The following is a 57,671-nucleotide window of genomic DNA, read 5'->3' as shown; positions in this document are numbered from 1 at the left end:
GTTATACCCCAGCTGCGGATTGGATTGATAATGATTATGTTATTACATATACGGTATCTGACACCAACGGAAATACTTCGACTTCGTCACCATCATTAAGTTTCGAAATAGATACTGCTGCGCCAACAGGCGGTGCTGTTTCAATTGATACACCTATAGCTGTGGATGGTGTAGTTGACACAACCGAGGCGAGTGGCAATATCACGGTCACAGGAACGCTTACGATTTCAACTGATGCAGCCACTACAACAGTCATAGTTACTGTGAATGGAGCGGAGTATCCAGCAATAGTAACGGGCAATACGTGGACAGCCAGTATTCCGGGTAGTCAGTTTGCAGATGGTGCAGGAAATGTATCTGTAGAGGCTGTATTTACAGATCCTGCAGGAAATGCTTCACCTGCAACGGCTGATGCGGCTTATACCCTAGATATTCCAGCAGTACTGAATGATTCTGTACTTGCAGGAGTTGGTGTAAATCCACCTGTTACAGGCAGCACTGTTAAAACAGGTATAAGCCTAGCTATGGACAGTACCTCAGCGCCAGTAACGGCAGTTGATGGAGTCGGTAACCCAGTTGTACTCACTGTGGGTGGCGTTGCTGTGGTTTGGAGTGGGGCAGGAACAGCAGCAAGTCCTTTTGTTGCAACGGTAGCAGGTCTTGCTGAGCCAGTGTTGAGTATCACGATCAATAACAATGGCGACTATACGATTGTTCAAAACCATAGTTTGGATCATGCATTGGCTGGTGCAGACAAAATCACAATTACTGTACCTGTTCTCGATGGTGGTGTTGCGCATGATGTATTGATACTAGACGTTGTAGATGGTGTGCCTACTGCAGCGACAGATAGCACTGCTAACTTAACACAGCAAATCATACAAGGCGCAGATACGCTCGATATCAGCGTACCGCAAACTTACCGTGGCTCTGCTGTTGAAACTTTTGGTGGCGATTCAGAAGGCGCACATGTCAGTAAAGTAACTATTGAAGGTATCGAGTTTACTTATGATGGTACGACAGTGACAACACCTAATGACTTTGGTAACTCAGGTGTTGTTGCCTCACATACTGTAGTGGATGGTTCAGATACGTCTTTAGTGGTTACCACTGCTCGTGGTGAAACCATTACGGTGAATTTAGACACCGGAAATTATACTGTTGAAGTTACAGGTCAAGGTCTTGCAGTCAATGAAGCGCCTGAGGCGAACATTGCTGGCGCTGGTGGCTTACTTGGTGGCGGTATTATCAATGCGGATGCACTGGGCGTAATTGATCTTTCACAAACACAGACGTTCTCCGTTTCGGATACCAATGAGAACTTGACCAAGGTGAATGTTGGATATGAAACCTCTAATTTGAGCTCAGCATTAGATGTATTGGTTACACAGCAGTTGAATAGCGTTGTTGATGGATTAAGAAATATTCCAGGAGATATTTTAGGGTTAGGAGATGTAGTTGCTAATCTCTTGGAGGGTTTGGGTGTTACAGATCTTATAGATCAGTTAATTACAAATCCAAATGGTTTAATTGCAGGGATAGTAGCACCAGTTGTTAAGCCATTAACTGACTTGTTGAATGAGGTATTAAATGGCAAACTCGTTCTTGATTATGATGTTCAGATGGCAACTGAGTTAGGTTTAAAAGTTACAGCTGTTGCGGGTGATTATAATAATAACTTCAAAGCGAGCTTAGTCATTGAGTCGCTAACTGCTAATGGTGTCATTGACTCATTAGCTGTCAATCAGTTATTAGGGACAGTTGAAGCAACAGATAGTGGCGGTGGTTTGTTAGATCTACTTGGTTCAAATTTGAATCTACTCACTACTTTAAATCTACAAGCAACAGATCAGGCTGGGGCACTAAGCGCTCCAGAATCTCAAGATTTAACGATTCAGTTAGGGCTACTTAGTGATGGAATCCAGTCGAATACTACTGTGATTAAAGATAACGGTTCCAATCTTAACCAAAGTGGTGCGACATCGTCTGTTCAAATCTTTGGTTTAGATGGCGATGACACTATCACTGGCAGTAACTTTGCTGACATTATCCGCGGTGGTACTGGAAATGACACAATTAATGCTGGTGCAGGTAATGACATTATTATTGGTGGCAAAGGTGATGACACGCTTACAGGCGGCCTAGGTCGTGATGTCTTTAAGTGGGAGTCTGGCGACCAAGGCACGACTGTTACTCCTGCACGAGATACAGTCATCGATTTTGATATTCGTTCAGTTGCCCAAGGTGGAGACATTATTGATTTATCTGGGTTGTTGCCAAATGCAGACCGAGTAGGGACAAGTTCAGTCAACATTGGGGACTATGTATCGTTTGTTGAAGCAGCAGGCAATACAGAAATTCACATCAGCACTGCAGGGAATGGTGGAGTAGATCAAGTTATTGTTCTGGAAGGTGTAACTGGCTTTGTAGGGCAATTTGCGTCTCAAGATGAACTAATTTCTTACTTGCTTAAATCTGGAAAATTGGTGATTGGGGAGCAAACGGTTGACCAAGCTACTTATGATGCCATTAAAACGGATAATGAGCTAAATATTGGTATTGAAGTTAAAGATGGCGATGGAGATACCGATACCCATACTGTGGATTTAGGCGTGGGTAGTCTAGAGGATGCCAATCAATATCAACCTAACTTTGATCCAAATAATGTGGCTCCGGAGATTAGCCTAGAAGTATCTACGCTCTTAGGTTTAATCGGTGTAGATGCACTAGGTCTACTTGATCTAAGTCGCCAAGCTTATTCAGTTGTCGATGTAAACAACAACCTGCAACGTGTTGAATTGGTTTATCAACCTGTAGTTAATGTTGGCTTAACACGTGCTTACTTTACCGTAAGTACAGAGTTGGCTACTGAGCTGGGTTTGAAAGTGACCTCAGTGACAGATGGTGGTTTACTCAATCTACTCGGCTATAGCAATACACTCATTATTACGGCACTAGATGGTGGAACCATTAGTAACTTGGCTATTAATGAGTTATTGGCTGCCGTTGAAATGCATGCGGAAGATGGCACATTACTTACAGGTACTTTGTTAACTACAAATGTACTGAACTCAGTTTCAATGACAGCCATTGATAGTCAAGGTGCATCCTCAACGGAGAGTGGCGGTAGTCTAATTAATATCAACCTACTGGATAACTTCAGTAATGGTAGTGAGTTTATTTTTGAGGGTACGACAGGTGTAGATGCTTTAGACCAATCTACCGCAACCGATGGGGTGCGTTTATATGGTTATGCTGGTAATGACACATTAACAGGTGGTTCAGGCAATGACTTGTTACGTGGTGGCGATGGCGATGACACACTGATTGGTGGTGCAGGGAATGACTTACTGATTGGAGGATCAGGAAATGACACCTTCATAGGTGGTTTAGATAGCGACACCGTGTTGTATGAACTACTCGATAATCTAGGTAACGCGCCAACAGGTGGCAATGGGGTCGATACTTGGACTGACTTTACTGTTGGTGCAGGGGCGGACAAAATTGATGTTTCTGCATTGCTTGATGGACATCAGACTGCGACTAATATAAGTAATTATATCTCTGTGACAACTGATGTGAATGGACATGCAGTGATTGCAATTGACCGTGATGGCAGTGCAGGAGGTTTTGGTAAAGCAGATCTCTTGGTTCTCAATAATATCAATGCTATTGATTTGGGTGCTACTGCTGAGGATCAACTCAAAACACTGTTAGACAATAATCAAATCATTTTCTAAACAGAAGGAAATGAATAAAAAGGATGCTTTGTGGGTTTAAACACAAAGCATCTCTTCTCTATGTATTTGATGAATTGGATATAAGTAATAAATGAAAAAGCATATTCGCCTAAATATGATTGTTAAAAATGAGGCGCATGTCATCTTAAGATGTTTGGCGTCAGTTAAACCTTGGATAGATTCATGGTGCATTGTAGATACCGGTTCTAGTGACGGAACACAGGACATTATTCAAGACTATTTAAAAGACATTCCTGGGCAGTTATATGAACGGCCTTGGAAAAATTTTGGGTACAACCGTACAGAGGCACTACAGCTTGCAGTCTCAGAAGATCTGCCTGCTGCGGATTATCTCTTATTCATTGATGCGGATGAACAGTTACAAGCCGCTGAAGATTTTGTTTTACCTGCACTTACGGCGAAAGCCTATTATTTTCCAGTGATTTATGGCGCTTTGCGTTATCGACGCAATGCCATGATTTCTACAGCTCTAGAATGGACTTGGAAAGGGGTCATACATGAATACCTTCACTCACAGCAATTACACCGTTGGCAAACACTTGAAGGCTTGAACATATTTGTTCAGCATGATGGTGCTCGAGCAAAAAATAAAAATACATATCTCAATGATATTGCTTTGCTAGAACAAGGACTCATAGATGAGCCAGATAATTTACGCTATGTTTTTTATTTGGCACAAAGTTACCGTGATGCTGGGATGTTTGAAAAGAGTCGAGAGTTCTATTTAAAGCGGGCAGCTGCAGAGGGTTGGGAAGAAGAACGTTGGATGGCACAGCTACGTGCAGCTCAAATGGCTGATCGTTTGGGGTTGGATGAAGGAGTTGTACATCATGAATATTTAAAGAGTTGGATAGCTAAGCAACATCGTGCAGAACCACTTTACGAGTTAGCTCGTTACTACCGATTGAAAAAAGATTTTGATCTAGCTTGTTATTTTGCAGTTCAGGCAATTGATATTCCTGTACCAACAGATGGTTTATTTGTTGATGCTAGTGTCTATGAATGGCGGGCATTAGATGAGTTGGCTGTTTCAGCAACCTACTGTAAAACATATAAAAAGCAAGGCGGAGAAGCCATGCAAAAATTGCTAACAGAAAAAAAGTACCCAAAGACACAGCAAGTGCGCATGTTGGCAAATGAGAAATTTTATAAATGAAAAAAAAGGAAATGATTCGCTCTGAATCAAACTCTGGATCAATTTTTTTAAAGCACAAATGGTCTATTACTGGAAAAAAAACGCATCATGTTTGTATACTTAAGAGTTCTGGTCTTTGGCACTCATCCTTATATTTAAGTCTAGCTTTATTGCTTCCTGCAACATTCGCAAGTGCCAATACAGAGCAACCATCTTCAGTTAAAAGTAAAATCAGCCAAATATGGCAGCCTAAACCTGATGATCAAGCCAATACGATTAAGATTGATGATTTTAATCGTTTATTCATCAATACATCGTCAGTCCAAGAGTTACCCAAAATAAGAGCCGCAGTGACGACTGACATGCCAAGTCGTAGTGTAAGATCTGACGCTGTAGCAAAAAGAAGCCAACTGGATTTTCTAGATGCAATTCGGCAGGCACTGCAACGTCGCCCTGAAATTACTCAAGGCATTGCGGAAGTTGCTCAGCAGCAAGCAAATATTGATACCGTCAAATCACAATATTTTCCTCAAATTTCCGGAGGATTCAATACTGGCGATTTTACGACAGGAGAGCGTGGCCGACAAGTTTTTAGCATTTCAGCGACACAAATGCTGTATGACTTCGGCAAAATTAAAAGTGCCGTGACGGTAGAGCAAGCGAAACTGATGCAAGATCAGGCGCAGTTATTGCTTGAAATAGATGATATTTCATACCAAGTGGCGAATGCGATTGTGAACATCAAACGCTATGAAGAGCTTGTAAAAATTGCCGATCAACAAATCAGTGGTATTGGTCGTATCGCCGAAATTGCGAGGTTACGCGCACAAGCAGGTATTAGTAGCCAAGCAGACCCAATTCAAGCGCAATCAAATTTAGAAGCGGCACAATCGACTAAAGTGGTTCAGGAGGCGCAATTACATCAATACCAACAAAAACTAAGAACTTTATTGGGTTACGACGTTTCAAGTACCAATGTAAATATGCCAAGCTTTTTAGTTGAAAAAGCAGGGTTATACGATGAAATTGATTTTAATAACGTTTCAAAAATGATGGCCGCACAAACGGCAGTTCAGATTGCGAAATTTCAGAAGCAACAAACTAAATTAAATGTCTATCCAACGTTAAATATTAAAGGCAGCCTGAGTCAGGCGGTAAATGGGCGCAATCCAAATAATAACGAAGATGATGGTTTTTATAATTCAATCATGCTTGAAGCTTCAAGCACCTTTTTTCAAGGTGGCGCAGTTAGTGCGAGAAACCGTGCTGCTAGCTATGCAGAAGAAGCGGCTAAAGCACAAGTGAGTACCGTTTATTTAGATGTATTGGATCAAACTCGTTTGATTCAGACAGAAGTGGAAAGTAAGCAAAAGCAAATGGTGGTGCTTGCTCAACGACGTGAAACCACAAAACGAACCAAAGAGCTCTATCAAGAACAATATAAATTAGGAACACGAACTGTTGTTGACTTGCTCAATGCAGAACAAGCAATACATGGTGCAGCTCAGGAAATTGAGGCTGCGCGCTATGATATTTATGCGGCACTGATTCGATACATTGAAATTACTGGACGTAGTAGAGCGGTTTATCAGTTAAATAATACGCCTATTCAGGGGTTTGAGGTGGTGTCATGAGCAGTTCATTGAATTACCAACCATGGCTAAAAGCAGTGCTTCGTATTGCAAAGCATTATCGTATCGAAACATCAGAAGAACAACTTCGTTTGCAACTCAACTGGAATCAAAGTGATTCTATCGCGGAGACTTTGACACTCATAACCCGCCAACTAGGAATGAGTCTGCGTCAAGTGCCATTCAGTCAAGATTTACTCAACCCATGGTTGTTACCTGTCGTTGTCGAGTTATCAGATGGACAAGTCGCTGTAATTGAAAAAGCAGATTCAGATGGCAATATCAGCATCCAGTTCAGTGCTGACGAAGGGCTTACACAAACCTATACCATTACGAAACTACAAGAACATATTCGCTTTGTTTATATCATTCGACCTGAAAAATCGGTGAGTGATGTCCGGGTTGATGAATACATCAAGCCTTATGAAGCCAGTTGGTTTTGGGGCATCGTATTACAAGACTGGAAACGTTATATCGACATTATGTTTGCCTCTTTAATGGCGAATATTCTTGCATTAGCAACCGTCGTATTTTCTATGAATGTCTATGACCGTGTCATTCCAGCACAGTCAATCCCAACGTTGTGGGTGCTGGCAGGTGGAGTATTAATTGCTGCAATTTTTGAGTTTTCGATACGCGTTGCACGGGTTTTTTTATCGGACATTATTGGTAAAAGAGCAGATTTAAAAATATCGGATCGGGTATTTGGTCATGCTTTACGTATTAAAAATAAAGAGCGTTCAAAATCAACAGGTACATTTATTTCTCAAATTAGAGAATTAGACGGGGTTCGTGAACTGGTCACTTCAACCACCATTTCAGCAATTGCCGACTTACCTTTTTTCTTAATGTTCTTAGTTATTTTTTGGCTCATTGGCGGCAATCTGTTTTGGGTCATGCTCGTGGTTGTCCCCCTGATGATTTTGCCGGGTCTGCTGATTCAAAAGCCTTTAGCAAAACTGGCTAAAGAGGGTATGCGTGAGAGTGCGATTCGTAATGCCATGCTCGTTGAAGTGGTACAGGGTATTGAAGATATTAAACTGCTTAGAGCTGAGTCTCGGTTTCAAAATCAATGGAACCGAATGAATGAAATTTCTGCGGATATTTCTATGCGTCAGAGAAAGTTGGTAGGTGTTTTGAATGCATGGACACAGAAGATTCAAGGGTTAACCTTTGCTGTTGTCGTGTTAGTGGGTTGTTTTGCGGTCATGAAAGGTGAAATGACAACGGGGGCATTGGTGGCCTGTTCAATGCTGTCTTCTCGCATGCTTGGACCTATAGCTCAAATCACAGGTGTACTTGGCCGTTTCCAACAGGCAAAAGTTGCAAAAACGGGTCTAGATGAATTGATGAAACGAACGGTTGATCAACCCGATCGGGCGCATTTAATTCATCGTCCTGTGATCAATGGTGATTATGATTTAACAGATGTTAGCTTTAAATACAGCGATGGAGATGAAAAACCCAATTTACACATTGCTAAATTAGTCATAAGACCTGGTGAGAAGATAGCAATTCTTGGACGAAATGGTGCAGGTAAATCGACCCTATTACAGTTGTTATCGGGGATGCAAGAACCCACACAAGGCAAAATTAAACTTGATGGGCTTGAATTAAGACTGATTGATCCTGCAGATGTAAGGCGAGATATGGGTTTACTCAATCAAAATGCACATCTCTTTTTTGGCACAGTTCGAGAGAATTTGACGCTTGGAGCACCTCTGGCCAGTGATCAAGAAATTTTAAATGTCTTAAAAATTACAGGTGCACTCGATTTTATTCAAGCTAAAAAGGAAGGGCTCGATTTTCAAATTTTAGAAGGCGGTACTGGGTTTTCAGGTGGACAACGTCAGGCTTTGTTAATGGCGCGCTTATTGATTTGTCAGCCGAATATTTTACTGCTCGATGAACCAACGTCATTTTTAGATGAAGTCACAGAAAAACAATTAATTGATCATTTAAAGCACTGGTTAAGACCAAAAACTATGATTATTGCGACGCATCGTCGTGCGGTCTTAGAGCTTGTCGATCGGATTATTGTGGTGAATGATGGAAAGATCGTCATGGATGGACCACGAGATCAGATTCTAAATCAATCAAAACAACAAAAAACTGCTGAGGTGTTGAAGTCATGAGTCAAACGGAGTCTAGTAAAAAAAGCGTTTCTGCTCTCAACTTTCAACCGCCTTTACCCAGTGTTAGCAAGTTCATTTGGGTGATTTGTATTGGATTACTTGTGCTGTTGGCTTGGGCATGGTTTTTTGAATTAGAAGAAGTCTCTACAGGCTCAGGTAAAGTCATTCCATCATCTAAAGAACAATCGATTCAATCCTTAGAAGGCGGGATTTTAACTAAACTGTATGTCAGTGAAGGGGAAATTGTAAAGCAAGGGCAAGTTCTAGCACAGCTAGATCCAACGCGTTTTGCTTCAAATGTAGGTGAGTCAGAATCACTCTTAATTGCGTCAAAAGCGACTGCTGCACGACTTCGTTCGGAGGTCAACGCTACTCCCTTGGTATTTCCAGAAGATGTGCTAAAAATACCAAAGTTAGTTAGTGAAGAAACTGCCTTATATCAATCTCGTCGTTCAAATTTAAATGATTCGGTATCTGGCTTAAGTCAGGCTTTGGTTTTGGTGGAACAGGAGCTTGCGATGACAGAACCTCTTGTCGCAAAAGGGGCAGCCAGTGAAGTAGAGGTACTTCGTTTGAAACGAGAGGCCAATGACCTTCGAAATCAGATGAATGATATCCGCAATCAATATTATGTTAAAGCACGGGAAGAATTGGCCAAAGCCAATATTGATATTGAAACTCAAGCACAGGTGATCAAAGGCAAAACGGATACCTTACAGCGCACTGTTTTTAAGTCACCTGTACGGGGCATTGTCAAAGAAATTGATGTCATGACCATTGGTGGTGTCATTCCACAAAATGGAAAGTTGATGACAATCGTTCCTTTAGATGAACAGCTTTTAATTGAGGCCCGCATATCGCCACGCGATATTGCTTTTATTCGACCAGATCAAGATGCTTTGGTGAAAGTGACGGCCTATGATTATTCAATTTATGGCGGTTTGCATGGAAAAGTGACGATCATTTCACCAGATACATTACGAGACGAAGTCAAACAAGATCAGTTCTATTATCGTGCTTATATCCGTACAGATTCAGATAAACTCATCAATAAGCAGGGTAAACAATTTAATATTACACCGGGTATGGTGGCAGTCGTGGATATTAAAACAGGACATAAGACAGTGTTGGACTATTTAATAAAACCGTTTAACAAAGCCAAAGAGGCACTGCGTGAACGCTAATATCCATCCACTGTTTTGAAACAATAAAAAAGCCAACGCATGTAATGTCATCGTTGGCTTTTTTATTAAGTTACGGGTTTTAAGGATAAGCGTTAGAGCTGAAAATTTGCCTGAGATAGACGCTGTTTTAAATCATTTATGCTATGGTTTTGGTCGAAACCCAACACAATAAAGCGCCGAGACAGACCATCAACGCGCCTTGCCAAAAACTGAAAGTTAAATGCGTACTTAAAATGACAGCGGAAACCACAGCAGAAAGCACAGGAATAAAATACGATGCTGCAGCCAATAGTGTGACATTGCCATGCAATATACCAATATTCCATGCACCATAGCCCATACCCATTGCAAAGGCTGCGAGGACTAAATAAATGGTGGGTTGCAGTTCAAAACTAAAAGTGCTTTCACCTAATAGCAACCATTTAACCCACAGCACAATTGAAACTAAAATGAAAAATAGCGTTACTCCATTTTTACCATTCGCCATTTTTGCGGTGAGGGTGCAATAAGACGCCCAAAGTACAGTGCCGAGCAATGCCAAACCATAGCTTAAAGGGTTATTTTGCACATTACTGAGCATGCCTTTAAAGCTTAATCCTTGATCACCGCCCAGCACCCAACATATACCGATCAAAGAGATTAAAAAGCCGGGTACGATGAGAAAATTGGCTTTTTGTTTATTAAATACAATCGCAAAAATGATGGTAAAGGTCGGCCACAGGTAGTTCACCATGCCAACTTCGATGGCTTGTCGACTACTGGTTGAGTAACCAATGGACAGGGCAAGGCAAATTTCATAAGAGACAAATAGCAAGCTCCCCCAAATCAGATAGCGAAGAGGAAATTCTTTTAATCGAGGCCAACCAAATAAGAGCAACAAAAAAACAGAGGCCAATGAGTAGATGAGGGCGGCTCCACCAATTGCTCCAAAGCTGTTGCTCACTTCTTTAATCAGAGCAATAATTAAACTCCATAATACAATGGCCGCCAGACCAATCCATGTTGCTTTCGTCGAGTTCATTTTGTTTGTAGTCTTTAACATATTCATTTAATTTGTAAATTCTGTTTAGCATTTCCATCGTCTGGTTTAAAACAAATTTACAGTGCAATTTTTAAGGTTACTGAGCGCTGCCGACATTATACGGAAAAATGGGGGTCAGCCGCTTATAAACCTGATGATGAATCACGTGAATTTACTCCACCTCAAGGGGTTGCTCATGCTGCTTGAGAATTCTTGCCAAGCTTTTTATAGCACGTTGTATTTGTATCAACTCAAAATCTCCTAAACCAAGTACTAAACCAGAGCGTTTACGTTCTAAGGAAAAGGTTGGCGAAACCGCTTTAATCGCGATACCCGCATCGAGTACAGCTTGAGCGATTTTCCGATCATCCATGTAATCTGCAAGCCAGAGCACCATATGCATGCCTTGATCTCCAGCTTGTAAATAGCCTAAGTGTTTTGGAATATAATGCTCAATCATGTCAATCAAATATCGACGGTTCTCTGCATAGACATTACGAATACGTCGAATATGACGTTCTAAATAACCTTCTTGAATAAAAGCAGCCAAAACATGCTGATCAGCAGAGGGAGGATGACGATCGATCAAAACACGCAATCCACAAAAAGGGGCGACCAACGCTTCGGGCAGTACAGCATAGCCGAGGCGCAGTGATGGGAACAGCACTTTGCTAAATGTCCCCAAATAGATGACTTGTTCAGGTGCTAACCCTTGCAAGGCTGGAAAAGGCTGGCCACTGTAGCGCAGTTCACTGTCATAATCGTCTTCAATAATCCAAGCGCTTTGCTGTTTGGCCCACGTGAGCAATGCTGTGCGTCTAGCTAAACTCATCGGCATGCCAATTGGGTATTGATGAGATGGGGTGACAAAAGCAGCTCGGGCATTGGGCGCGAGGTTTATACCTGTATCGACTTGAATTCCTTCTTCATCCACGGGAACACGAACAATGTGTAAGGGTTGTATTGAGTTTTCTAGTAGCGCCGTTGTACCGCGGTAGGCAGGGTCCTCGACCCAAACTTGGTCTTGTGCTTTAAATAGAATCTGACTACAGATATAGAGTGCCTGTTGGATGCCACTGATAATCACTATTTGCTCAGGTTCACAGTGTACAGAACGAGAGCGTCGTACATAGTCAGCAATCGCAACTCGTAAGGAAAATACACCTTGTGGGTCATCATAACCTGAGGGTGCACCTACTCCTCGAGCACGATAGCGGTTGCCAAATTTTCTCCAAATATCATTTGGTTGGGTGCGCCCAACAGGTACAGAGACTGCAAAAGGAAGATGGGGAAGCGGTTTAAATTCTTTCAATACTTCAGCATAGGCTTGAGCTGCAGGTGTTAGCTGAACGTGAGTAGGCTGAGTATTTCTCCGCTCCTGAGTTTGCTGAGACTTTGAATGCGATAAGGCATCTGAAACGAAAGTGCCTTGGCGCGCACGTGCCTCTAAAACCCCTTCAGCTAAGAGTTGATCATACGCTTCAATAATGGTGCCACGCGAAACACTTAATGTCATCGCCAATTCTCGCGATGAAGGTAAGGGATCGCCTGCTTGTAAATCACCATTTTGTACCGCTTGTCGCAAGGCTTGAATCAGTTGGGCGGCTATTTGTCCCTGCACTTTATTGAGTTTTGCGATAGAGGGAAGTTCTACGACTTTTGCCATTCTTGCCATAATTCTGGTCTACTCAAAGTAATACAAACTGGTACTTTTGAATAATCCAATTAAACCTGAGAATTTACAACAACAAATATAGCAACAATGAGCTCAAGGAGGCTGTGCCGTGTATATTCCAGCAGATTTTGAAGTGACTCAAATAGATGAGCTACATCAGCTCATACAGAATTATCCATTGGGTATTTTATTTACACATGGGATCAGTGGTTTAGACGCGAATCACTTACCCTTTGAATTACAAGCTGATAATACTGAATTTGGCATATTGCATGCCCATGTCTCTCGAAATAATCCTGTTTGGCAAGACCTGAAGAATGGCGATGAAGTGTTGGTGGTCTTTCGAGCTGGAGATGCGTATATCTCACCGCAGTGGTATCCCAGCAAACAAGAGCATCATCAGCAAGTACCGACATGGAACTATCGAGTGGTACATGCTTATGGTCGTGTGACTATTCGGGATGATGAGCGCTATGTACGCGGTGTGGTGGCACGTTTGACACGAACTCATGAAGCAACACAACCCGAGCCGTGGAAAATGTCGGATGCTCCGAAGGACTATCTTGAACCTATGCTAAAAGCAATTGTGGGGATCGAAATTGAAATTACTCAGTTGCAAGGCAAATCGAAACTCGGCCAAAACAAAGAACATCGAGATGTTCTGGGTGTAGCGAATGCACTGACAAAAACGGGACAGCTTGAGATAGCCGATGCAATGCATTTGATTGCAACATCAAAAATCAACTCGAACTAGCCACAGATGATCCAATTTAACGAATTGAAATATAAGGAGTGAGCCATGCAGTGCTTAAAACCTGTGGTTTTACAAGGTGAGAGAATTATATTAAAACCGCTTGAATTTGAACATGCACCAGCACTGTGTGAGTCAGTGCGTGATGGTGAGCTATGGAAACTGTGGTATACCCGCATTCCTTCACCTGAGCAGATGACGGCTGAAATCCAACGCCGCCTAGATTTACAGCGGCTGGGCACTATGTTGCCATTTACGGTTGAAGCACGAGACAGTGGTCGGCTGTTAGGGATGACGACTTTTATGAATATTGAAGCCGAGCACCGCCGTGTTGAAATTGGTTCAACATGGTATAGCCAGTCCGCGCAGCGTAGTTATGTCAATACGGAGTGTAAAAATCTTCTGCTTTCGCATGCATTTGATACTTTGAATTGTATTGCGGTTGAGTTCCGTACGTCTTCTTTTAATTTTAAAAGTCGGGCTGCGATTGAACGTTTAGGGGCAAAACTAGACGGGGTACTTAGAAGCCATCAAATTGTACAAAACGATATTTTAAGAGATACATATGTGTACAGTATTTTAAAAAGTGAATGGCCTGCGGTGCAGCAGCATTTGAGAGCGCTCTTGAGCAAGAAATAACGTTTTGTCTAGCCGACTCGTTTCATTAGAGAAAAATAATACATAAAAAAGCGGCATTACTTTCATATGAAAATAATGCCACTGTCTTAGAGCTAGATGATGTTCCTCATTAAGCAAGTTATTGACGTTACAAATTTTAATAACTTGCCTTTAGAGTTAAAAGGAAACTACGGGGTTCACCATAAAAATTACCATAACCCGGATAGCCAATAGTGCTGTAATAAGTTTTATCAAAAATATTATTTAGATTAAGTGCAATATTCCATTGAGGATTAATATCATAAGCCACACGTGCAGACCAAACAGCATAATTAGGTTGAACTAGTTCAATACTCGTCCATGCACCATCAAATTTTTGTGTCGCGGGATTGAATGCCCTGACTGAGCCACTAGCATAGGTTTTACTTTGTGCGATCACACCACCACCTACTTCCAAACCATCAAGGAATTGATCAAGTTGATATGTAGTCCAAATCTTGAGTAGGTTTTTAGGGGTGTAAGTGTTGTATGGATTGTCCGTATTGTCTTTTTTCTCATTTTTATTGTAGGTATATCCAACAGATAAATTCCAGTCTGGAGTAATATTGCCATTTAACTCAACATCGACACCCTTACTTTCCATGGTTCCTGTCCCGATATAACAACATGACGAGTTGCTATTTGGAATACTTGTCCATGTGTTATAAACTTTCTCCTTTTCTTTTTTAATATTGAAGTAGGCAATCGATGCAAGCAGATTTGAATTAATCTGATGTTTGATACCAAATTCAATATTTCGACCTGTTAAAGGGTCAAGTCCAGGGCCATCGGCTGCAACTAAATAATTACGTTGGTTTTTATAAATTTCAGCATAACTTGCATAAGTCGTTGTTGATGGGAAAATATCATACGTAATACCATAATAAGGAACAAAGGTTTTGTCTTCCGTATAAGTATTTCGAATATTGGTCTTATGATTGTCGATGGTTAATTCATCTTTAAAGGTATATCGGCCACCAATAATTAATGCTAAATCATCAATAGGTCGTACCTTTAAAGACCCATAAAATGCAGATTTATTACTTTCATTGGTATTGTTTACTTCCCAAGTAGCAGGTGGATAGTCCCATTCTGGAGGTGCAACACGGTCAAATGCATCGCCATCGGCATAATAAGTCCAGTTTTGTTTATAGTCTTTATGATTATTGGTATGGTCAATTCCTAAAATGATGTCGTGCTTTTGTTCAAATAGATTAAAACGTCCCTGTAAATTTAAATCTAAAGTTGTTTCCTTAAAGCTTGTATCATCTTGATAACGCCACCATTGGCTTTGGTGAGTATCGTAACTGACAGCACCTTCCATTTCTGCGCCATTAATAGCATCATCACCAATATTGTGGCGAACATTGAACTGTGCTTTCCAGTCGTCGTTGATTTGGTGTTGTAGATTGGCAAAAAGAGCAATGTTTTCACGCTCTACCCAGCTCCATGGTGCACCCATTGTCGTACTGCGTGGTAAATTTAAATCTGCACCATCTTCCCAACGCGGCAAGCTTGCATTAAAGGCATCAGTTTTATCTTTTTGATAGCTTAGACCTGTAAAGAGGGTAGTTTCTGGTAATAAGTCAAAGCTTAATGCACCATAGATCATTTCACGACGGTTATGAGTTGGTTTGTAGAAAAAGTCCTGATCTTGAAAAACTGTGACCAAACGACCTTTAATACTTTGATCTTGTGTTAATGAACCAGTAGCATCTAACTCTGTATGATAGTTATTCCAGCTACCTGCAGAAATGGTTCCATTAATAGCTGTTTCGGCTTTTGGCCTTTTTGATGTCAAGTTAATGACACCTCCAGCTTCACCTGCTCCAAATAATCCATCCGCGCCACGTAGTACCTCTACGGACTCATATTGCGCTAAATCTGCACTATTACTTCGGTCTTGTAGGCTAGATGCACTACCCCCATCATAACGAATATTTTCGATCTTTAGACCACGTGCACTATAGTTATTATTCAACCAGAGTTGTTCACGTGTCACACCGGTTGTTTGTACCATCACATCATCAAGCGTTTTTAAGCCTTGCTCATCAATACGCTGCCGAGACATGACTGTCACGGATTGGGGAATATCTTTAATATTCTGAGCTTGCTTTCCAACATTTGTTACATTTTGATCAGTTGCTTTTAAAGAAATAGTTGCGAGCTGAGCAGTTCCATCTGCACTGGTCACTTGACTACTGTTTGCACGCGAAGCGTTATTGGCTTGACTATGAATGGCTTCAAGTTGAACTTCTCTTGTTTGAGCTTGAACTCGTTGTTTTGCTTGAATACTATAACCGCCATTGTTGACTTTTACTGCAACCAAAGCATGAGGTTGTAATAATGCAGCCAATGCTTGATCGACTGCATAATTACCTTTTAGCGACTTAGCTTGCAAATTTGAGAGGGTCTTTGAGTCATAGCTGATGGTAGTCCCTGTTTGGATTGCGAGTTGTTTTAGCGCCTCATCTAAAGGGAGATTAGTAATGTTCACAGGATACGTTGTGGCAGCATAAACAGCAGTAGTAGCGAAGCTTCCTGCCATCAGTGGCATGCCCCATAAAACTGCGCGAATAGCCATCGCTAATCTACTTTTTGCCTGATAATCCTTCATGCGGTGTTCTCGACTGGGAGTGTATTTCTGTATAAGTCGAGTCAGCTCAAAAAAAGGGTCAAATTTTTATCTTTTTTTTATTTTTAATAAATAAGCGCTGTAATAATCTAATTCAAGCTGATGGGTATAGGCCAAGTTCTCTAGACTTTGCTTTGGGTTTTTTAATGAAAACACCCCTGAAACATGAACTTTTTCTAACTCAGGATCGATAAAATAGGTTCCATTTTGATAACGGTACAATTCATCTAGCACTTTTTTAAGTGGCCATTGCTCCACAACCAGTAGATGTTGCGTCCAATACGGTTGCTCATTCTTCAGTGGATTGATGGCTGAAATTGTATCGGCATCAAAACTGGTACGTTGGCCTTGTTGTAAAAGTTTTCGTGTAGTTGTTTCAGCAGGATATAAAGCTACCGCATGTTCATAAACTTTGACTTTAGTGCGATATTCGTCTTCTTGGCGAACTGTAAACTGTGTACCTAAGGCTTCAATCTTTCCATCTTTGGTTGTGACTATAAATGGGCGATGCTTCGGATCTTTTGCCGTCTGAATATAAATCTCACCTTCAACCAATTCAACTTGTCTGGTTTGTTTTGAAAAGTCGATATTGACATAACTATTACTGGCTAAAATCAGCTTCGTGCCGTCAGTCAAAGGCACTATTTTAATTTCACCCACTTGGGTGTGGTAGTCGGCTTGCCACTTTGCCCAAGGCATACTATATGCACTTAAACCAAGGACTAAAAAGCCTGATAGCCCAAACAGCATATTGTGTTTTAAAGAAGTATTAAATTTTTGCTTAGACTCTACTAATGCATCAGGTTGGAAAGATGAAGGTAAACCTGATAAACCTTGTGTAAAACGTTCGATTTGTGAAATAGCTAAAGCATGTTCCTTACTTTCAGACTTCCATTGCTCAAATTGTTGTAGCTGTATTTCGGTGATTTCCCCAGAGTGAATCAGCACCAGCCAATCAGCGGCTGCATCTAAGATACTTTCAGGTAGGGGTGAAGGCTGTGACATAGCAGTTGTAAGGAAATCGATTAGTCGGTTGGATTATAAAGACTTATACAGGCTAAAAAAGCCTGCTTCATATCTCTTTTTACCGTTGCTTCAGAAATATTCAGCTTTTCGCTAATCGCTCGATAGGTCAGACCATCTAACTGAGACAACAAAAAGACCTGAGATGTACGTGTTGGTAGCTTCTCAAGCATACGATGAACCTGATATAAGGTTTCTCGAATGCACACCTCATGTTCTGCCGAAGGGTAGTAGTTTTCTGGTAATTGTGCCAACGCATCTAAATATAACCTTTCAACATGCTGATGCCGCCAGTGGTCAATGATCACATGTTTAGCAATACCCATGAGCCATGCTTGAGGCTCTTTAATTTTTTCAAAACAATATTCACTTTTCAGAGCACGATAAAACACTTCCTGACTCAGGTCTTCAGACTGATGGTGGTGTTGCAGTTTGTGTTTGAACCATGACAACAAGGTTGTTTGATGGGTGTTGTAGAGATGACTAAACCACAATTTTTTTTGGACATTTAAGTTCATATTTTTAACTCATGACCCTAGAACAATATCCTGAATCTCAGCAGTAAAAGTGGGATAAAGAAATGAAAGGTTGAATATTAATGATAATCATTATTAAATGCAATTACAAATAGCAACATTTAGCGTGAGCTGTTTTTTGTTTTCATCCGTCTTATTAATAGATATGCGTGATTTGGGATAGGAAGTTTCAATTTTTTAAATACTTAATTTGATCAAATTTTAAAAAATTGTATGGATCTTTCGATTTTGAACAGTATGTGTTGGGCGAGAATTTTTTGTAATGAATAGGAAATGTAATGAGTGAGCCATTGAACAATAACAACCCAACAAAACATTTTCTTAATCGTCGAACACTTTGGATTGGATTCATCATTGTCATTTTATTGTTAGGCATGGGAGGGCTGTATTGGAAAAAAGCTATGTCTCAACCTAGCGAAGAATATAGTCAATGGGATAAACCTGTCCCTGTGCGTGTTGTGCCTGTGCAGCGACAAGATCTGCAGGTGGAAATTAAAGCCATCGGTACAGTTGTTCCGACCCATACAGTGAATGTTCAAACTCAGGTTTCGGGTGTTCTCAAGCAGATTTATTTTAAAGAAGGTCAGACTGTCCAGAAAGGACAACTTCTTGCTCAAGTTGACCCTGCGCCATTTCAGTTAGCTCTGGCACAAGCAGAGGGGACACAACAGCAAAACTTAGCTCAACTACTAAATGCAGAAACTGAGTTAGCACGTTATCAACTGCTGTTTAAGCAAGACTCAATTGCTAAACAACAAGTTGAGCAACAGCTCGCTTTAGTCAATCAGTTGAAAGGGCAAATACAGGCCAATCGTGCACAGGTAGATGCAGCCAAATTACAATTGTCTTATACCAAAATTTATTCACCGATTAATGGTCGAGTTGGTTTTCAGCAGAAAGATGCGGGTAATTTAATTCAGGCCAATGACACGACAGGTTTGGTTAGCATCACCCAAGTTCATCCCATTTATGTACAATTTTCAGTTGCTGAACATGATTTGGCTCATTTGCGTAACAACATGAAACAGGGACATCAAATACCAGTCAAGGCATGGGATAAAGCAGAACAAAAGCAACTTGCGGTTGGGCATGTACAGGCTTTGGATAACCAGATTGATGCCAATACAGGCACATTAAAGATCAAGGCAATTTTTGATAATCGTGATGATGTTTTATTTCCTAATCAGTTTGTCAATGTTCGTTTAAATGCACATACCGTTCAAGATGCCATCAGTATTCCAAGTGACGCCGTGCAACATGGGGCCAAAGGCACCTATGTGTATATTGTTAATTCGCAGAAAAAAGCAGAAATTCGTATGCTCACCCTTGGCTTAAGTTCTAATGGGCAGATTCAAGTTTTAACTGGCTTAAATGGTACGGAGCAGGTGGTTTTAGAAGGGATTGACCGTCTTGCAGAAGGCAAAGAAGTTCAAATTGTCTCGGATCAACCTGAAGCGATGGCCACATCAAAACCTGCTGTTGGATAAGACATGAATATTTCAAAGTTCTTTATTGTCCGTCCAGTTGCAACCACGTTGTTGATGCTGGCATTGCTGTTTAGTGGGTTATTGGTTTGGCGGCTTTTGCCAGTGTCGGCTTTACCACAGGTCGACTACCCCATTATTCAGGTTTATACCTTTCAGCCTGGGGCAAACCCTGACACGGTACAACGGACTATCACCGCACCGCTTGAACGGGAAATGGGCAAAATTGCGGGCTTAAAGCAAATGTCTTCGCAGAGTTCTGTCGGAGCATCTGTCATTACCTTACAGTTTGAGTTAAGTGCTGAACTGGGTGTAGTGGAGCAAGAAGTACAATCTGCACTAAGTACTGCCAGCAGTAAATTGCCAAGTGATTTGCCAACGCCACCTGTATATCGAAAGGTCAATCCAGCCGATGTACCTGTCATTACATTAGCGATTAGTTCAGAGACTTTACCCCTCACCACGGTCTATGACATGGTGGATACTAGGGTGGCACAAAAGCTGTCTCAACTCACGGGTGTGGGTATGGTGAGCCTTGCTGGTGGGCAACGGCCAGCAATACGGGTGCAAATAAATCCTGCTGTGCTTGCTGCTTATAAAATGAGTGCCGAAGATGTCCGCACCGCAATCAATGCGGCCAATGCCAGTCAACCCAAAGGCAGTTTTGATGGGCCATATCGCAGTACTATGCTAGATGCCAATGATCAAATCCGTTCAATTGGCGACTATGAAAGCCTCATTTTACGCTGGAATAACGGTGCTCCGATTCGATTAAAAGATGTGGCACAGGTGATTGAAGGTAGTGAAGACCGCTATATGGCGGCATGGGCAGACAGTCAAGCCGCCATTTTGGTGAATGTACAGCGTCAACCGAATGCCAACGTGATTCAAGTGGCCGATCAGATTAAACAGTTGTTGCCTGAGCTGCAAAAGAACCTACCCGACAATGTCAAAATTCGAGTACTGACCGATTGTACTGAGAGTATTCGTAGTTCGATCCACGATGTTCAAAAGGAATTGGTTTTTGCAGTTTGTTTAGTGGTGATGGTGACTTTTCTCTTTCTAAGAAATTTATCAGCCACCATTATTCCGAGTATTGCTGTTCCGCTGTCAATCATTGGTACGTTTGTACTGATGTATTTTTTAGGTTTTTCAGTCAATAACCTGACCTTAATGGCACTGACCATTGCCACAGGCTTTGTGGTGGATGATGCGATTGTGATGTTGGAAAATATTGCACGACATCGTGAAGCGGGTGAAAGCCTAATGCAAGCGGCATTCAAAGGGTCGAAGGAAATAGGTTTTACGCTCATTTCTTTAACCATTTCATTGATTGCTGTTCTCATTCCACTGTTATTTATGGGCGATGTGGTGGGCCGATTGTTCCATGAGTTTGCAGTGACTTTGGCGGCTGCAATAGCAATTTCTCTAGTGGTCTCTTTAACCTTAACGCCGATGATGTGTGCTTATTTGCTCAAAGGCAAAGCGTCATTAAAAGAAGCAGAGCATCAAACTTCAGCCAATAGATGGAGTCTGGATGGCATCATTCAGCAGTATGGAAAAGCTTTGCAATGGGTATTTCAGCATCAAACCCTGACACTGGCCGTTATGCTGAGTACAGTGTTACTCGCAGGTTTTTTGTATTGGATGATTCCGAAAGGCTTTTTCCCTGTGCAGGACAGTGGCGTTATCCAAGTGGTGACCGAAGCACCAGATGATATTTCATTTCAAGCCATGAGTGAGCGCCAGCAAGCACTAGCGGCTGAAATTGTAAAAGATCCCGCTGTTGAAAGCCTGTCTTCGTTTCTTGGCATTGATGCCAATAACCCGAAACTTAGTAATGGCCGAATTCTTATTAACTTAAAGTCACATGCTGAACGAGAGGGTGCAGATCAAGTCATGGCACGTCTGCGTGGAGAGTTGGGTCATGTTCAGGGTATTCGTGCTTGGATGCAACCTGTGCAAGAGTTGAGTATTGAAGATAAAATTAGTCGAACTCAATATCAGCTCAGTTTGACGTCAGCAAAAAACACAGACTTGGCGTTATGGACACCTGTTTTGGTAGATGCTTTACGCCAACAACCTGAGTTTGCAGAGGTGAGTAGCGAAGACGGTGGGCAAGGCTTACAGGCGTATATTGATGTCAATCGAGATGCAGCAGCGAGATTCGGCTTAACGGTAGAAGACATTAGCTTGGCTTTGCAAAATCTATTTGCACAGCGGCAAATTGCGACTCTATATACCCAGTCAAATCAGTACCGCATTGTCTTAGAACTTGCGCCAGAATTAACTCAAGGGATACAAGCTTTAGAGCAAACCTATATCCATAATGCCAGCGGAGAACCGATTTTACTCAGTTCTGTGGCAAGCATTGTGCAAAAACGAGTCCCGATTATTTTACAGCAGCAATCTCAATTTCCTGCCAACGGTATTTCTTTTAACCTTGTAACAGGCGTGGCTTTGGGAGATGCCATCCAAGCCATTCAACGTGTAGAACAGCAGCTCAATTTACCTGCTGAAGTTAAACTTCAGCTACAAGGGGCTGCTGCTGCATTTGAAAACTCGCAACAGCATACCTTTTGGCTGGTGATCGCCGCGATTGTGACCATGTATATCGTGCTTGGGATGTTGTATGAGAGCTTTATTCATCCCATCACTATTCTTTCAACCTTACCATCTGCGGCAATTGGTGCTTTATTGGCGCTGTTTATGGTCGGTCGACCACTCGATATGATTGCTTTAATCGGCATTATTTTACTGATCGGCTTGGTGAAGAAAAACGGCATCATGATGGTGGACTTTGCTTTGGCAGCACAGCGACAAGAGGGTCTTTCACCTCAGCAAGCGATTTATCAGGCGGCGTTGATGCGATTCCGCCCCATTTTAATGACGACATTGGCGGCATTGGTCGGTGCTATTCCACTCATGTTGGCATCAGGCTCTGGAGCTGAATTACGTCAGCCTCTAGGGATTGTCATGGTCGGTGGTTTGATTTTAAGTCAGGTACTGACGCTATTTACCACGCCTGTGGTTTATTTATTTTTTGATCGTTTACAGCATGCTTTTCAAAAGCCGCAGCTACCTTTAGCTGAACTTGATGAATCAAGGAGCAAGCTTTGAAATTGCTCTCTGCTTTGGTTCATCGTCCTGTTGCCAGTATGTTACTGGGCATCGCAATTGTGTTGCTTGGCGTATTGGCGTATTTCCGCTTACCCGTGGCGTCCTTACCTCAGGCAGATATTCCGACCATTGTGGTGCGGGCCAGTTTACCTGGGGCAAGTCCTGAAAGTATGTCGGCGACGGTTGCAACACCTTTAGAACGGGCCATGATGGGCGTTTCTGGGGTAAAAGCGATTAATTCCTCTAGTAGTCAAAATGCAACGCAAGTGACTTTGCACTTTGACTTAGATACCGATATCAATGAAGCGGCACGAGAAGTACAAGCTGCCATTAATGTTGCAATGTCGCAACTTCCATCAGGAATGCCTAGCCCTCCTGAATATTTCAAGGTTAATCCAAGCCAAAGTCCAATTTTTTATTTGGCATTGAGTTCAGCGCATTTATCTGCGGGTAAATTATATGAAATTGCCAGCAATCAACTCCAGCCCAATCTTGCGCAGATGAGTGGCGTCGGTGAGGTTGAAATTGATGGCGCGTCTATGCCTGCGGTGCGGATTACTTTAAATCCGAATGCACTCATTGCACAGGGCGTTTCATTGGAACAAGTCCGTACTGCAATTGAAAAAAGTAATACAGTACAAGCGTCGGGCGTAGTTGAAACCGATCAACTTCGTTGGCAAGTTGCACTGTCGAATGATTTAAAACAAGCGCAAGATTTTGCCAACTTGGTGATTCATCGTAATGCTCAAGCAATCGTACGTTTAAAAGATGTGGCCGAGGTGCAAGATTCTGTTGAAAACCGCTATGTCAGTGGTTTTCATAATGGTCATCCTGCGGTGATTATCAAAATCAGCCGTCAACCCAATGCCAATACCGTGGCGACCATTGATCAAATCAAAGAAAAACTGCCTGAATTAAAATCACTGATTCCTGCAGATGCACAGTTGACTACGGTGATGGATGGTTCTGAAATCATTCGCACAGGCTTAGCAGAAGCCCGCGATACACTGTTGTTTTCCATGCTGTTGGTCATTATTGTCGTTGCCTTAATGTTAGGGCGTATGCAAAGTGCTCTTGTGCCAAGTATTGCCATGCTGGTGACTTTGGTCGGGGCGTGTAGTTTGGTGTATTTGGCAGGTTTCTCGCTCAATAACCTCTCCATTATGGCGGTCATTGTCGCTATAGGATTGGTGGTGGATGATGCGATTGTGGTGCTAGAAAATATTGAGCGTCATATTGAGCAGGGGGAGTCTCCTGTACAGGCTGCCATTAAAGGGATTCAGGAGGTGGGGTTGACTTTAGTGGCCATGAATTTGGCTTTGGTGGTGATTTTCATTTCAGTGCTGTTTATGGGCGGTGTGATTGAGCGGCTTTTCCGCGAATTTTCACTGACCTTAGTTTTTATTGTGGTGTTATCCATTTTTGTTTCTTTGGTGCTAACACCAAGCTTATCTGCACGCTGTTTAAAACCGTTAAAGAGCGACCAACATCAGCCTTTCTATCAATTTAGCCATAGTTGCATGCAGCAGTTCAATCATGCTTATTTAACATCTTTAAAATGGATGCTAGCACATGGCTATATCGTGATTTTATTTTGGCTAGGTGCGATTGGGGCTTCATTCTATGTTTATCAGCACCTGCCTAAACGGGTATTACCTGAGCAGGATACAGGACGGGTTGAGGCTTTCATTCGTGGTGATGACGGGTTTTCTTTTCAAATTATGCAACCCAAAATTGCAGCCTTTAGTGAAAGCTTGTTGAGTGACCCTGCTGTAAAAGATGTGGTTGGAACCTCAGGCGGAGCAGGTGGAACCACCAATTCTTTTTTCATGGTGAGTTTAAAACCCAAAGCAGAGCGTGAGGGGAAAAGCTCGCATGCCATTGTCGAGCGTATGAAACAAAATGCGCCGTGGCAGGCTGGGGCAATTTTCTCAGCACGTGTGGCACAAGAATTAGAACTAGATGATCCTTTTTCAAGTGGCAGTGGTCAAGACTATATGCTGTTGCTACAGTCAGATGATGTTGCACAGCTGCGCCAATGGGTGCCGAAAGTTGCGCAGGCCATGCAAAAACTACCTGAACTTGAAGAAGTGGAAACCATGGGGGATGAAGGCGCGCAGCATGTCACCCTAGATGTAGACCGTGAAGCGGCACGCCGTTTGGGCGTTGATATTGAAAGCATTTCGAGCGTACTGAACAACTCATTTTCACAGCGCCAGATTTCAACCATTTATGATCAAACCCAACAGTTTCATGTGGTCATGGAGGTAGATAGGCACTTCACGGAACATCCTGAATCCTTAGCCAATGTACAAGTCCCTAATAAAGTTGGACAGGCTGTGCCGCTACGTAACTTTGCGACATGGTCTTATGGAATTACCAATGATCGAGTGTATAGACGTAATCAATATGCCGCGATGGGTATTGGTTATGTGGTGAAACAGGGCTATAGCTATGAACAGGCCGATGCCGCGATCCGATCTGTCTTAACTGAAGTGATGTTGCCAAACAACGTTTTTATGACCACGGATAAAGACGTAGAAGCAGAAAGTTTACAAGCGGGCTTAAGTACTCCCTTACTGATTCTTGCAGTGATTTTGTTGATTTATATCGTGCTTGGGGTGACCTATGAAAGTGTGGTTCATCCGTTAACGATTTTATCGACCATACCCGCTGTGGCTTTGGGCGCACTGTTGACCTTATGGGTATTTAACTTTGAGTTTACCCTGATTGCATTGTTGGGCATGTTTTTACTGATTGGTATCGTGGTGAAAAATGCCATTTTATTGATTGATTTTACTTTATATGAACGGCGTGCAGGAAAGTCAGCATATCAAGCTGTAATGTCTGCGGCGGCTCTGCGTTTTCGCCCGATCTTGATGACCAATACCGCAGCATTATTGGGTGCAATTCCGCTGGCTTGTAGTTGGGGTGAGGGGGCTGAGTTACGTCAGCCTTTGGGTGTGGTCATTGTGGGCGGCTTAGCGCTTGGGCAGCTCTTAACTTTGTACACAACGCCTGTTTTGTATTTGCTCTTTGAAAAATGGGCTGAATCTTGTTCGAGATTTAAACGTAAATTTGTGCTGCAAAGCTTAGGCAAATAGATAAAGAAATAGGAAAATAGAATGTCAGATTTGGTTTATAAAAATGTCTTAAGCCTAAGTTGTGTGTTGTTGTTGACTGCATGTAGTTCTACGGCGGTTGTACATCCTCCCGAATATAAAACACCACTGATTCAAGCAGATGAGCAATATAAATATGCTGCGCTCAATTGGACAGAAACAGCAGGCTTAAAAGGCAAGACAGTTGCATGGTGGAACATTTATCATGACCCCGTTTTAAGCCAACTGCTGCAACAGTTAAATGCAGAAAACTTAAATTTGAAACAGGCCGAGGCACGTTATAGACAAACCAATGCTTTACTTGAGCAGCAAAAAGCCAGTCGTTCTGTCAGTCTAAGCTTAGAAAGTGCTGCCAACCGTAATGGCGCAAAGCATACCTCTCCAAACAGTCAGTTTAGCACAGGGGTTCAGGCCAGCTGGATTCCCGATGTCTGGGGGCGTGTAGCGAAAGCGATAGAGGGACAACAGGCAAATTTAGAAGCAGTGCAGGCGGACTTAGCCGCAGTGAAATTGAATCAACAGTTATCGGCGATAGAGGCCTATTGGAACATTCGTGTTTTGGATGCGCAACTTGATGTATTGCAGCAAACCCAAAAAAGTTACCTACGTTCAGTGCAAATTTTAAAAAACCAATATACAGCAGGGATGATTGCGCGGGCAGATGTGATACAGGCAGAAACACAGTTGAAACAAGTGCAAATACAGCAGATCGAAATGCAGCGTGAACGCAATTTACAGGAAAATGTGCTGGCAGTCTTGCAGGGTAAAAGTGTGGTTCAGTTTCAACTGGTGAAACGTCAGCAAGGTTTGAGTATTCCTACTGTACCTGCACAGCTACCCAGTCGCTTACTCATGCAACGTCCTGATGTGATTCGTGCAGAGCGGGAGCTTGCGAGTACACATGCACAGTTGGGTTTAGCACAAACGGCATGGTTGCCAGATATTAATATTGGTCTTAATGCGAGTTTAAATAGTCAAGTGTTGGGTCAGTTGTTCCAAGCCCCTGCATATTTATGGTCTACGGGACTAGAAGCGGCTTCGGTTATTTTTGATGGTGGAAAACGGCAAGTTGAAATTGCTCAAGCGCAGGCAAGTTATGATGAAAAATTAGCAGCCTATAAGCAAGCTGTACTTACGGGCTGGAAGGAAGTTGATGGTGCTTTAATGCAAACTTCAAGTTTGAAACAACAACAACTGGAGCAAGCTCAGTTACTGCAACTAACTAAAGAAAATGAACAAGTGGTGTTGCGACGTTATAACGCAGGTTTAGTCAGTTATTTGGAAGTGGTCACGGCGCAGAATTTAAGGCTGCAAGCTGAACAGAGCACATTAGAGTTACAACAAATGCAATTAAAAAATACAGCGCAATTAATGACTGCTTTGGGTGGAAATATTTCCTAACCCCTTGCTTTTTTCACATGTCTATTGACTCAAACGGCAAAGCCTTACATCTTGGTTTTCAGATGCAAGGCTTATACTATGTATTTGAAAGTAACAATAAAATAGAAAGTATGTGTTATTGAACACTGACTTTCATGACACACCGTTTATAAAAACAGTGCGCCTGACATTGCTCCAAAGAGCATGACCCACAGTGGATGAATTTTTTTAACTAAACTTAAACCAGTAGCGACGATAACGATTGCAATGAGTAACCAGTTCTGAGCAGATGCAGCGGCAATAATATAGGCACTGACCAAAACCAAGCCGACAGTAATTGGTTTCAGTGCTTTTTCAAACATGCTACGTAGCGGGTGATCCTTAAACTGATTCCAAAACTTGAGTGCAAATATAGTCAGTACAGAAGAGGGCCCAAACTTCGCCAATGAAGTCACGAACAGTCCAGCAGGTCCAGCCACATGCCAGCCGACCAAAGGTACAATCATCATATTGGGGCCCGGTGCCGCTTGAGCCATGGCAAACATGGTACTGAACTCTGTGGCAGTAAGCCAACGATGTACTTCGACTACTTGATGTTGCATTTCAGGCAAAATTGCATTGCCGCCACCAAAGGCCAATATAGAAAGCTGGGTAAAAACGATGGCTAAGGTGAGTAAAATCATGCGTTTTGTCCTCTTTTTTTCAAGCTTAAGACCGCGACATTGATGCTGACTAAGATCAGTAACGTTAATGCCAAGGGAATCTTAACAATCAGCATAAAGACAATGGTCAGCGCGATAGTAAAGATCGTGAGGTAACTTTTCAGAATGGGTTTCAACATTTTTAACCCCATCGCAAATAGTAAACCTGCTGCCGCTGCTGCTAGTCCCTGTATCATGTGCTGAATCACGGGGATATTTTGAAATTGGCTATAGAGCTGATACAACAAAATTACAATCACCGTCGGTGCAAAAATCAACCCGAGAACAGCACTAATAGCACCTTTAACCCCCTGAAACTCATAACCAATCGCAACAGCCATATTAATGATGTTTCCACCGGGGAGGATTTGACAGACACCCAATAAGTGCGTGAACTCTTCCGTGTTGAGCCATTTTTGGTCTTCTACAACCATTTGGTGTGCAAGTGGCAATACGCCACCAAAGCCCATGAGTCCCAGCTTCATAAAGCCTGCAAATAATTCCCGTGAAGTTGGATGGGTTATTTGTTCAGCAGGGAGCACTTCAGTGTTCATGTCTTTCGCCTTTTGTTGAATGAGCTCAGTATGAACCTGTAGAGATATGTTGAAAAATGCTATTTTTGACGTTATATATACTGAAAAAGTATGTTTAATGGGGCAGACATGATTGATATCCATAAACTCAGAGCATTTGTTGCAGTGGTAGAAGAAAGTAATATTTCGCATGCTGCGGTACGTTTGAATATGCAACAACCACCGTTGACACGGATTATCAAAAGCTTGGAAGAAGAGTTGAATACACAACTGCTAAAGCGTTTGCCGCGTGGTGTTGAGGTAACAGAAGCAGGTAAGGTTTTGTACAAAGAAGCCCTTGCGATATTGGCGCATGCGCAGTTGATTCCTAAACGTGTGCAGGATATTTCTTTGGGGGTCGAAGGTCAGATTAATATTGGCTTTACCAACTCGGTTGGCTTACATCCATTTTTACCGGCCTTGCTGCGTAACTTTCGGGAAACTTTTCCACGTGTTTCAATTCATCTGGAAGAAGATGGCAGTAGCTCGCTGATAGACTCCATTAGTAATGAAAAAAATGACATTGTGTTCTTACGCAAACCTGCACCCATTGGCCTCGGTTTAACCAGCCTACATGTGCTAGATGAACCGCTCATTGTGGCTTTACCCAACAATCATCCTTTGGCTGAACAAGCCGAACCGATTCACTTGCTGGATCTTGAACCGCATGATTTTGTGTTGTACCGACGTTTAGCAGGGCAAGATTTATTCGATAATATTTTGGCCAGTTGTTACCAAGCTGGATTTAGTCCCAAAATTGTACAAGAAGCGCCACGTTTAACCTCAAGCTTAAACTTGATTGCTGCAGGGATTGGTTTATCCATCGTGCCTGAGGCCATTCGTGACTTTTGGAATAAGCAGATTGTTTATAAAACGCTTAAGGCCAATAACCCATGTATTGCGCCGATTTATGCAGTGTATAAAGAAAATATAGACAATGTCCGTTTGCAACACATCTTAAAGTTACTGCAATAATCTGTTGAATATTGAGCACCTTATTCTGCCTGACAAGAGCTGGCTTAAAGTGCTAAGGTAGAGTGATAATGTGTTGTATTTAAAGTTTTATACTTATAACGAATGCTCGTACGGAGCAAAATATAATATTTAGCAATATTAGGTGTTTAACCCATGTTTTTTAAGAAAGTTTCTTTTGCACTCACGGCTCTGATTTCTTCCTCTGTGGTACTGATGGGTGGTTGTACATCCAGTCCATCTAGTACAGTTTCAAATATACAACAACAGACGCAAAATGCCTTATTGGTCTATGGTGGCCCCATTTTAACCATGCAAGGCATGCAACCCAGCTATGTCGATGCTATGTTAATTCAAGACGGAAAGATTCGTTATACAGGCACATTGTCTGAGGCTGAAAAGCTTGCGCCACAGGCTAAACGTTTGAACTTGAATAACAAGACCGTCATCCCTGGCATCATCGATGCCCATAGCCATTTAAACTCTGTCGGTATGCAGCAAACTGTGGCTAATTTATATCCACCACCAGATGGTAAGGTGGTGAGTATTGCCACACTTATCCAAGAAATGAAGGCTTGGGCGAAGCAAAATCCAACTTTTGTCCAAGCGACTTCTGGCTGGATTATTGGCAATGGTTATGATGATGCCCAGCTACAAGAGAAAGCTCATCCGACAGCCACAGATTTAGATCAGATTTCAACGACTCAACCGGTGCTGATTTTGCATCAGTCAGGGCATTTGGCCTCTGTAAATCATAAAGCGCTAGAGTTGTTAGGCATTAATGAAAAAAGTAGTAACCCTAGTGGTGGTGTGATTCGACGCGTAGTAGGGACAAATATTCCAAATGGTGTATTAGAAGAAAGTGTCGTGATTGAGGCTATGTTACAGGCTTTTAAAACGGTCCCACCTGAAATGATGCAGCAGATGGCGTTGACTGCGGTACAAACCTATATGAAAAATGGTTACACCACGGTACAAGAAGGACGGGCTGATCGTGGTACTTCAGAACTTTGGCGTAGTTTGGCCAATCAAAACAAATTAGCCATCGATGTCGTTTCTTATCCTGATATCAGTTCAGAACAGGCGTATATGCTCGAAAAAGGTGTAAGCAAAAACTATGTCAATCACTTTAGAATTGGTGGCGTGAAAATTAGCTTAGATGGTTCACCCCAAGGTAAAACAGCATGGTTAACTGAACCCTATGTGGTTCCGCCTGAAGGGAAAGATAAGAACTATCGTGGCTATCCTGCATTTCCAGAGCAAAAAACAGTCCAGCACATGATTGATTTGGCTTTCAGGCAGCATTGGCCAATTTTGGCACATGCCAATGGTGATGCCGCGATTGATCAATACCTTAATGTGATTGCCAATGCGCAAAAGAAATATGATGACTCACAGCGACGAGATGTGATTATTCATGCACAAACCATGCGAGAGGATCAACTGGATCGGGCGAAACAGCTTCACTTGATTCCCTCATTTTTTTCTTTGCATACCTACTACTGGGGCGACTGGCATGTGGCACAAACCTTAGGTGAAAAGCGTGCTGAACACATCTCACCAACAGGTTCGGCCTTAAGAAAAGGCATGATTTTCACTGAGCATCATGATGCTCCTGTTATCCCACCGAAAAGCATGATGGTGTTGGATGCAACGGTTAATCGCACCACACGAACAGGCAAAGTTTTGGGTGAGACACAAAAAGTCAGCCCGTATATCGCACTTAAAACGATGACGGACTGGGCTGCATATCAGTATTTTGAAGAAGATATTAAAGGCACTTTAAGTACAGGGAAATACGGTGACTTTGTTATTTTAAGTGCCAATCCAATCACCACTGAACCATCTAAAATCAAAGACATCAAAGTTCTTGCAACCTATAAGCAAGGACAGTTGGTTTATCAAAGATAAAGTTGTTTAGCGGCTTGTAAACCTGCGACTGAAAAGGTCATGAGATGTTTAACCAAAAGTGCAGGTTCAAGCTTGGAGACATTTTTAAGTGGGCTTGGACCATTTGCATCTGCCAAAATCAGCATCATACAGGGTGCGACGGTGCTGAGTACACAAGGCAAAAGTGCAGGGTGATTTTCATCAATGCCTGAAACTTGGCTAATAATTTTTTTAACCAAAAGAAACTTTCGCGCACCATCATTTTGCATAAACGTGTATAGGTGGGTAGTCGGTGAAAAAAGTTCGCGAACAAACACTTTGCTATGCCAGACATCGGTTTCAACCAGCTTACCGATCAGGCTTTCAAAAAAAGCTTCCAGTTTTTCAGTAGGCGTTTTAGAGCTGTTAAGCAAGGTCAAGAGTTCTTGTTCATCAATATAATGTGTATGTGCTTCGGCAAGTACGGCACGATATAAGCCATCACGACCATCGAAGTGATAGTTAATGGCAGCCAAATCGACTTCGGCCAGCTTGGCAATGGCTTTACTCGTGGTTTTTGCAAAACCATCCTGAGCAATCAGGCGGCCAGCAGCATCCAAGATTTTCGATTTGGTTAAATCACCATCGCTACGTCCAGCTCTAGACATTATTTACTCTGCATCAAAATTTAGACTTGAAGTATATCTTTCTTAACTGAATTGTTATAGTTTAAATTAGATTTAAACTTGTATTAAAACTAAGCGAAGGTTTGGTGTACATGAACAAAAGTAAGTTCATACTGCTGGTTGGGGTATTGCTCATTGCTGTAGCGGCTGCATTTTTGTGGTTCAGTCGAGACAAAGCCGATCCCGATCATCTGGTGTTATATGGCAATGTCGATATTCGACAAGTCTCACTGGCATTTGAAACGGCTGGACGTATTCAAAGCTTGGCTGTTCAAGAAGGAGATCGCGTTCAAAAAGGTCAGGTTCTTGCCGAACTAAATACCGAATCGCTGACTATACAAGCACAGCAAGCCCAAGCACAGTTACAAGTTCAACAGCAAATCTTAAATGAACAAGCTGCGGGCAATCGACCTGAAGAGATTACCCAAGCGAAAGCGAAAGTACAGTCTGCCCAAGCCCAGTTTGAAAATGCCGATAAACAATACCAACGTTTAAATGTCTTAAATCGGAGTACTGCGGGTCAAGCGGTGAGTAAGCAAGAGGTTGATGCTGCAAAAAGCAATATGAAAATGGCGGAAGCGGCTGTAGGTGAAACCAAAGCCAACCTAGAGCTACTTTTGAAAGGTGCGCGCACAGAAGATCGTGAAGCGGCTAAAGCACAATATGAATCGACCAAGGCCAATCTTGATTTGATTGATTACCAAATTACTCAAAGTAAGCTGCTGGCACCTGTTAATGGCGTAATTCGTGCACGTTTACAAGAAGTTGGTGACATGACGACTTCAAACAAGTCCGTCTATACCATTGCCCTGATCCATCCTAAATGGGTGCGTGTTTATGCAAGTGAAATGGATCTTGGGCATATCAACATGGGCGCAGCAGCACAAGTCATTCGTGACTCACAACCGAATCAGCCCATCACAGGAAAAATTGGTTATATCTCATCTGTGGCGGAATTTACCCCCAAAACGGTACAGACCGAAGATATTCGCACGACTTTGGTTTATGAAGTCCGAATTTATGTCGATGACCCGAATGACCAGTTGAAGATGGGACAACCTGTGACGGTGCACATAGCCAAATCATCGCGTCCAACTGGCACGAATAATCCTTAAGACAGGGTAGTATGCCGATGTCAGTAGAGAGTATTGTAATTGCCACGGATTTAAACAAAACCTTTCAAGCAGAACAAAAAGGTTTGGATGATGTGCGGGCTTTGCAAGGCATAAATATGCAGATCAAGGCAGGGCAACTGACGGCTTTGGTCGGGCCTGATGGTGCAGGTAAAACTACATTTTTAAGATTGATCGCAGGTTTATATGAGCCAACTACTGGAAGCTTAAAAGTCTTAGGAATGGATGTCGCCAAAGATCCACAATCTGTGCAAGATCGTATCAGCTACATGCCGCAAAAGTTTGGTTTGTATGAAGACCTCAGTATTCAAGAAAATTTAGACTTGTATGCGGATTTGCATGGCGTGCCAATGGACGTTCGCAAGGAGCGTTTTGCACGTTTGCTCAAGATTACCGACTTGGCGCGCTTTACTGAACGTCCCGCAGGAAAACTCTCTGGGGGTATGAAGCAGAAGTTAGGTTTGGCCTGCACTTTAGTCCGTTCACCTGAACTATTGCTGTTGGATGAACCAAGTGTCGGTGTCGATCCACTCTCACGCCGTGATCTGTGGATCATCATTGAACAATTGGTGAGGGAGGAGAACTTAAGTGTCATCCTCAGTACTGCGTATATGGATGAAGCTGAACGCTGTCATCAGGTTTATGTCATGTTGGATGGACAAGTCTTAAAGCAAGGTACACCCGACGAACTGACGGCTCAGGCACAGGGACAAACATGGCAAGTAAAACCCAGTCCCAACATGAAGGCGCGGGTGTTACAAGTACACTTACTCGATAATCAACACTATATTGCCGATGCAGTGCCCAAAGGCGATGTAGTCCGTTTTATTACACGAACTGAAAGCCTCATACTTCCAGAAAATCTATTGCCCAAAGGCGTTGTTGTGGAACAGAGGCCAGCAGAGCTAGAAGATGCATTTATGCTGCTTTTACATGAGGCGAAGCATACTCAAAAAACGGTATTGGCACAGGAAAATTCAGCTTTAGACCCTTCAAAATCATGGATAGAAAATTCTGATCCACCACAAGTGAAAACAAAGCAGAATGTAAAACAGCAGCTCGAAAAACCTGTGATTGTGGTGAAGGATTTGGTACGCACCTTTGGTGATTTTACCGCCGTGGCCAGTACCTCGTTTGATGTATCTCGAGGCGAAATTTTTGGTTTACTTGGCCCTAATGGTGCAGGTAAGACCACAACGTTTCGTATGCTTTGTGGTTTGCTGCCCGCCAGCAGTGGTGTGTTGGAAGTGGCAGGCATGAATTTGCGCACAGCTCGTGCACAGGCAAGGGCAAAAATTGGTTATGTATCGCAGAAGTTTGCCCTGTATGGCAATTTGAGTGTGCTGGATAACTTAAAGTTCTTTGGTGGTGCTTATGGCTTATCGGGCAAACAGTTAAAGCAGCAAATTGATAAAGCATTGCTTCAGTTTGAACTTAAGCCATACGCAAAAAGCGGTGATCTACCAAATGGTTTTAAACAGCGTTTGTCGATGGCAGCAGCACTGTTACATCAGCCTGAAATTGTATTTTTGGATGAACCGACCAGTGGTATTGATCCGTTAGCAAGGCGCTCTTTTTGGTACACCATTGGAGAGCTAGCGAACCAAGGCATGACCATTATTGTGACTACACACTTTATGGAAGAAGCTGAATACTGTGATCGGATTGCGATTCAAGATGCAGGGAAATTGTTGGCGATTGGCACACCTCAACAGATTCGTGGGATGGCACAGTTAGAGGGTGTAAATGATATGAATGGCGCTTTTATTGCCATCGTTGAACATTCCCGTGCAGACATGCAGGCTTACTGAGGAGCGTCAGATGAATCATTTCTCAGCTTTCTGGACACGACTGTTTGCCTTGACACGTAAAGAATCCAAACAGCTGCTTCGTGATAAAAGTAGTATGGCGATCGGTTTCATTTTACCGATTATTTTAATTTTGCTGTTTGGTTATGGACTGTCTTTCGATTTAACCAACGGACGAGTAGGGGTGGTGGAGCAACAACCCACGCCACAGAGTCAGCAACTGATGAGTGGCTTAAACGGTTCTAGATACATTACCGTCAAGCAGTATCCAAGCTTTAGCCAAGCTGAAGCCGCAATGGGCAAGGCTGAAATTGATGCCATCGTCAATATACCCAGCAACTTTGCGGAGCAATATACAAAGGGAGTGGGTGTTGTTCAGGTCATTACCAATGGCCGTTCGACCAGTATTGCTTCGGCTTTGCAGGGTTATATTACCAGTGCGCTCAATACCGCCAGCTTGATACAAGCAGACCGAACAAATGCAGCTTCAACGGGTGGCATTATCACGGTTGAACAACGTATGTGGTTTAACGAGTCTGCAAATAGCACATGGTTTTTAGTGCCGGGTTTAATTGTCCTAATTTTGACCTTGGTTGGCGCATTTTTAACTGGCTTGCTGATTGCACGAGAGCGTGAGCGTGGCACTTTAGAAGCATTATATGTTACGCCCGTAAGTCCTCTAGAAATTGTACTTTCAAAACTGGCGCCCTATATCGTGATTGGGATGATCGATATTGTGATGTGCTTAGTTGCAGCACATGTTCTGTTTGATGTACCCATTCGCGCATCACTGCTCTCTGTCATGAGCGCTTCTTTTTTATATTTAATGGTGTCGTTACTGCTGGGTCTGATGATTTCAGGCCTCTCCAAAAGTCAGTTTCAAGCCAGTCAGATGGCACTGCTTGCCAGCTTCATGCCCGCTTTGATGCTTTCAGGTTTTGTGTTCGATACACGAAACTTACCGCTAATTGTGCAAATTATTAGTAATGTCTTACCTGCAACGCACTATATGACTTTGATTAAAACATTATTACTCGGTGGTGATGATTGGTCTTTGTGGTTTAAAGAATGTGGCATTTTATTGATTTATATTGTGCTATTCACGGTAATGACCGCGCGTACACTGAAAAAGCGCTTGGGCTAACGAAAGGAATAATGGTGTTATGGCAATGTTAATGCGCTGGTTTCGTTATCTTTGGGTGCTAACCCGAAAAGAGTTTTTAGCCATTTTAGCCGATCCTGCCAATCGGGTGACCTTAATCGCGCCTGTATTTATCCAAGCGGTCTTGTTTGGTTATGCCGCAAGTTATGATGTGAATCATGTTGATTATGCTGTGCTGGATCAAAGCCGAAGCCAAAGCTCACAACAAGTTTTAGCGCATTTAGATGGTTCAGGAATTTTTAAACGCACGGCAGATTTGCAGAATAATCAACAAATTCAACAGGTGATTAATGATCGAACAGCCTTGGCGGTTATCACCATTCCTGCTGATTTTGAAGATAAGCTCAATAATCAAGAGTTTTCCCCGATTCAAGTGATTCTAGATGGGAGAAACTCATCGACCGCAAGTATGGCGGGCTCGTACATCAGCAGTGTGGTGGGGCAGGTCAATCAAGAACGTTTGGGACCCAACTCTGCGATCACGGTACAAGCGCAGACATGGTATAACCCGAATGTCGAGTCGAGATGGGGCATCATGCCATCTCTGATTGCAACTTTAAGTATGATGCAGACACTGTTACTTTCGGCACTTTCAGTAGCACGCGAGCGTGAACAAGGGACTTTTGATCAGCTATTAGTTACACCTTATACCCCGACGCAGATTATGATTGGGAAGGCCATTCCGCCGATTATTATTGGGGTTATTCAATCTTCCATTATTTTGGCGATTATTCTGTTCTGGTTTCAGATCCCGATGAATGGCTCTTTGACCTTACTTTATTTTGGATTATTTGCCTTTAATATTGCTGTTGTGGGTGTGGGACTGTCGATTTCAGCGATTGCACTCAATATGCAACAAGCCATGCTGTATACTTTCTTTTTGATCATGCCTTTGACACTTTTATCTGGTTTACTAACTCCTGTACAAAATATGCCAGAAGCGTTGAATTGGCTGACTTATGCGAACCCGCTACGCTTTGGCATAGACTTGGTACAACGGGTGTATTTGGAAGGTGCGAGTTTTGCGCAAGTGAAATGGGACTTTTTACCGATGTTGATATTAGCCATAATTACTTTGCCTTTGGCTGCGTGGTTATTTCGAAATCGTTTGTCATAATAGAGTGATATCTCTATGTATCGCTTATCGATACAGACTGTGATTAGGCGTTTGACGTTAAATAATGCAATCAATATCGGTTCATGATTAAAAAAAACGATTTTTGCATTGTATTTCTGGCTTAAGCTTTTTATTATTGCCCGCTTGTTTTCGCGATCAGCTTGGAATGGAACCTTGAGTAATTTTCTAACCGAACACCTGATTCATCGAGATGAAGACTTTATGGTCATCCATAAGCCTGCAGGTATACTCACCGTTCCGGGGAAGACAGAAGACTTACAAGATTGTATGATCAATCGTTTAGTCAGACTAGAACCTAAAACACTACTGATCCACCGTCTTGATCGTGATACCTCAGGTATCTTGGTTTTTGGTCTCAGCCGTTGGGGACAAAAATCCATTTCTCGTCAGTTTCAAGAACGCCAAACCGATAAAACCTATCAAGCGATTGTGGCTGGTCATTTAGATGGTCAGGGCACTGTTGATGTACCTGTCATTTATGATCCATCCCGTCCACCGTTACATATCGCAGAGCCCAGTCATAATAAGCCTGCTGTGACAGAGTGGAAAGCCATTGAACACTTTGAAATACAGGGTCAGCCCGTGACTCGTGTAGCGCTCACGCCTATTACAGGGCGTTCGCATCAACTTCGTGTACATATGCAGTTTTTAGGTCATCCTATCGTGGGAGATACGCTTTATGCTGCGCCTGACCAGCAAGATTTGATGCCGCGTTTGTGTTTACACGCAGAGCGTTTGAGTTTTCATCATCCCCAAACCAATGAACGTATCGAATTTATTTGTCCAGTACCATTTTAAGTACGTGGAATCATCAAATTTGCTCACTTTTTTAGTGAGCTTTATGTCAAAATATATTGCTTAAAGGTGTATAATTTTGCTCAAATATCAAACAATGTTTGAGCATTAAATTTGCAGTCCTAACTTGTAGATAAAGGTGGAAAAATTGCAGCAGTTTGCTATTGGTCAACGTTGGTTATCAGATACAGAAACGGAACTAGGTCTAGGAGTTCTTATTGATGTAGATGAGCGATCTGTCAGCATCTTATTCCCTAAAAGTGATGAAACACGTGTATATGCACGGAATAATGCACCTTTATCACGTATCATTTTTAACGTGAACGATGAATTACAAGATCAAGAAGGCACCAAGTGGACGGTTGAATCACATGAAGACCGTCATGGTGTGGTGCGTTATAATGTTGTTCGTCGCTTAGAAGATGGCACGGAAGAACGTAAATCACTGAATGAGACTCGCATTGGTGCTCAAATTCAGCTGTCTAAACCGCTTGATCGTTTATTGGCAAGTCAAATTGATTATAAAGAATGGTACGACTTACGTATTGAAGCGATGCTGATGCAAGCCAATATGAAGTCAAGCCCTTTACGAGGCATGGTCGGTTCACGTGTCGGTCTGATTCCTCATCAGTTGTATATTGCACACGAAGTGGGTCAACGTTTTGCACCCCGTGTCCTTTTAGCCGATGAAGTCGGCTTAGGTAAAACCATTGAAGCTGGATTAATCATCCATCAACAGCTTAAAACGGGCCGTTCAGAACGCATCCTAATTTTGGTGCCCGATTCACTGCAATATCAGTGGATGATTGAAATGCGTCGTCGTTTCAATTTGAACTTCTCATTATTTGATTTAACCCGTACGGCTTCAATCAAAGAACATGATCCTGAACTGAATCCATTCCTGACTGAACAATGCATTATTGCGTCAATCGATTTGATGATTGACCATGATGACTTGCGTGAACAAGCCCTAGAAGCTGGTTTTGATCTGTTGGTGGTCGATGAAGCACATCACTTGATGTGGAACGAAGAAGACGGTGGTAATGACCGCTATGACTTGATCGAAGAGCTAGCAGAAAAAACTCCGGGTGTTTTACTGTTAACGGCAACCCCAGAACAGCTGGGTGTGGAAAGTCACTTTGCGCGTTTACGTTTACTTGACCCACAGCGTTTTAGTTCGCTGGATCGTTTCTTGGATGAAGAAACCCAATATCAACAAACTGCAAAAATTGCGGAAGTACTGATGTCAGATATGCCACTTGAAGAAGGGCATTTGGCTGCATTAGAAGGTTTGCTAGGGCATCGCATTGAAGATGCACCCGAACAACGTTTCCGTGCCATTCATGAGCTGTTAGACCGTCATGGTACAGGGCGTATTTTGTTCCGTAACACCCGTGAAGCCATTCAAGGCTTCCCAGGTCGTGATTGTCAGCCTGCACCTTTGCCTGCACCAGAAAACTGGTCTAAAGACGGTAAATTGCGTGAACAAATGTGGCCAGAAGAAGCACAGCTTGACGGTGCGTGGATGGAAGCTGACCCGCGTGTCATGTGGCTCATGGAAAAACTACGTACAGACTTAAAACACAAAAAAGTGTTGCTTATTGCACGTAGTGGACCCGTGGTTGAAGCGCTTGAAAATGTACTCCGCTTACATGCAGGTATTCGTACTGCAATGTTCCATGAAGGCATGAGTTTACTTGAGCGTGACCAAGCATCAGCTTACTTTGCTGAAGAATCTTATGGTGCACAAATTTTACTGTGCTCTGAAATTGGTTCTGAAGGTCGTAACTTTCAGTTTGCATCAGATTTAATTTTATTTGATTTACCTGCAAACCCAGATGTACTTGAACAACGTATTGGTCGTTTAGATCGTATTGGTCAAGAAAACCGGATTCAAATTCATGTGCCGTATCTAATTGGTACAGCGCAAGAACGTATGTTCCGTTGGTATAACGAAGCCTTGAATATTTTCAGTAATATCTCGCCAACTGCTCAAACTTTACAAGAAAACTTTATTGTTGAATTGAAAGATTGTTTACTGACAGATCAAGGTCAGCAGTTTGATGACTTACTCGAAGCGGTCAGCGTACAACGTGAAGCCTTAGAAGCAGAGTTACAATCAGGTCGCGACCGTTTGCTTGAATACAACTCTTGTCGTCCAATTGTGGCGCAAGAAATTGTGCAAGCGCTTGAGTCTTATGATGACAACACCACTTTGCCAATGTTTATGAAGCGTTTTATGGCGTCGACAAATATTGATTTTGACGAGCAAAGCAATGGTACAGTCATCATTAAACCAACCGATCAAATGCAAGTTCAAGGTTTAACCTTGGACGAAGAAGGCATGACTGCAACCTTCTACCGCGATCAAGCTCAGATACGTGAAGATGCTCAGTATTTAACCCTTGAACATCCATTTACTGAAAGTGTGATGGAAATGATCAACACTCAAGGTTTTGGTAGTACCAACGTTGCAGTGTTGAAGTCAGCTGCTTTACCACAAGGTTCGGTGTTGTTAGAAGTGTGGTTTAAGGTCGATGTGGTTGCACCGAAAGCATTGAATTTGCCTTCAAGCTTACCGCAGCAGCTGGTTCGCGTTTTGTTGAGTGAAAAGGGTCAAGACCTGTCGCAGAAAATTGCACCTGAAATTTTAAAACCGTACTTGCATCATTTGGATGGTAATAGCTGTCGTCAAGTTGTGAAAGCACGCCGTGAAGTGATTGAACAGCGTTATGTACAAGCATTAGAGCTTGCACGTGCGGCTTTACCAAGCTTTGTGCAACAGGCGAAAGAAGTCTACGGCAGTAAGTGGCAATACGAAATTGACCGTCTGACTTACTTAAAGCAGTTTAATCCGAGTATTCGTGAAGATGAAATTTCGCGCCTACAAAAACTGCAAAAAGAAGGTCTCGGTTTGCTCGATGGCCTATCGGTTACACCAGAAGCAATTCAAGTGATGGTTGTGGTTAAACCATAATTGGAATTGCTGTATGAAAAGCACCTTCGGGTGCTTTTTTAATGAATTTTAAAAAAGGAATGTCTAAGTTGTATTTGAAAAGTAATTCATTGAAATTTTAAGCGCTTGCTTATGCTAGAATTTTCGCCATTAAAACTCTAATGTATCGAACAATAAATTATGTCTAAAGCTCTAGTAACAATGGGTTCAAAAACAACACATGGTGGCATCGTCACTGAGTGTGAAAACAGTTTTGTGATCAATGGTATTGCTGTGCATTTAAATGGAATGAAGCACTTTTGTCCAAAGTGTCGAATGGTGGTTTCTGCGATAGCAGCAGATCAGAGTACAACGGTCTTGGGACGTGCTGTGGTGATTGCAGGAGACAAAACCAACTGTGGCGCTACTTTTTTAGCTAATCAGAACTTAACTGTTTCTGCAAAGTGATCTCAGATCTATCACGGAATATTTTTAAAAATTGGCGGAAGTGATCAAAGTTCATGACTTAGGGTTCATCCTGCGTCATTTTGTTTAGATTAAAAAACGATTATGGTAAATAGGCTATAAAAATAGATTTGAATGACATGAGCAAACCAGCCTTACACTTTACCCATGCAAACGGCATTCCCTCGGGCAGCTATCAAAAATTCTTTCAGTTTTTGAATAAAGATTTTGATGTCAAAGCGATCCCGATGATTGGCCTAGATCCGCACTATCCTGTGGAATACCGTTGGGAAGCGTTGGTCGATCAAGTTATTTCAGATATTGAACAGCAGTTTCCACGGCAACAAGTGATTGGTTTAGGGCATTCTTTTGGTTCTTTACTTACGCTTATGGCGGCTTATAAAAAACCACAGTTGTTTTCTCAAGTGATTATCATGGATCCACCGTTTGTGATTGGTTCCAAGGCCTTTTTATTTGAAGCATTACAAAAGCTGGGATCAAAGTCCATTGAAAAACTTACCCCAGCTGCGGTGACCGTCAAACGTCGTGATCATTGGGAAAGTATTGAGCAGGCCAGTCAGGCACTCAGACCGAATCGTATTTTTAAAGACTTTGATGAACAGTGTTTTGCGGACTTTATGGCGTGCGGTTTAAAAAGTGATCCGACTCGAAATGGGGTGACGCTAACCATTCCCAAACATACTGAAGCTGAGATCTTCAGGACAGTGCCTGCATGGTGGTGGCGTACCCCACGCAAAGCACCTAATATGCCAATTCATGTGCTGACTGCCAGAGACAGCCATTTCTATAAGCAAGGTTTACCCCAAGGGATGAAAAAAACCTATGCGATCGACTATAGTGTGCTTGAAGGTGGGCATATGTTTCCGCTAGAACAACCGAAACAGACCGCAGAATTTGTGCACCAGCTCATTAAAGAGCAACAGCGAAACAAATAAGAAGATATTTCAGTGAATCTGTTGAGTGTAATAACAGATTAGCGAATCATCGCCTCATCCAAATGACGCGAACCTTCCAAAATCATGCGAATCATGATCATGGTTTGTTCAGCCATTTTTTTACGCTCTACACTTGGCATATCAATCACTTTGGCACCCATATTGAAAACCAATTGGGTGATTGCCATGGACACCAATTCAGGGTGGAAGAGTTTGCTATTATTTAAACGTTCTAAACGAATTAAATCATCTTTGAGTTCTTGTTGGAAATAATTTAACTGTCTTTCGACCGCATTTTTATAAGATGCCGAACCCGTATATGCTTCGCGTAAAAGCAGGCTTAAGTTGCCATCATCAGCATCTAGTTGTTCAATAAAAACTTCGACTGAGCTACGAATAATACTTTCTTGGCGAATGGCCTTAATCCGTGCTTCATGCAAAATTTGGCGTAGCACAACACCTGCACGTTCAATCAACTCGATAGCAAGTTCATCGGTATCTTTAAAATGACGATAAAAACTATTTGGCGCAATGCCTGCTTCACGTGCGACTTCACGCAAGCTTAAGGATGCAATACTTTTTTCAGGACCAATCAAATTTAAAGCAGCTTGAAACAGTTCATCTTTTGTAATCGTTGCTTTTCGACCAACACTACGTGCAAGCACTGGTGCATGTTTTTTTGAAGCTTCATGCTCTGTGTTGGTTGTATGGGTTTGAATGGTGGTCGGTGTCATATTTATCAAGCAATTAAATCAATCGGTTCATTATAGCCCACTGGTCGACATTGTGAAACAAAACGAAACAATCAGAATATATATACAAATATATATACATGTGTATAATAATTCAAAATCTATGGCGTGGTCCTTTACTATGCAGATCCTTGAAAAAACTAAATCTCCTTTAACTGAGTATGCTGAGAGTGTTATAGACCGACACACAGCTAACTTTTGGCTTCAAAAAATTAACCCACTTTGGTCGATACACCAAGCTTTGGGTAAAGTGGTAAAAAAAGAGCAAGTTGCACAGGATATGGTGAGTTTGACGCTGCAAACCAACCGTCACTTTCAAATGGGGCAAGCGGGACAACACCATCCTGTATATGTCGTGGTTCAAGGCGTACGTTATGAACGTACCTATAGTTTGACCCAGATTGATGCGCAACATGTCTTACTGAATGTAAAAATGGTAGACCAAGGTAAGGCAAGTCATTGGCTATGTGAGCAGGTTAAAATCGGCGATGTTTTAGAATTCGGCCAGCCTTATGGCGATATGCAATTGACTGTAAATGATCAACAGTTAATTTTACTCGCTGCGGGCAGTGGTATTACCCCCATGCTGAGTTTATTAAAACGTTTAGAGAAGACCGCCAAGCTTAAAAAGCAGCCTGTACATTTGATGTATTGGGTGAAAAAACATACTGATGCAGCTTTCAAAGCATATTTTGAGCAGTTGGCAGCACAATACTCAAACTTTACATTCAGCATGTTTTATACCCAAGAGTCAGATGAAGGTGAACGTTTAAACCAAAACCATATGTCTGGACTGGATCAGATTGAAAATGCAACGGTATATGCATGTGGCCCTTCAGGGTTTGTGGCTACGGTTGAGCAGCTTTTCGCTTATGCCAATACCTTAAAAACTGAAGCGTTTAGCATGAGTCCATTTGCAAATGATGATGTTGGTTTTGTGAATATTACCTTAACAAAGTCGAAGAAAATTTTAAGCATTCCCAAAGGTCAATCCATTCTTGCAAGTTTGGAACAGCAAAATGTGAAGCCTCAACATGGCTGCCGTATGGGAATCTGTAACAAATGTGCCTGCAACAAAGTTGAAGGTTCGACCAAAAACTTGGTTAATGGTGCACAAAATTCTGAGCCTGGAAATTTTCTAAAAATTTGTGTCAATACTGCACAAACTGATCTTATTGTTGATTTATAAGGGGAATAAATACAATGAATATGCCTGTTAAAGTTGAATATTTTAAAAACCCGAAGAATCGTGAATTAACTACATTTGAGTTAGATGAGCTTGCACGTGAGTTAGATGCCATTAAGCAAGAAGTACTGGATGATATTGGCGAGAAAGATGCGCAATATATTCGTCGTGTCTATGCAGCGGTGCGTTATGCATCTATTGCAGGTCGTGCATGTTTATTTGCAGGTTGGTTTCCGCCTGCATGGGTGCTGGGCACGGGCTTGCTGAGTTTTGCCAAAATCATGGAAAACATGGAATTAGGTCATAACGTAATGCATGGTCAATATGACTGGATGAATGACCCTAAGTTTAATGGTCAAAACTATGAGTGGGACATCGTAGGTACAGCAGACAATTGGCGTCAGACCCATAACTACAAGCATCATACCTATACCAACATTAAAGGGATGGATGATGACATTGGTTATGGTCTGCTTCGCTTATTCCCTGAACAACGTTGGAAACCGGGCTTTTTATTGCAACCGATTTATAGCATTCCATTTTGTTTGTTGTTCCAATGGGGCGTTGCCATCCAAAACTTGGAATTAGGCAAATACTTCAAGGGGCGTAAAAGCAAAGCGCAGACTTTAGCCGAATGGAAACCTATGCAGCGCAAAATTGGTAAACAATTGTTTAAAGATTATGTATTTTTCCCACTCATTGCAGGACCTGCGGCATTGCCTGTCTTTACGGGAAATTTGGTTGCAAATGGTATCCGTAACATGTGGACATTTAGTGTGATTTTCTGTGGTCACTTCACCAAAGACGTGGAAGTTTTCCCGAAAAAAGTACTGGAAAATGAAAGCCGCGGTCACTGGTACATGCGCCAAATTCGTGGTTCGTCGAATTTAACTGGTTCAGAAGCATTCCATATTTTGACAGGGCACTTAAGTCATCAAATTGAGCATCACTTATACCCAGACGTACCCGCACGTCGTTACCGTAAAATGGCGCCGAAAGTACAAGCGGTGTGTGAAAAGTATGGCATTAACTATAACAATGCCAGCCTAGTAAAACAGTATGGTAGCGTCATCAAACGTATTGTGAAATATGCATTTCCCTTTAAAAAGTAAGTAAAAAAGCCACTTCATTTGAAGTGGCTTTTTTTGTTATTTACTAAATTGACGTAAGGTCTTTACCAGATGATTGTAATCACCTTGTTTGGCGATATTGAGCACATGTTCAATTTCGTGTTTTAACCATTTTTGTTTTGAAGCATTAAAAGCGAACTGCGCCAATAATACAAAGGGACTTTCACCGAATTTGATCGAAAGACCTTTGACATACTTGGGTGGAGATAACTGTTCCATACTGATGCCTTTTTATAATTTAAGTAGAATGGTTCTCAAAATATTTTTATTAGGCAAAATTTATCATAAATATATTTTTTGGTAAATAAAACATACTGAATTTTAATAATAAATATTTTCGAAAAAATAATATGGTTAATTATTAACCTATGCTTAATAATTAGCTTATTTGACGATGATTTGATGTATTTGACAAGTCAGGAAGACTTAGATCTGTCCCCACCAAATAGCTAAAATCAGCCAAAGACAACATTTGTCTGTCTTCAATACTATTTCCATAAGCATAAACGGCATGATAACTATCCAGCTCATATTTTTCTTGGATACGTTGAGCTTTGTATTCACAGCTACAGTCTGCTGTCTGATAGCGCCCTGTGTAGCGTTGCTGGTCTTGTTCAACTTGGGTACAGATCAGATCGATTGAGAGTATTTCACACACATATTTTAAATAGATATCAATTGAGGCCGAGACCAAAACCACATCATCACCCAAACTTTGGTGATGCTTCAGTTGGCTATAAAGTGCTGGATTGAGTCCTTTGATTAAAAGCTCAGCATAGCGTTTTGCATAAGCGTCGATTTCGCTTACTTCAGCTTGCTTAAACATCGCATGGAAGAGCTTAGAGCGCATATGATGGGCAGGATAAAAACCCAAATAATAACTTTGAATATAAGGCAGTACTTTTAAGCCTTGTAGTGCAATATGCCGTTTTGAATGCACATAGAAGATGAACCCCGTAAAACTGTCTTTGTCATACAGGGTGCCATCAAAGTCAAATAAGGCTAGATTTTTATGCGCTTTGCACGTTGCATGCATGTTTGATAACGTCCATTGACACGAGTGGCAAACCAGTTGGTATTGTAATCACGACTGAGTTTTGGACCAGAAATGACGACTTCTGGCATCATGGCATAGAAAGGTTCTTTTTTAGTGACTTCTTGATAAAGCTTAGCCACAGCGCGATAGGTTGCTGTATCTTCAAATTTTTTCTCTTTCTCTTTTTTCAGGTCAGAGCGAATTTGACGCGGAGTAACCAAAATATTGTGCTGAGCGAAAACACTGATGAGTTCACGTTCTGATTGGCTTTTTGCAGATTTAGGTGAGCCATCTTTGCCATAAAGTAACAAGTCTCCGTCTAAATCAAGTTCTGCTTCAGTTAAGTCATTCAACATACTTTGGAAGGCGGCATTTCGACTTGAGTACATACCCGAGTTATAGTCGGCAAAACGGTAGAGGGGTTTGTCATAGTCAGCAGGGTACATCATCAGTCGGTGGATGCCATAGTAAAGACCACCATATTGGCTATAAAGGTCGGTACGTAAGTCAGCCATACTGCCACCTTCACGTTTATTGTCTTTGGCATAACCGATATGCACTTGCATTGAACCCAACGTGGTAATCGGGTTCATTTTTTCGCCTACGTCCTGACCGACAAGTTTGGCTGCACCTGTGAGTGCACTGACGTGATAGTGCTTTGACATATAGTCAAAAATTTCACGGTACAGTTCATCCAGTTCGCGTTCTGTTTTAACGCGGCGCATTTGGCTTAAATAGTTATCTTCAGGGCTTGGCTGCTCTTTTAAGACCTGTTGGAAATAACCTGCGATGGTGCCACCGATAGCATCACCGAGCTTATCTTTAAATTTTTCATCTAAGCGATCTTGGACTTCTTTAACCGCTTTTTCACCTAAACCGTAAACTTGTGGGTCTGCAACAAAGTTAGACTCTTGATCAACCACGGCAATGATCGAACACATATTCTCTTTATTTTGCGGAATACCAAACTGCTCTGAAATATCGTATATATCTTCAGCCCATGAACGGCGGTCATTTACGCGTCCGGGAATGATGCGTGCGATTTGTTCAGCATTGAGCTTAGGCTCATCATCTGTCCACCATGAACGATCACCGCAGGCGGTTAAGCCTATAGATATGGCCAAGACACTTAGTGTTTTTAAACCAGAAGAAAGAAACAGCTTTTTATTCATAAACAGAGAACACATGATAAAAGGTGAGCCGAAACAGCAGGTGCAGTATACTATGTCGGTCGAAAAAGTGATGAATTTATATGTATATTGGTCGGTATCAACTGTCAAATCATTTGGTTGTTGTTCCTATGGCAGGTGGGTTGGGTTATTAAGAAGAATGAATATTATTCAGTCTGTTATCTGTTTTATTATGACGGATGGCGCAAAATTAGTGTAATAGATTGAGGAGAACTTAACTTATGATTTTTCCATTTTTTGAGATTCGTTTTTTTAATAAATTAAACAGAAAATAGTTCAACGAATAGAATGTAATGACATTCTAAAAACAAATTTAAATTAATATTTGAAAAATAAAGTAAAAGGGTTAAGATCTAAAATTAGATCAAAAAATGTACTTGTAATAATAATGAGGGGAATATGGAAAATTTTATTAATAGACTAAGAAGCCATATTGAGCATGTGAAAAAAGTAGGGGGCCACTGTACTACAGAAGAAACAACTAAGCAGGCTTTAATCCTTCCTTTATTAGATATTTTAGGTTTTAGCCCTTATGACCCGACCAAGGTGCTTGCAGAATTTGCAGCTGATTTTCCAGGTGTGAAATCTACAGAAAGAGTTGATTATGCTCTTTACTGTAATGGGCAACCTGTAATGTTTATTGAAGCAAAACCTTATGTTGCTAATTTAACGAATCATGCTCCGCAGCTATCTAGATATTTTAATAGTAGTTTAGGGGTGACGATTGGCGCGATCACAAATGGTAAAGAATGGAGATTTTTTACTGATTTAATTAATCCAAATGTGATGGATGATAAGCCATTTTTAACAGTTGATTTTACGAAGAATAAAGCCGAGGATTTGACACAGCTAGCTGAGTTTAAACATGATAATTTTCATGTAGAAAAGCTACGCTTTTTTGCTGAAGAAAATCAATATATCCAGCAGTTTAAAACTGTAATAAAAAGAAGTATTAATGAAGTTGATATTGATTTTGTTCGCTATGTGGCTCAACAAGCAAGTATTCCTCGTCAATTAAACACTAAATTTTTAGAGTCAATTCAGCCTTTTGTAAAACAAGCTGTTGAGCAGTCAATTAGTGATACCGTTGTTAAAGGACTATCCTCGCCTACAATTATTACTGCCCAGCCAGTTGAACAAAAAGTAGAGGAGACTATTGAGATTGTGTCCGAAAGCTCAACGCTAGCTGACATTGTTAACTCTGAAAATGAAAGAATTGTGACTACTGTTGATGAACAGGAGTTAAGTCGTATTGTGACAGAGCTCTTTCCTGAAGTTGAATTGGTGGCTAAAGACACAGAAAGCTATTTTAGCGTGCTGTTTCAGAATAAAAATAATCGCTGGTTATTTAGATATGATGTAAATCGTAAGAGACCAACCATTCAGTTTGCAGTAGCAATTGATGACTATCGAAAAAAAGAGTTAGAGCGGGCAGGATTGGAAGTGCAAAATAACGGTCAAGTTTTTTTAGATAAACCTGAACACATATATAGAGCCGTAGGCATTTTAAAAGATTGCTTGGATTACTGTAGTAATGATGACAACTTTAAAAGAGCATCTAATTCCTAATAGAAAAAGCCACTTTATAAGTGGCTTTTTCATAGCACAGTAAAACTTCATACTTGAGAGATAGGATAGATCTTATTTTGTCATTACAAGTCATCCTTGGACGTGACCGTCGTGCAAAGATATCAAAATGATGTTTCTAATTTTCGATGAACTATGAATAAGAGTTATGGAGTACAGCCAAAGGCTCGGCAACAAGCCTCAAAAGCTTATCAAAGAGTAGGTTTTTTTATTTGTGCTATAGTTTAATTGTTACTTAGCAGGCAGAACAATATGAATATGTGTATTGGTGGTGACTTGGATGGTCAAGTAGTGATTTTAAATAAGATGCGATTTAATGCAAAAGAGATAGATCAAAATAAATCATCGAGCTATATCAAGCAAAAGTACGTTAAGGGCGATCAAGTCTTTAATTTTTGGCGACATGCAGAAATGAAAATATGGGATGTTACTCATCAAGTTGAGTTGATTTTAGGAAAGAAAAATTAGCTAGAAGTGGGCAAATAAGCTTTATTCGCTTTTAGTGAAGATTTTCTTATCAATATGGATGAAAAAGCATTTCATGTGGGGTTGGGTGGTAGCAATAAAATAATATGTTAAGGTCTATCTATTGCACGCTAAAAAGCTTATAGTGATAGTGTATTAGAATTATTTATTTTATTGTATTTACTAAAGTTATTTCGCAATTGATTCAACTCTGCGGTTTATCCGATGTATATGATTTAAAAGATTAATTCTTATATTTTTCAAAATTTAAGAGAATATTTATGTCAAACATTACAACTGGTACCGTTAAGTGGTTTAATGAAACTAAAGGCTTTGGTTTTATTTCTAGCGATACTGGAGAAGACGTTTTTGCACACTTTAGCGAAATCCAATCAAACGGTTTCAAAGTGTTGAATGAAGGTCAACGTGTTCAGTTTACGATTGTAGCTGGCAAGAAAGGCCCTCAAGCAAGCTCTATCACAGTAATCTAAGAATATTGTGAATTAAAAAACCCGCTTCAGTTAGCGGGTTTTTTAATGGCAGCTTATTTACTATTCGGTTGTTAAGGCGTCGTACGCTCACTATCTTTAGGCGGTGAATGGCTTATTTAAAAAACATATGAACAAATATTAATTGATCTATAAGAAATCTTTTGAAGGACTTATTAAGAATAGTAGAAAAATCCCTAGATAAAGGGATTTCAATGCCAAGTAATCAATATGAGAATAGGAATGAGGTGATATTTGCTATGACACCGTAAAAGACTCTAGGAACGAGTTTAGTGATGAAAGTGTAAAAGCTGACTCGGAAAAATGGAGTGATCTATGAGTATTGTTGAATTACATGAAGTGAAGCGCCACTTACACTATGCCGATGATAGCAATGATGTTTCATTAAAAAGCTTTATTGTTGCTGCTGACGCTATAATTAAAAATTATATTACAGATAATTTTGGATCGGAATATCCATCTGCCATTAAACAAGCAGCTTTATTATTAATCGAATACTGGGAACAGCACAGAAAAGATGGGGGAGAGGTATCTGTGAATGGTAACTACCTCCCAATACCCGTACTCTCTTTGCTTAATCTATATCGTAAGCCCACTGTTTGATAGGTGATGTAGATAATTGTATGTATCTTTAGGCATGGTATATTTGAAATCACCACATTGTAATTGAGAATTATTTGCATTTATTGGGTTTGGGCGTTAGAATCAATTTCAAGAATAAAATAAAATTTGACAATGATGTTTCATTAACCCAGCTCTATTGATTCTCCAGAGGCTGGGTTTTTTATCTGCTTTAACAAAAAATAAAATTAGGTTAAATTATACCGATTGTTAAAATAATTATGAGAATAAAAGATCATGAACAAAAAATTTGAATTACATGTACTCAGCCAAATCTATGACTTTCTAATTGAAAGAGAAGGATTCACTGCTCTAAATCTTCATTTTAAAGTTATGGAATTCTTTAGGGAGTTACATGTAGGGGATAAGAGGGATTTTGTTGTTTTGGCCCCGAATAAAATTTCAGGTAATTTCGGTGAGGTTACTCATATTCATTTATTAAATATTCCACATTTCCATGAAAAGGAAAAATTCATTCATTGGGCACATAAAGCTTTAAATCGCTAAGTACCTCATCTGTAAAGAAAGAGAATGAGGTTGTTTCATAAATTAAACATTGAAATCTTTAGATTTTGATAAGTTATATTTTTAAATCGTGCTAGGCAAAAATGATGAAAATATTTGCAATAGTAAGTTTAGTTTTAATGCTGGGATTAACGGCATGCCAAAAAAGAGATACAGATACGAAAGAGCAGGATAAAACTACAACGCCACATTCCATGGATAAAGATCAGTAAGAAAAAGCTCGCCAAATGGTGGGCTTTTTCAAGAGTTAAAATGGTATAGTAGCGCTGTCATTTAAGTACTTTTTTCTATGTCTGAAACCTATAAATACATTTACACCCAAATTAGTACATTTGGATCATTACCTACACATAAAGTTCTTATAAGTAGTGTGGGAAGGAAGACAAAATTAGTTTTCGCTGATAATACTTTTGTTTATAGTACCGTTTCTGATTGGGCTTTAAATCATTCGGGTCTTGATTCTAGGAAATCAATATGGTCTGAAGAGCCTAAGTCATTTTTAGACAGTGAAAAAACAAGATTAAGCGTCTATAGAGCCTCACATCCCGCTTTTATCACTGAAGCAAGCATTGGCTAAGCACTAGTATTTTGTATGCTGCTTATGTAATAACTGTTTATATTGCAAATAAAGTTTGCTTTGTGGGTGCTTAGGGCGTATAAAGCTAACTCGTTGATGCGGGATGGAGCAGTCTGGTAGCTCGTCGGGCTCATAACCCGAAGGTCGTTGGTTCAAATCCAGCTCCCGCTACCAACGAAAAAAGATTCAAAGTTTATAGCCTAGTCTTCACAGATTAGGCTTTTTTTATGGCTAGTTAATTTTATACATAGCTGTTTCTAAGAACGTAATTTTTATACAAGTCACTGGAATGGTGTGTAAGTCATGAAAGTACAGTATTTCTAGAAAACAATTGACTTTAAGTGAAGTAAAACAGGTTTAAATTTTATTCTGATTCTAACGGCATAATGGGTTTCCCAAATAAACCAATATTTTTATCCCCCCATTGTTTTAATGCAACCAAAATGGGTGCTAAAGAAGTGCCGAGTGTAGATAATCGATATTCTACTTTAGGTGGAACAACGGCATAAACCTTTCGTAGAATCAGTTGATCCTCTTCAAGTTCACGTAATTGTCTAGTAAGCATTTTTTGAGTGACATTTGGAATTTTCTTTCTCAGTTCATTAAACCTTAAAACGTCGTCTTCTAATAAATGCCATAAGATAATACTCTTCCATTTACCATCAAGTAAGCCTATGGCAGCTTCAACAGAACATCCTGGTGTGCAATCAAAACGCGAATGTTTTAGCTTACCCATTTCAATAGTATCCTTTTGGTAACTATAAGACGAATTTGTCTGTATAACTTAAAAAAGAATATTAAGTAAACTCAAATAACAAAACAAGAGGACAAGTGAATGAAGGCTATTTCTTATATTGATGGTATGGATCATGGATTTCAAAATCCACTGGTAGATATTGAAAAAGCGATGCCGAGCTTAAAAGATCGGGATTTGTTGGTTAGAGTCAAAGCGATCTCGGTTAACCCTGTCGATACCAAGGTTAGACGAAACCCAGTAGCAGTAGGCAACACACGTATCTTAGGATGGGATGCAGTGGCTGAGGTTGTTGAAGTCGGTTCTGGCGTGCAACATTTTAAAGTCGGAGATCAGGTCTGGTATGCAGGTGATTTAACGCGGGATGGGAGTAATGCTGAGTATCAAGCAGTCGATGAGCGTATTGTTAGCTTAAAACCTCAAAGCCTTAGTGATGCTGAAGCTGCTGCGCTGCCATTAACCGCTATTACAGCGTGGGAAATGTTATTTGATCGTTTCAATGTTGATTTAGATCAATCTGATAATATTTTAGTAATTGGAGGCGCTGGAGGTGTAGGATCTATTGCGATTCAATTACTCAAAGCGAAGACAAATTTAAAAGTCATTGCTACAGCATCTAGGGAAGAGACTAAAGTATGGGTTAAGTCTTTAGGGGCTGACTACGTCATCGATCATACCGAAGATTTAAACATGCAAATCAAAGAATTGGGTTTAGACGCACCTCGATATATTTTTTCAACTAATCAAACACACACGTATCTTCCTCAAATTTCTAAGCTTATTGCTCCACAAGGTAAGTTTGGCTTAATTGATGATCCGAAATCACTAGATATCAGTGAGTTTAAGTCTAAGTCTGTTTCTGTGCATTGGGAGTTCATGTTTACACGTTCAATGTTCAATACAACAGATATTGAACAACAATCTCAGCTCTTACATCAGGTTGCAGAACTAGTAGATAACCACAAAATTAAAACCACGCTGAATCAGACTTTAGGCAAAATTAATGCGAAAAATTTAAAACTTGCTCATGAACTGATTGAAACTGGCCGAGCGAAAGGAAAAATCGTTTTGGAAGGCTTTTAACTAGTTTTAAGCTCAACTTAAATAAGTGGGTTAATTTTTAAGTTAAACACTTGAAACTATACAATTAGGATCAATATTCTCAGCAAGGCCATTCTAGGGTTCAGCGCACTAGGATGGCTGTCCTCTTTTCGAAATCCGTTTCACTCATGTACACATAATAAAGAGCTTTTGGAATAATTTTTTCAATTCATTAAGTATTATGTTGTAAAGAATGAAACACACAACTTTGATTTAATATATTATCCTCAGCATAAGTCTAGATAGAGCGCCGTGTAGCGCTTTATTTTTATTTAAGTTAAATCAAAACAGTGCTTTGTGAGTATTAAAAATCTTAGGTACGGAAGATTTCGTATAGTTGTGATTATTTGAACGTCCAAGAGCTATTTCACTGTTCCTGCTTTTTGCATTTCTTGGTAAAGCTGATCAAGATAATGTTGTTGTTGGACGTTATCTTTAAGGTATCGTTGATAATTCACACTACAACTATCGATATCGGCGATATTATTGAGATTGAATGTCCAATCATCCGTGTTTTTAACATGAATGCCTAAGTCATCACTACATTTCTGCCAAAGTTGAGAAAATCGTGTCTGCTTATTGCTTGGCAGTTGGTTGAAACGTGCATAAACGCTGAAGCCTTTCATTTCTGAATTAAAATATTTGTGAATAAAACCAATGGGTACACCAGCCCAATTCATTGATTGATCTTCTGGGAAGGAAATCCTGATGAGTTTTTTTTCGTTCAGTAATGAATCTTGTTGGCCTGATTTAAAATGTTGTTCTTCATATTCTAGTTTTGTGTCTATAGGTACATTGATCTTTTTCACGATCATTGGTTGTGTCGTGATGTAATAGGGATAATCAGGCCTACCATTGCCGCCTGTAGGGTTCATATTGCCAACACATGCTCCCAAATTTGAGAGCAGGGCGATGCAAAAGATTAATCTAACTTTATTATTCATTATTGATCCTAAAAAAACTTTATTTACAGGCTATTTTATTTATCCAGAATAAACATGGTACACCTTATGCGAAACGTTCGAAATTTCATCTGTAGCCTCAATATTTTGGTTCAAGCTTATTCTAAGGCTCAGCACACGACTAGTGCTTTTTTTAGATGCTACAACTACTATTTTTAAGGACGTTTCAATTTATTGCAGGAAACATCTGATATAATTAAAATTTATGACAGCTATAAATAACTTGAATATTTATTTATTTCATGTATACTTGGCCTAACTAGAAAAAAGTAATGTTTAGTAAATCTTCTTTAAGTATCGCAGTTTTAGTCATAATCCTCCGTTGTTTCAGATCTTAAGCTCCACTTTTATTATTTTCAAAGTTACATATAGTCATTTTTGGCTCAAATTATTAAAATTCAGCAGGATATATTATGTCTACTACAGTTACCGGTACAGTTAAATGGTTTAATGAAACTAAAGGCTTTGGTTTCATTCAACAAGAATCTGGTCCAGATGTTTTTGCTCACTTTCGCGAAATCGCTAGTTCAGGCTTCAAAACATTGCATGAAGGCCAAAAAGTGTCATTCAGTATAGAGCAAGGTCAAAAAGGCCCAAATGCTGTAAATATTGTTGCTTTATAAGAAGCATTAAATATAAAAAAGCACTGAACAGTGCTTTTTTAATGACTAAAGATTATTAATTAAATATTTATTCCTTGTTGGGATATATGAAAAAAACTGGTGAAAATTGAAAAAACTTAATACCTTAATTGCTAAATCTTCAAATGGTACTGAAATTATAGTCTCGTTAATTCCTCTAAATAAAATGCAAAATACCCGTGATGGCTTGAAATCTATTGAAGTGGGTAAGCGTGTGTTGCTTCAGTCTGGAATCGAAGTGGATTTAAATTTAGATGGTAGAACATTTTATACCGCTTTAAATCAATTATTTAAATTTAACTATAAAGTTGCCTAACTAAATATTTGATTATATTGTTTTTAAATGAATTAATATTATAGGTATAGAAGAAATGTTAAAGAAAAATGTTACTGTCAAAGATCAATTCGGTACTGAATACTCTATTCAGGCAACTGTAGATAAAAACTCTTGCAGCACAATGTTGCATTCAAATTTAAGATATATCACTGTTGATGGCGAAGATATTCGTCCTGGTTTTGAAATGTTCTTCCAAAGTCTAAATAGCAGTAAAATTTTCAAGTTGATCTGAACGTTATTAGTTTTAATTTGGTCGTGATGACTAATACTACAATTATCTTAACCAACCCCAATGATTCCTCCTCAAATCTATTTAAATTATAGAACAGTTATTTTAGATAATTTGAAGAGGGCCATGTCGGGCAGAACACTTTTGTTAATAAGTAGTTTAATGACATCGCTAAAAAGTATTCCTAGCAAAAAATCTTTTGTGAATGGATAGGTTGAGTGATTTTTGTACTATAAATGGATTTTAGCTTAAGGTACTGAGTCTGGAAATATACAGTTACGTCCATTTGCTTTAGCAAGATATAATTGCTCGTCTGCTCTTCGTAGAACACTTGTTTTAAGCTCTTTCTTTTTCCAAGTCACTACTCCAAATGACATAGTAACTTCTTCAATCCTCTGAAACTTACAAGATTCAATGACTGTGCGTAGTCGATCAGCCATTTTCAAAGCCGAATCTAGTTTGATACTTGGTAATACGATTAATATTTCGTCTCCTCCCCAACGAATGAGAGTGTCCTTGCTCCGTAAATTTTTGGAGAGCTCACGCATCACTTGTTGTAAGACCTTATCTCCTAATGCATGACCATGAGTATCATTAATGGTTTTAAAGTAATCGATATCAGCCAATAACACGCAGCAAGAGTTATCTTCATTGCACATGTCTTTTTGAATGGTATCTAGAAGATGTTCACCATAGCGACGATTAAAAATGCTCGTCAAACTGTCGTAATTGGCCCACTCTTCAAGTTGACTCTTGATCTCGATATGATGATTAATATTTCTACCGATACTCACATTATGTGTAATTGTGCCATTACGGTCTTTTAGAGGGGATGAAACGAGCTCTAAGAAATGCTTTTCATATACGTGGTCTTTATTTTCAGTATCCTGATTTTTTACTCTCTGTAGTTCTATCAGCTTTTGATCATGTGGATATAATTTTGTGATAGGTTCATCTTTTAAATCTGCTAGGGTGTAGCCAGAGATTTCCTCTGCGGCATGATTCATAAATTTAATTCTAGCTTGATCATCCGTGATCACTATCGTATCGGGTGTTGTATTTATCGCTGCAACCAACATCGCTTGATATTTAAGACTTTCATTTTTTTCCGTGATATCTCGTTGAACGGATACAAAATGGGTGATTTCACCTGTTTCAGTTTTAATCGGGGAGATGTTCCATTCTACAGCGTACGGTGTTTTATCTTTGCGATAATTAATCGTATTGTTATGGAAAAATAGTCCATTAGATATGCAATCTTTTAACTCCTGAATCACGGTTAGATCTGTCTCAGGCCCTTGTAAGATACGGGGCGATTGTCCAATTAACTCTTCTTCGCTATAACCTGTCATTTCACAAAATGCTGGATTGCAGAAAAGGATGTGTGGGCCATTATTCTCAAAGCAGGCATTTGTAATGACGATCGCATTAAATGATTGTTGAATGGCCATAGTCATTAAACTATTGAATTCAGTCGCTGTTAATTTTTTGTGTTCAGAATATTGAGGCATATTGGAGTGAATCACTATGTTTCTTTATTGTTTTCCCTGTTCTTATTAATATCATAAATTAGACTTTAAATTAATGAATAATGCTGGTTTATGATTTATACAATATAATCATAAAC

The 57,671-nt window shown here is 40.7% G+C and carries 48 protein-coding genes and 1 tRNA gene (1 of these 49 running past the window's edge); 34 read left to right on the top strand and 15 right to left on the bottom strand.

Features of this window, described 5'->3' with window-relative positions; translation table 11 throughout:
- From GVX98_RS16805 to GVX98_RS07050, 5 genes are all read left to right on the top strand, one after another.
- The coding region annotated (locus GVX98_RS16805; protein WP_216070680.1) for an S-layer family protein crosses the window boundary (this coding region is incomplete at its 5' end): on the top strand, positions 1-3,740 show 3,740 of its 5,315 nt. Its footprint begins 1,575 nt before the window's first position.
- A gap of 91 nt (positions 3,741-3,831) precedes the next feature.
- On the top strand, positions 3,832-4,917 hold the full coding sequence (locus tag GVX98_RS07065; RefSeq protein ID WP_004980250.1) for a glycosyltransferase: 1,086 nt from the start codon (positions 3,832-3,834) through the stop codon (positions 4,915-4,917).
- Complete coding sequence (locus GVX98_RS07060) at positions 4,914-6,530, top strand: TolC family protein (protein WP_159127641.1); 1,617 nt, start codon at positions 4,914-4,916, stop codon at positions 6,528-6,530. The genes GVX98_RS07065 and GVX98_RS07060 overlap by 4 nt, the downstream gene beginning before the upstream one ends.
- Complete coding sequence (locus GVX98_RS07055; protein WP_004980244.1) at positions 6,527-8,662, top strand: type I secretion system permease/ATPase; 2,136 nt, start codon at positions 6,527-6,529, stop codon at positions 8,660-8,662. Before GVX98_RS07060 ends, GVX98_RS07055 begins: the two co-directional genes overlap by 4 nt.
- Positions 8,659-9,846, top strand: a complete 1,188-nt coding sequence (locus tag GVX98_RS07050) for an HlyD family efflux transporter periplasmic adaptor subunit (protein WP_159127640.1) — start codon at positions 8,659-8,661, stop codon at positions 9,844-9,846. The genes GVX98_RS07055 and GVX98_RS07050 overlap by 4 nt, the downstream gene beginning before the upstream one ends.
- A 136-nt stretch (positions 9,847-9,982) precedes the next feature.
- Here GVX98_RS07050 and yddG read toward each other — a convergent pair whose 3' ends face one another.
- The gene (yddG, locus tag GVX98_RS07045; protein ID WP_159127639.1) at positions 9,983-10,867 is read right to left on the bottom strand and encodes an aromatic amino acid DMT transporter YddG; all 885 of its coding nucleotides are present in this window, start codon (positions 10,865-10,867) and stop codon (positions 9,983-9,985) included.
- A 172-nt stretch (positions 10,868-11,039) separates the two neighbouring features.
- Positions 11,040-12,542 carry a PLP-dependent aminotransferase family protein gene (locus GVX98_RS07040; protein ID WP_159127638.1) on the bottom strand — a complete coding sequence of 501 codons (1,503 nt, stop codon included), beginning with the start codon at positions 12,540-12,542 and terminating at the stop codon, positions 11,040-11,042.
- A 109-nt stretch (positions 12,543-12,651) separates the two neighbouring features.
- Here GVX98_RS07040 and GVX98_RS07035 point away from each other — a divergent pair, with 109 nt between their 5' ends.
- Together GVX98_RS07035 and GVX98_RS07030 are read left to right on the top strand one after the other, a co-directional pair.
- Positions 12,652-13,296: an FMN-binding negative transcriptional regulator gene (locus GVX98_RS07035; protein WP_159127637.1), complete on the top strand. Its 645-nt coding sequence runs from the start codon at positions 12,652-12,654 to the stop codon at positions 13,294-13,296.
- Between the two features lie 45 nt (positions 13,297-13,341).
- Positions 13,342-13,932: a GNAT family N-acetyltransferase gene (locus GVX98_RS07030; RefSeq protein ID WP_159127636.1), complete on the top strand. Its 591-nt coding sequence runs from the start codon at positions 13,342-13,344 to the stop codon at positions 13,930-13,932.
- 136 nt (positions 13,933-14,068) lie between these two features.
- On the opposite strand, the gene GVX98_RS07025 is transcribed toward GVX98_RS07030, so the two are convergent.
- From GVX98_RS07025 to GVX98_RS07015, 3 genes are all read right to left on the bottom strand, one after another.
- Positions 14,069-16,534: a TonB-dependent receptor gene (locus GVX98_RS07025; protein WP_228716273.1), complete on the bottom strand. Its 2,466-nt coding sequence runs from the start codon at positions 16,532-16,534 to the stop codon at positions 14,069-14,071.
- Between the two features lie 99 nt (positions 16,535-16,633).
- A complete protein-coding gene (locus tag GVX98_RS07020) occupies positions 16,634-17,590 on the bottom strand; it encodes a FecR family protein (protein WP_159127634.1) in 957 nt (318 codons plus the stop codon).
- A 20-nt stretch (positions 17,591-17,610) separates the two neighbouring features.
- A complete protein-coding gene (locus tag GVX98_RS07015) occupies positions 17,611-18,126 on the bottom strand; it encodes a sigma-70 family RNA polymerase sigma factor (RefSeq protein WP_087014265.1) in 516 nt (171 codons plus the stop codon).
- 296 nt (positions 18,127-18,422) lie between these two features.
- On the opposite strand from GVX98_RS07015, the gene GVX98_RS07010 reads away from it, so the two are divergent.
- From GVX98_RS07010 to GVX98_RS06995, 4 genes are read left to right on the top strand one after another with little or no spacing between them, the layout of a single operon-like run.
- The gene (locus GVX98_RS07010; RefSeq protein WP_159127633.1) at positions 18,423-19,631 is read left to right on the top strand and encodes an efflux RND transporter periplasmic adaptor subunit; all 1,209 of its coding nucleotides are present in this window, start codon (positions 18,423-18,425) and stop codon (positions 19,629-19,631) included.
- Positions 19,632-19,634: 3 nt separating this feature from the next.
- Entirely contained in the window at positions 19,635-22,748 is a 3,114-nt protein-coding gene (locus tag GVX98_RS07005; RefSeq protein WP_159127632.1) for a multidrug efflux RND transporter permease subunit, read from the top strand.
- Complete coding sequence (locus GVX98_RS07000) at positions 22,745-25,852, top strand: efflux RND transporter permease subunit (RefSeq protein WP_159127631.1); 3,108 nt, start codon at positions 22,745-22,747, stop codon at positions 25,850-25,852. Before GVX98_RS07005 ends, GVX98_RS07000 begins: the two co-directional genes overlap by 4 nt.
- Positions 25,853-25,873: 21 nt before the next feature.
- Positions 25,874-27,271, top strand: a complete 1,398-nt coding sequence (locus GVX98_RS06995) for an efflux transporter outer membrane subunit (protein ID WP_159127630.1) — start codon at positions 25,874-25,876, stop codon at positions 27,269-27,271.
- Positions 27,272-27,417: 146 nt separating this feature from the next.
- Here the strand turns inward: GVX98_RS06995 and GVX98_RS06990 are convergent, their stop codons facing one another.
- Together GVX98_RS06990 and GVX98_RS06985 are read right to left on the bottom strand one after the other, a co-directional pair.
- Positions 27,418-27,933 carry a chromate transporter gene (locus GVX98_RS06990; RefSeq protein ID WP_126036202.1) on the bottom strand — a complete coding sequence of 172 codons (516 nt, stop codon included), beginning with the start codon at positions 27,931-27,933 and terminating at the stop codon, positions 27,418-27,420.
- Complete coding sequence (locus GVX98_RS06985; RefSeq protein ID WP_159127629.1) at positions 27,930-28,505, bottom strand: chromate transporter; 576 nt, start codon at positions 28,503-28,505, stop codon at positions 27,930-27,932. The genes GVX98_RS06990 and GVX98_RS06985 overlap by 4 nt, the downstream gene beginning before the upstream one ends.
- A 108-nt stretch (positions 28,506-28,613) precedes the next feature.
- Here GVX98_RS06985 and GVX98_RS06980 point away from each other — a divergent pair, with 108 nt between their 5' ends.
- Together GVX98_RS06980 and GVX98_RS06975 are read left to right on the top strand one after the other, a co-directional pair.
- On the top strand, positions 28,614-29,498 hold the full coding sequence (locus GVX98_RS06980) for a LysR family transcriptional regulator (protein WP_010326540.1): 885 nt from the start codon (positions 28,614-28,616) through the stop codon (positions 29,496-29,498).
- Positions 29,499-29,651: 153 nt separating this feature from the next.
- On the top strand, positions 29,652-31,406 hold the full coding sequence (locus tag GVX98_RS06975) for an amidohydrolase (protein ID WP_159127628.1): 1,755 nt from the start codon (positions 29,652-29,654) through the stop codon (positions 31,404-31,406).
- Here GVX98_RS06975 and GVX98_RS06970 read toward each other — a convergent pair.
- Complete coding sequence (locus tag GVX98_RS06970; RefSeq protein WP_004693547.1) at positions 31,397-32,032, bottom strand: CerR family C-terminal domain-containing protein; 636 nt, start codon at positions 32,030-32,032, stop codon at positions 31,397-31,399. The genes GVX98_RS06975 and GVX98_RS06970 overlap by 10 nt on opposite strands.
- 110 nt (positions 32,033-32,142) lie before the next feature.
- Between GVX98_RS06970 and GVX98_RS06965 the strand changes: the two genes are divergently transcribed.
- From GVX98_RS06965 to GVX98_RS06930, 8 genes are all read left to right on the top strand, one after another.
- Complete coding sequence (locus GVX98_RS06965) at positions 32,143-33,165, top strand: HlyD family efflux transporter periplasmic adaptor subunit (protein ID WP_159127627.1); 1,023 nt, start codon at positions 32,143-32,145, stop codon at positions 33,163-33,165.
- Positions 33,166-33,176: 11 nt separating this feature from the next.
- Positions 33,177-34,994, top strand: coding sequence for an ATP-binding cassette domain-containing protein (locus tag GVX98_RS06960; RefSeq protein ID WP_159127626.1), 1,818 nt, complete (start codon positions 33,177-33,179; stop codon positions 34,992-34,994).
- Positions 34,995-35,004: 10 nt separating this feature from the next.
- Positions 35,005-36,135 carry an ABC transporter permease gene (locus tag GVX98_RS06955; RefSeq protein WP_004980191.1) on the top strand — a complete coding sequence of 377 codons (1,131 nt, stop codon included), beginning with the start codon at positions 35,005-35,007 and terminating at the stop codon, positions 36,133-36,135.
- Positions 36,136-36,154: 19 nt separating this feature from the next.
- Positions 36,155-37,270 (top strand): ABC transporter permease, encoded by a 1,116-nt coding sequence (locus GVX98_RS06950; protein WP_159127625.1) that lies wholly within the window; start codon positions 36,155-36,157, stop codon positions 37,268-37,270.
- A gap of 174 nt (positions 37,271-37,444) precedes the next feature.
- Positions 37,445-38,089 (top strand): RluA family pseudouridine synthase, encoded by a 645-nt coding sequence (locus tag GVX98_RS06945; protein WP_151836760.1) that lies wholly within the window; start codon positions 37,445-37,447, stop codon positions 38,087-38,089.
- 136 nt (positions 38,090-38,225) lie between these two features.
- Positions 38,226-41,063 (top strand): RNA polymerase-associated protein RapA, encoded by a 2,838-nt coding sequence (rapA, locus tag GVX98_RS06940; protein WP_159127624.1) that lies wholly within the window; start codon positions 38,226-38,228, stop codon positions 41,061-41,063.
- A 159-nt stretch (positions 41,064-41,222) separates the two neighbouring features.
- The gene (locus GVX98_RS06935) at positions 41,223-41,489 is read left to right on the top strand and encodes a PAAR domain-containing protein (RefSeq protein WP_004980182.1); all 267 of its coding nucleotides are present in this window, start codon (positions 41,223-41,225) and stop codon (positions 41,487-41,489) included.
- Positions 41,490-41,626: 137 nt separating this feature from the next.
- Positions 41,627-42,442, top strand: a complete 816-nt coding sequence (locus tag GVX98_RS06930; RefSeq protein WP_159127623.1) for an alpha/beta fold hydrolase — start codon at positions 41,627-41,629, stop codon at positions 42,440-42,442.
- Positions 42,443-42,480: 38 nt separating this feature from the next.
- Here the strand turns inward: GVX98_RS06930 and fabR are convergent, their stop codons facing one another.
- Positions 42,481-43,176 carry an HTH-type transcriptional repressor FabR gene (gene fabR / locus GVX98_RS06925; protein WP_004693528.1) on the bottom strand — a complete coding sequence of 232 codons (696 nt, stop codon included), beginning with the start codon at positions 43,174-43,176 and terminating at the stop codon, positions 42,481-42,483.
- A gap of 139 nt (positions 43,177-43,315) precedes the next feature.
- Between fabR and GVX98_RS06920 the strand changes: the two genes are divergently transcribed.
- Together GVX98_RS06920 and GVX98_RS06915 are read left to right on the top strand one after the other, a co-directional pair.
- Positions 43,316-44,383 (top strand): ferredoxin reductase, encoded by a 1,068-nt coding sequence (locus tag GVX98_RS06920; RefSeq protein WP_159127622.1) that lies wholly within the window; start codon positions 43,316-43,318, stop codon positions 44,381-44,383.
- Between the two features lie 14 nt (positions 44,384-44,397).
- The gene (locus GVX98_RS06915) at positions 44,398-45,492 is read left to right on the top strand and encodes an acyl-CoA desaturase (protein WP_078389684.1); all 1,095 of its coding nucleotides are present in this window, start codon (positions 44,398-44,400) and stop codon (positions 45,490-45,492) included.
- A 36-nt stretch (positions 45,493-45,528) separates the two neighbouring features.
- Here the strand turns inward: GVX98_RS06915 and GVX98_RS06910 are convergent, their stop codons facing one another.
- The 3 genes from GVX98_RS06910 to GVX98_RS06900 form a co-directional block, all read right to left on the bottom strand.
- Positions 45,529-45,729 (bottom strand): hypothetical protein, encoded by a 201-nt coding sequence (locus GVX98_RS06910; protein WP_010326552.1) that lies wholly within the window; start codon positions 45,727-45,729, stop codon positions 45,529-45,531.
- A 160-nt stretch (positions 45,730-45,889) separates the two neighbouring features.
- Entirely contained in the window at positions 45,890-46,546 is a 657-nt protein-coding gene (locus tag GVX98_RS06905; RefSeq protein ID WP_159127621.1) for an HAD-IB family hydrolase, read from the bottom strand.
- On the bottom strand, positions 46,513-47,718 hold the full coding sequence (locus GVX98_RS06900; protein WP_004980175.1) for a DUF1615 family protein: 1,206 nt from the start codon (positions 47,716-47,718) through the stop codon (positions 46,513-46,515). The genes GVX98_RS06905 and GVX98_RS06900 overlap by 34 nt, the downstream gene beginning before the upstream one ends.
- Before the next feature lie 417 nt (positions 47,719-48,135).
- Between GVX98_RS06900 and GVX98_RS06890 the strand changes: the two genes are divergently transcribed.
- The 7 genes from GVX98_RS06890 to GVX98_RS06865 all read left to right on the top strand — a co-directional run bounded on the left by GVX98_RS06890 (position 48,136) and on the right by GVX98_RS06865 (position 52,194).
- On the top strand, positions 48,136-49,305 hold the full coding sequence (locus GVX98_RS06890) for a type I restriction endonuclease (protein WP_004980172.1): 1,170 nt from the start codon (positions 48,136-48,138) through the stop codon (positions 49,303-49,305).
- Positions 49,306-49,575: 270 nt separating this feature from the next.
- Positions 49,576-49,791 (top strand): hypothetical protein, encoded by a 216-nt coding sequence (locus GVX98_RS06885; RefSeq protein ID WP_159127620.1) that lies wholly within the window; start codon positions 49,576-49,578, stop codon positions 49,789-49,791.
- 278 nt (positions 49,792-50,069) lie between these two features.
- A complete protein-coding gene (locus GVX98_RS06880; RefSeq protein WP_004693516.1) occupies positions 50,070-50,279 on the top strand; it encodes a cold-shock protein in 210 nt (69 codons plus the stop codon).
- 333 nt (positions 50,280-50,612) lie between these two features.
- On the top strand, positions 50,613-50,900 hold the full coding sequence (locus GVX98_RS06875) for a head-tail connector protein (RefSeq protein ID WP_004980169.1): 288 nt from the start codon (positions 50,613-50,615) through the stop codon (positions 50,898-50,900).
- A gap of 255 nt (positions 50,901-51,155) precedes the next feature.
- Complete coding sequence (locus tag GVX98_RS06870; RefSeq protein WP_087014309.1) at positions 51,156-51,425, top strand: hypothetical protein; 270 nt, start codon at positions 51,156-51,158, stop codon at positions 51,423-51,425.
- Positions 51,426-51,529: 104 nt separating this feature from the next.
- A complete protein-coding gene (locus tag GVX98_RS16905) occupies positions 51,530-51,655 on the top strand; it encodes a hypothetical protein (protein ID WP_017397253.1) in 126 nt (41 codons plus the stop codon).
- Positions 51,656-52,117: 462 nt separating this feature from the next.
- Positions 52,118-52,194, top strand: a tRNA-Met gene (locus tag GVX98_RS06865).
- A gap of 190 nt (positions 52,195-52,384) precedes the next feature.
- Here GVX98_RS06865 and GVX98_RS06860 read toward each other — a convergent pair.
- The gene (locus tag GVX98_RS06860) at positions 52,385-52,756 is read right to left on the bottom strand and encodes a helix-turn-helix domain-containing protein (protein ID WP_004693511.1); all 372 of its coding nucleotides are present in this window, start codon (positions 52,754-52,756) and stop codon (positions 52,385-52,387) included.
- Positions 52,757-52,855: 99 nt separating this feature from the next.
- On the opposite strand from GVX98_RS06860, the gene GVX98_RS06855 reads away from it, so the two are divergent.
- Positions 52,856-53,857, top strand: coding sequence for a zinc-binding alcohol dehydrogenase family protein (locus GVX98_RS06855; RefSeq protein ID WP_004980165.1), 1,002 nt, complete (start codon positions 52,856-52,858; stop codon positions 53,855-53,857).
- Positions 53,858-54,237: 380 nt separating this feature from the next.
- Here the strand turns inward: GVX98_RS06855 and GVX98_RS06850 are convergent, their stop codons facing one another.
- Positions 54,238-54,819 (bottom strand): hypothetical protein, encoded by a 582-nt coding sequence (locus GVX98_RS06850; protein ID WP_159127619.1) that lies wholly within the window; start codon positions 54,817-54,819, stop codon positions 54,238-54,240.
- 431 nt (positions 54,820-55,250) lie between these two features.
- Between GVX98_RS06850 and GVX98_RS06845 the strand changes: the two genes are divergently transcribed.
- From GVX98_RS06845 to GVX98_RS06835, 3 genes are all read left to right on the top strand, one after another.
- Positions 55,251-55,460 (top strand): cold-shock protein, encoded by a 210-nt coding sequence (locus GVX98_RS06845; RefSeq protein WP_004980161.1) that lies wholly within the window; start codon positions 55,251-55,253, stop codon positions 55,458-55,460.
- 106 nt (positions 55,461-55,566) lie between these two features.
- Entirely contained in the window at positions 55,567-55,794 is a 228-nt protein-coding gene (locus tag GVX98_RS06840) for a hypothetical protein (RefSeq protein ID WP_004980159.1), read from the top strand.
- A gap of 55 nt (positions 55,795-55,849) precedes the next feature.
- On the top strand, positions 55,850-56,047 hold the full coding sequence (locus tag GVX98_RS06835) for a hypothetical protein (protein WP_004980157.1): 198 nt from the start codon (positions 55,850-55,852) through the stop codon (positions 56,045-56,047).
- Positions 56,048-56,292: 245 nt separating this feature from the next.
- On the opposite strand, the gene GVX98_RS06830 is transcribed toward GVX98_RS06835, so the two are convergent.
- The gene (locus GVX98_RS06830; RefSeq protein ID WP_004980156.1) at positions 56,293-57,555 is read right to left on the bottom strand and encodes a sensor domain-containing diguanylate cyclase; all 1,263 of its coding nucleotides are present in this window, start codon (positions 57,553-57,555) and stop codon (positions 56,293-56,295) included.
- Positions 57,556-57,671 lie beyond the last annotated feature (116 nt).

The sequence above is a fragment of the Acinetobacter sp. 8I-beige genome (assembly GCF_902505955.1).
Taxonomy (GTDB): domain Bacteria; phylum Pseudomonadota; class Gammaproteobacteria; order Pseudomonadales; family Moraxellaceae; genus Acinetobacter; species Acinetobacter johnsonii.
Note: the sequence above shows the minus strand (reverse complement) of the source record. Positions and strands in the feature narration are given on the sequence as shown.

Coding starts and splice junctions, on each gene's coding strand:
- GVX98_RS06960 (WP_159127626.1), top strand. CDS start 33,177: ATGCCGATGTCAGTAGAGAGTATTGTAATTGCCACGGATTTAAACAAA.
- GVX98_RS06855 (WP_004980165.1), top strand. CDS start 52,856: ATGAAGGCTATTTCTTATATTGATGGTATGGATCATGGATTTCAAAAT.
- GVX98_RS07055 (WP_004980244.1), top strand. CDS start 6,527: ATGAGCAGTTCATTGAATTACCAACCATGGCTAAAAGCAGTGCTTCGT.
- GVX98_RS06905 (WP_159127621.1), bottom strand. CDS start 46,546: ATGCATGCAACGTGCAAAGCGCATAAAAATCTAGCCTTATTTGACTTT.
- GVX98_RS06830 (WP_004980156.1), bottom strand. CDS start 57,555: ATGCCTCAATATTCTGAACACAAAAAATTAACAGCGACTGAATTCAAT.
- GVX98_RS07025 (WP_228716273.1), bottom strand. CDS start 16,534: ATGGCTATTCGCGCAGTTTTATGGGGCATGCCACTGATGGCAGGAAGC.
- GVX98_RS06990 (WP_126036202.1), bottom strand. CDS start 27,933: ATGATTTTACTCACCTTAGCCATCGTTTTTACCCAGCTTTCTATATTG.
- GVX98_RS06975 (WP_159127628.1), top strand. CDS start 29,652: ATGTTTTTTAAGAAAGTTTCTTTTGCACTCACGGCTCTGATTTCTTCC.
- GVX98_RS06845 (WP_004980161.1), top strand. CDS start 55,251: ATGTCTACTACAGTTACCGGTACAGTTAAATGGTTTAATGAAACTAAA.
- GVX98_RS06885 (WP_159127620.1), top strand. CDS start 49,576: ATGAATATGTGTATTGGTGGTGACTTGGATGGTCAAGTAGTGATTTTA.
- GVX98_RS06995 (WP_159127630.1), top strand. CDS start 25,874: ATGTCAGATTTGGTTTATAAAAATGTCTTAAGCCTAAGTTGTGTGTTG.
- GVX98_RS07030 (WP_159127636.1), top strand. CDS start 13,342: ATGCAGTGCTTAAAACCTGTGGTTTTACAAGGTGAGAGAATTATATTA.
- GVX98_RS06835 (WP_004980157.1), top strand. CDS start 55,850: ATGTTAAAGAAAAATGTTACTGTCAAAGATCAATTCGGTACTGAATAC.
- GVX98_RS06910 (WP_010326552.1), bottom strand. CDS start 45,729: ATGGAACAGTTATCTCCACCCAAGTATGTCAAAGGTCTTTCGATCAAA.
- GVX98_RS06935 (WP_004980182.1), top strand. CDS start 41,223: ATGTCTAAAGCTCTAGTAACAATGGGTTCAAAAACAACACATGGTGGC.
- fabR (WP_004693528.1), bottom strand. CDS start 43,176: ATGACACCGACCACCATTCAAACCCATACAACCAACACAGAGCATGAA.
- GVX98_RS06900 (WP_004980175.1), bottom strand. CDS start 47,718: ATGAATAAAAAGCTGTTTCTTTCTTCTGGTTTAAAAACACTAAGTGTC.
- GVX98_RS06890 (WP_004980172.1), top strand. CDS start 48,136: ATGGAAAATTTTATTAATAGACTAAGAAGCCATATTGAGCATGTGAAA.
- GVX98_RS07060 (WP_159127641.1), top strand. CDS start 4,914: ATGAAAAAAAAGGAAATGATTCGCTCTGAATCAAACTCTGGATCAATT.
- GVX98_RS06985 (WP_159127629.1), bottom strand. CDS start 28,505: ATGAACACTGAAGTGCTCCCTGCTGAACAAATAACCCATCCAACTTCA.
- GVX98_RS07015 (WP_087014265.1), bottom strand. CDS start 18,126: ATGAACTTAAATGTCCAAAAAAAATTGTGGTTTAGTCATCTCTACAAC.
- GVX98_RS06930 (WP_159127623.1), top strand. CDS start 41,627: ATGAGCAAACCAGCCTTACACTTTACCCATGCAAACGGCATTCCCTCG.
- GVX98_RS16905 (WP_017397253.1), top strand. CDS start 51,530: ATGAAAATATTTGCAATAGTAAGTTTAGTTTTAATGCTGGGATTAACG.
- GVX98_RS06965 (WP_159127627.1), top strand. CDS start 32,143: ATGAACAAAAGTAAGTTCATACTGCTGGTTGGGGTATTGCTCATTGCT.
- GVX98_RS06880 (WP_004693516.1), top strand. CDS start 50,070: ATGTCAAACATTACAACTGGTACCGTTAAGTGGTTTAATGAAACTAAA.
- GVX98_RS07005 (WP_159127632.1), top strand. CDS start 19,635: ATGAATATTTCAAAGTTCTTTATTGTCCGTCCAGTTGCAACCACGTTG.
- GVX98_RS06920 (WP_159127622.1), top strand. CDS start 43,316: ATGCAGATCCTTGAAAAAACTAAATCTCCTTTAACTGAGTATGCTGAG.
- yddG (WP_159127639.1), bottom strand. CDS start 10,867: ATGAACTCGACGAAAGCAACATGGATTGGTCTGGCGGCCATTGTATTA.
- GVX98_RS06860 (WP_004693511.1), bottom strand. CDS start 52,756: ATGGGTAAGCTAAAACATTCGCGTTTTGATTGCACACCAGGATGTTCT.
- GVX98_RS06955 (WP_004980191.1), top strand. CDS start 35,005: ATGAATCATTTCTCAGCTTTCTGGACACGACTGTTTGCCTTGACACGT.
- GVX98_RS06850 (WP_159127619.1), bottom strand. CDS start 54,819: ATGAATAATAAAGTTAGATTAATCTTTTGCATCGCCCTGCTCTCAAAT.
- GVX98_RS06970 (WP_004693547.1), bottom strand. CDS start 32,032: ATGTCTAGAGCTGGACGTAGCGATGGTGATTTAACCAAATCGAAAATC.
- GVX98_RS07040 (WP_159127638.1), bottom strand. CDS start 12,542: ATGGCAAGAATGGCAAAAGTCGTAGAACTTCCCTCTATCGCAAAACTC.
- GVX98_RS07050 (WP_159127640.1), top strand. CDS start 8,659: ATGAGTCAAACGGAGTCTAGTAAAAAAAGCGTTTCTGCTCTCAACTTT.
- GVX98_RS06915 (WP_078389684.1), top strand. CDS start 44,398: ATGAATATGCCTGTTAAAGTTGAATATTTTAAAAACCCGAAGAATCGT.
- GVX98_RS07020 (WP_159127634.1), bottom strand. CDS start 17,590: ATGTCACAGCCTTCACCCCTACCTGAAAGTATCTTAGATGCAGCCGCT.
- GVX98_RS07010 (WP_159127633.1), top strand. CDS start 18,423: ATGAGTGAGCCATTGAACAATAACAACCCAACAAAACATTTTCTTAAT.
- GVX98_RS06870 (WP_087014309.1), top strand. CDS start 51,156: ATGAACAAAAAATTTGAATTACATGTACTCAGCCAAATCTATGACTTT.
- GVX98_RS06950 (WP_159127625.1), top strand. CDS start 36,155: ATGGCAATGTTAATGCGCTGGTTTCGTTATCTTTGGGTGCTAACCCGA.
- GVX98_RS07065 (WP_004980250.1), top strand. CDS start 3,832: ATGAAAAAGCATATTCGCCTAAATATGATTGTTAAAAATGAGGCGCAT.
- GVX98_RS06980 (WP_010326540.1), top strand. CDS start 28,614: ATGATTGATATCCATAAACTCAGAGCATTTGTTGCAGTGGTAGAAGAA.
- GVX98_RS06875 (WP_004980169.1), top strand. CDS start 50,613: ATGAGTATTGTTGAATTACATGAAGTGAAGCGCCACTTACACTATGCC.